We start from the raw sequence: 55917 nt of genomic DNA, 5'->3' as shown, positions 1-55917 counted from the left end.
GGAGCACCAGCCGGTAGCTCGCGCCGGTTTTGATGCTGGTTTCATAAGGCCGCATTAGCCTTCCCGCGCGGACATCCTCGGCCACCAGCGTTTCGTCGGCAATGGCGACGCCCAGCCCCTGAATGGCGGCGGTAATGGCAAGATCCATCGTGTCGAAGTGTTGATTTTTGTGCATGGCAAAGCCGGGACCTTCCTGCTTCGTCAGCCACAGCGACCAGTCTGTTTTATCCCTTGTCGGATGCAGGAACGTCAGCGATCCCAGCGCTGCACCCGCCCGCACCGGGCTTATCACCGGCGTGAGCGCCTCTTCGAACAGCAGATCGCCTGCGCTCATGTGCGTGCCGAACACGATGGCCGCGTCGTAAGATTCGGTTTTGAAATTGACGTTGTGATCGGTGGTGGTGGTCAGGGCAATCTGCAGATCCGGCTGCTCGCGCTCCACCTCCAGCAGGCGCGGCACCAGCCAGCGCATGGCGCAGGTAGGGGCCTTAAGCCTGATCGCGGTGTGCGGGCTTCGGGCCCGATCGGCCACGGTCAGCAGGTGTTCGAAAGCAGACTGCAGTTCCGGGAGCAGGGCGCTGCCCTGGGAAGAGAGGCGCAGGCCGCGCGCGTGGCGTTCAAACAGCGGAAAGCCAAACCACGCCTCAAGGGAGGCAATCTTACGGCTTACGGCCCCCTGCGTCAGGCAAAGCTCCGCGGCAGCATGGGTCAGATTGAGGTGACGCGCGGTGACTAAAAATGCGTCAATGGCATTGAGCGGGAGCGAACGGCGCGACATAAAAATACCTCAGCTATGCATTTTTCTCATGGCTATTATGACAACAATTCGATTGTCCCGACAGCAGAGATATTGTTTGAATAGTTATGCAATGTCCATGAGAAGGGAAAGAGGATGACTTTACAAACGCCCGTGCAGACTCGCTCCAAACTGCCCGATGTGGGTACCACCATTTTTACCGTTATCGGCCAGCTCTCGGCGCAGCATAACGCCATTAACCTTTCTCAGGGCGCACCGAATTTTTCCTGTGACCCGAAGCTGATTGCGGGCGTCACCCGCGCAATGGAGGAGGGGCATAACCAGTACGCGTCGATGACCGGTCTGCAGCCGCTCAAAGAGCGCATTGCCGATAAAATCGCCGCGCTCTACGGCACGCAGTATGACCCGGCCAGCGAGGTGCTGGTGACCGCCAGCGCCAGCGAAGGGCTCTATTCCGCCATCAGCGGGCTGGTGCATCCGGGAGATGAGGTGATCTACTTTGAGCCCTCCTTTGACAGCTACGCGCCCATTGTTCGCCTGCAGGGGGCAACGCCGGTTGCCATCAGGCTCACGGTGCCGGATTTTGCCGTCAACTGGGACGAGGTCCGCGCTGCCATCACCCCGCGCACGCGGATGATCATCATCAATACGCCGCACAACCCGAGCGGTCAGGTCTTCTCGGCCAATGATCTGCAGCAGCTGGCGGCGCTGACGCGCAACACGGACATCATTATTTTGTCTGACGAAGTGTATGAACATGTCGTTTTCGACGGTGAGCCGCACCACGGGATGGCCACGCACCCGCAGCTGGCGGAGCGCAGCGTGATTATTTCTTCTTTTGGAAAAACCTATCACGTCACCGGGTGGCGCGTGGGGTACTGTGTTGCTCCGGCGGTACTGATGGACGAGATTTGTAAAGTCCATCAATTTTTGATGTTTTCTGCCGATACGCCAATGCAGCACGCGTTTGCTGAACATATGGTCGACCCGCAAACCTGGCTGTCGCTGTCGGCGTTTTACCAGCGTAAGCGCGATCTGCTGCAGAGTCTGCTGGCCGATTCGCCGTTCACGCTGCTGCCCAGCGCCGGATCGTTCTTCATGCTGGCGGACTACAGCCAGTTCAGCGACGAGCGCGACAGCGAGCTGGTGAAGCGGCTCATCGTCGAGTACGGTGTTGCCACCATACCGCTGTCGGCGTTTTATGCGGACGGCACGGATAATAAATTGATTCGTCTCTCTTTTGCGAAAGACGAGTCGACGTTACGGGCAGGTGCCCAGGCCCTGTGTCGGGTTAAACCACGCTGAGATAAGCTCTGAGGAGTTGTTGATGAAATTACGCGCGCTAGTTGTCGGCATGGGATTGCTGTGTACCTTTTCCTCCTTCGCGGCGTCCGAGCTGCGTTACGGCCTGGAAGCGGAATATCCGCCGTTTGAGAGCCGCAATGCGGCGGGCGAAATGGAAGGGTTTGACGTGGAGCTGGGGAATGCCATCTGCAAAGCGGCTGCGCTGAAGTGCAGCTGGGTGGAAACCGCGTTTGACGCCTTGATTCCGGGGCTGGTGGCGAAGAAGTTTGACGCCATTAACTCGGCGATGAACATTACCGAGCAGCGCCGCAAGAGCATTGATTTTACCCAGCCGATCTACCGTATTCCGTCGCAGCTGGTCGGCAAGGCCGGTACGGCGGTTGAGGCCACGCCAGAAGGGCTGAAGGGCAAAACCATCGGCGTACTGCAGGGCTCAATTCAGGAAACCTACGCGAAAGAGCACTGGGAAAAGCAGGGTGTCACCGTGGTGTCTTATAAAGATCAGAATATGGCCTGGGGCGACCTGCTGAATGGCCGCATTGACGCCTCGCTGGTGATGTCCGCGGCCGGGCAGGCGGGTTTCCTCAGCAAGCCGCAGGGTAAAGGGTTTGGCTTCATCGGCAAGCCGGTGTCTGACGACACGATCCTCGGCAGCGGGATCGGCTTTGGGCTGCGCAAGGGTGACGAGGCCACCAAAAAGCAGCTTGATGCCGCGATTGATAAAGTACGTGCCGACGGCACGATCGCTAAACTCGCTGATAAGTACTTCCCGGGTATCGATGTCAGCGTAAAATAACCACCTCATTAGCCCCGGCGAACGATGTCGCGCCGGGGCATTTTTCTACACATATTCCAGGCTTTCTTTACACCACTTTCGGGCCGTTCTGGTCGACAGAAAATATTTCTCGGTTTGTTCATATAATCACCGGCCAACAATTGGATTCTTAACCATTTTTGTTTAGGCTGTGCGTTCTTTCTTGCCGTCATTTCGCCGAGCGCGGAACACATTCACACGACCATAAGGACGTTTTTCCAGGCATGAATCGCAGACGTTTTCTAAAAGGCTCGCTGGCAGTGGCAGCCCTGAGCGGCACCTCTGGCCTTGCTTCCCTGTTTTCCAACGCGGCATACGCTGCCGACTCTGACATTGCTGACGGCCAGAGCCGTCGTTTTGACTTCTCCGTACTGCAATCCATGGCGCATGATCTGGCGAAAACCCCGTGGGGTGGCGCGCCGCGTCCGCTGCCGGAGACGCTGGCGACCATGACGCCGCAGGCGTATAACGCCATCCGCTACGATGAGAAGCAGTCTCTGTGGAACAACATTGAAGGGCGTCAGCTGGACGTGCAGTTCTTCCATATGGGAATGGGGTTCCGCCGCCGCGTGCGGATGTTCTCGCTGGACCAGTCCACCTCAATGGCGCGCGAGATCCACTTCCGTCCTGAGCTGTTCAGCTACGGTGAAACGGGTGTGGATACCAAACAGCTGGAGGGGCAAAGCGATCTTGGCTTTGCGGGCTTCCGCGCCTTTAAGGCGCCGGAGCTGGCGCGTCGCGATATCGTCTCTTTCCTGGGTGCGAGCTATTTCCGCGCGGTGGATGACACCTACCAGTACGGCCTCTCCGCACGTGGTCTGGCAGTAGACACCTTTACCGACACGCCGGAAGAGTTCCCGGACTTTACCGCCTTCTGGTTTGAAACCGTCAAGCCTGGCGACACCACCTTTACCGTTTATACGCTGCTCGATAGCCCGAGCATTACCGGTGCCTACAAGTTCGTGATCCACTGCGAGAAGAGCCAGGTGATTATGGAGGTGGAAAACCATCTCTACGCGCGTAAGGACATCAAGCAGCTCGGCATCGCGCCGATGACCAGCATGTTCAGCTGCGGCAATAACGAACGCCGCATGTGCGATACCATTCACCCGCAAATTCATGACTCCGACCGCCTGGCGATGTGGCGTGGGAACGGAGAGTGGATCTGCCGTCCGCTGAACAATCCGCAGAAGCTGCAGTTCAACGCCTATATGGATAAAAACCCGAAAGGGTTCGGCCTGCTGCAGCTTGACCGCGATTTTTCGCACTATCAGGACGTGATGGGCTGGTATAACAAACGCCCGAGCCTGTGGGTTGAGCCGCGTAACGACTGGGGTAAAGGCGCGGTTGGCCTGATGGAGATCCCGACCACCGGTGAAACGCTGGATAACGTGGTCTGCTTCTGGCAGCCGGAAAAAGCGGTGAAGGCGGGCGACGAGCTGGACTTCAAATATCGTCTGTACTGGAGCGCCATGCCGCCGGTGCGTTCCCCGCTGGCCAACGTTTTCGCGACCCGTACCGGCATGGGCGGGTTCCCGGAAGGCTGGGCGCCGGGCGAAAATTACCCGAAAGTGTGGGCCCGTCGCTTCGCGATCGACTTCGTCGGCGGTGACCTGAAGGCCGCTGCGCCAAAAGGCATCGAGCCGGTGATTACGCTCTCCAGCGGTGAAGCGAAGCAGGTTGAGATCCTCTACGTTGAGCCGTTTGACGGCTATCGCATTCTGTTTGACTGGTACCCGACCTCGGATTCAACCGAGCCGGTAGATATGCGCCTGTTCCTGCGCTGCCAGGGCGACGCCATCAGCGAAACCTGGCTGTACCAGTATTTCCCACCGGCGCCGGATAAACGTCAGTATGTTGACGACCGGGTAATGCGTTAACGCTTGTGGGATTGTGCCGGGTGGCGGCTTCGCCTTACCCGGCCTACTCTGGACGCATTTGTAGGCCGGGTAAGCGTTAGCGCCACCCGGCAATAGAGAGGCACCATGTCTTCAGAAATTATCCCCGTTTCCCAGGATATCGAACTTCGCGCCGTCGAAGAGCGCTACACCGCCGAGCTGCACAATCTCGTCGTCAAAAACAGAACCTTTCTGCAAACCGCCTTTGACTGGGCGCAGCACGCGGGCAGCGAAGAGGATACCCGCCGCAACGTGCAGAGCAATCAGATGCTGCACCAGCGCGGCTACGCCAAAATGTTTTTGATCTTTAAGGATGATGCGCTGGCTGGCGTGCTGTCTTTCAACACGATTGAACCCACTAACAAGGCTGGCTATATCGGTTACTGGCTGGATGAAGACCACCAGGGGCAGGGCATTCTCTCCCGTTCGCTGCAGGCATTTATGCGCTACTATGCCGAACGCGGTGAGATCCGCCGCTTTGTGATTAAGTGTCGGGTGGCTAATCGGCACAGCAACAGCGTTGCCGTGCGCAATGGTTTCACCCTGGAAGGCTGCCTGCGGGAAGCGGAATACCTGAATGGCCGCTTTGAGGATGTAAACATCTACGGAAAAATTTATAGCCTATAACGCCCCCAGCAGCGGGGTGCGGGTGATGCGCTGGTCGCCGTTAACCACCTTTTCGCCGCGCAGGTGAATGCTCTCTCCGGCAAACGCTTCAATGACCGCATCGTCGGTGATTTCCACCCGATGCCCAATCAGCACATCGCCGCTGATCCGCGCCCGCCCCTGAATCACCACCTTATCATCCAGCATGATCGGCCCGCCGCGCAGCCACGCCTGGCCGCCAATCAGAACGTGGTGCTTGATGACGCAGTTTCCTTCCACCACGGCATTCTCCGCAATCTGAGAGCTGTAGCGCACCGTCGGAATAGCATCCTCGTCAAAGCCGGCAATCACGCGGGCGTTGCCATAGACTTTTGCGCAGTCGCACACCCAGACGTTATTCAGGTCGTTACCTTCGAGAATGGCCTTGTCGAAGACTTCGGCCCGGTGCTCGACAAAGGCAAAATTGACCATCGCCTCGCCGTAGATTTGCGCCTGGTGCACAACGCGCGATTGGCTCACCGTCGCCTTATCGTAGATTCGCAAGATCTGTTCATGGTCTGGCGTTAACCCTTTGGCGGCAATGACCACGCTGTGATGCAGCACGCGCGCCTCACCGTAAATATGGCACTCGCCCCGCACGCAGGATTGCTGAATGGTGACGTTGTCACTTATTCGCGCGCCGTGGCTGACCTCCGCCCCGTCCAGCCAGCAGCTGCCGCCGATACGGGCATCATGGCTGATGATGCAAGGTAGGGTAAGACGCGCGTTGCCGGACACCGTTGCACCGGCGAACACCACGCTGTTTTCGTCATAGATCCAACAATCACCGTCCTGCGAGAGAGCGTGCGCATCGTCTATCCAGCCGCCCCTGGTGCCGGCCTTCACGTCGTTAAAATCCACTGTCGCGATAATCTGTCGCAGCGCCGTTGAGTGTGCCGTCTCGCCGTTTTTCCACTGCCAGATGCGCGTCTCGTCGCTAAGGCGATATTTGTTCATCGTTATGTCTCTGAAAAGCGTCTTCACTAAACGTAGCAAATTTTTCGGTTTTCGAACGGTTGGCAACCCGACGGTAAACGCCTTAAAATGGCATTCAGGATGCACGTTAAACTTACGCAGGATCAGGAAAAAACGAATGACCGTCGATGAGAATTACTTCACAGAGAAATATGGTTTAACCCGAACCCATTCAGAGGTACTGTACAGCGCGGAGAGGGTGAAGCCCGGTAAAACGCTGGATCTGGGCTGCGGCAACGGCCGTAACAGCCTGTATCTGGCGGCTAACGGCTACGAGGTGACCGCGTGGGACAAGAACCCAATGAGCATCGACAATATCGAGCGCATCAGGGCGGAAGAAGGGATCGACAACCTCCAAACGGCGGTTAAAGATCTCAATAACCTGCGCTTTGACGGTGAATACGATTTTATTCTCTCCACCGTGGTGCTGATGTTCCTGGAGCCAGAAACTATCCCGGGCCTAATCGCCAACATGCAGCGCTGCACAAGGCCGGGCGGCTACAACCTGATTGTTGCCGCCATGGACACGGCGGATTACCCGTGTACCGTCGGCTTCCCGTTTGCGTTTAAAAGCGGTGAGCTGAGCAACTACTATGAAGGCTGGGCGTTGCTCAAATACAACGAAGACGTTGGCGAACTGCACCGCACGGATGAAAACGGTAACCGCATCAAGCTGCGCTTTGCCACGATGCTGGCACGTAAACCCGCTTAACGGGCGGCCAGCAGACAGATTTGCAGCGCAGTCTTGTAAGAAGCCTCAAATGACGACAGCGGCAGAAATTCAAACTTCGAGTGGAAGTTGTGCGCGCCGGTGAAAAAGTTCGGCGTGAGCAGCCCTTTAGCCGAAAGCGCCGCGCCGTCCGTGCCGCCGCGCATTGGCGTTGGCTTCGGCGTGATGCCGAGTGACTCCATCGCCTCGAACATCAGGTCGATAGCGCGCCGGTCTTCACCCACCGCATTGCTGATATTGCTGTAGGTATCTTCAATGCGATAGTCCACGCTGGCCGTCGGATGTTGGGCGGCAATCAGCGCGGCCACGTCGGCAATCTGCTGCTTGCGGGCGGCAAAGCCGTCCTTGTCAAAATCACGGATGTTCGCCTTAAGCACGGCCTCGTTCTGCCCGGCCTGAATGCCGTTAAACCAGATATAGCCTTCACGCCCCTCGGTGCACTCCGGCGTCTGCTGGCGGTCAAAATGGCTGATGAAGTCGGTTGCCATCAGCAGAGGGTTCACCAGCACGCCTTTGGCGGACATCGGGTGCGCCGTCACGCCGGTAAAGCGGATCTCCGCAGCGGCCGCATTAAAGTTCTCGTAGACAATTTCACCCAGCTCGCAGCAGTCGATGGTCCAGGCAAAGTCGACGTCGAAGCGCTTAAGATCCAGCGCCTTGGCGCCGTTCAGGCCGATCTCCTCGTCAGGCACAAACGCCACGACGATATCCCCGTGCCGATGCTCCGCCGTCAGGTTTTCCAGCACCGTCATGACCACCGTTACGGCGGATTTATTATCCGCGCCCAGAACGCTGGTTCCGTCGCTGAAAATAATCTCCTCATTCGGATAAGCCAGAATTTCAGGATGCTCTTTTACCCTCAGCCAGATGTCTTTCTCTTTATTCAGGCAGAGATCTTCACCGGTAAACGTTAATATTTGTGGATGAATATCCGGTGATAAACCCACGTCTACGGTATCAATATGGGTAATAAAGCCAATGCGCGGCGCGCCGGGCACGTTGCCTTTTTTTACCGCCGTTACCGTGGCGAATTCATCAATCACAATATCGTCTAAACCCAGCTGTGCCAGCTCCTGCGCCAGCTCGCGCGCCATGTCGTGCTGGCCCGGCGTTGAGGGCAGGGTGTTGACTTTGGGATCGCTCTGGCTGGTGATAGCGAGATAGCGGAAAAAACGGTGCGTTAATTGTCTGGAAAGCGGCGAGCCCATAGTGATTTGTTCCTTATTTATTTTTCGGGTGTTTGCCACATCACTTTAATGTTATTTATGAAACGGCAAAAGAATTAATTAGCCGTCGAATTAAAAAGACAGGAATAAATGATGAACAGCAGACTCACAACTTTCACACTGGCGCTCGCGGCACTGACGGTCAGCTCGGCTGTCGCCGCGAAAACGCTGGTGTATTGCTCCGAAGGATCGCCGGAAAACTTTAACCCTCAGCTATACACCTCGGGAACCAGCGTGGACGCCAGCGCCGTGCCGGTCTATAACCGGCTGGTTGATTTCAAACCCGGCACCACGGAGCTGGTGCCAAGCCTGGCAGAACGCTGGGAGGTGAGCGACGACGGCAAGGTGTATACCTTCCATTTGCGCAAAGGCGTTAAATTCCAGAGCAATAAGTCCTTCACGCCGACGCGCGACCTGAACGCCGACGACGTGATTTTCTCATTTATGCGTCAGAAAGATGCGAATCATCCCTACCATAACGTTTCAAACGGCAGCTACGCCAACTTCGAAAGCCTGGAGTTTGGCAGCCTGATAACCGCGATTGATAAAGTCGACGACCACACCGTGCGCTTCACCCTGGCGCACCCGGAAGCGCCGTTTGTTGCCGATTTGGCCTGGTATTTTGCTTCGATCCTTTCCGCGGAATACGCCGACGCGATGCTGAAAGCGGGCACGCCGGAGAAGGTGGATATGGAGCCCATCGGCACCGGGCCGTTCAGGCTGGCGCAGTATCAGAAGGATTCCCGGATCCTGTTCACGGCGTTTGCCGACTACTGGCAGGGGAAATCGAAGCTCGATCGGCTGGTGTTCAGCATCACGCCGGATGCCTCCGTGCGGTTTGCCAAACTTGAGAAGAACGAATGCCAGGTGATGCCGTTCCCGAACCCGGCGGACCTGCCGCGTATGAAGGCCAACAAGGACATCAACCTGATGAGCAAAGCCGGGTTGAATACCGGTTTTCTGGCGTTTAATACCCAAAAGCCGCCGCTGGATAACGTCAAGGTCCGCCAGGCGCTGGCGATGGCGATCAATAAACCGGCCATCATTGAGGCGGTATTCCACGGTACCGGCACCGTAGCGAAGAGTCTGCTGCCGCCGGGCGTCTGGAGCGCCGACAGCGCGCTTAAGGATGACGATTACGATCCCGAAAAGGCGAAGGCGCTGCTGAAAGAGGCCGGTTTTGCCGGCGGCGTGAGCATCGACCTGTGGGCGATGCCGGTGCAGCGTCCGTACAATCCGAATGCGAAACGCATGGCGGAGATGATCCAGGCCGACTGGGCGAAAGTCGGCGTACAGACCCACATCGTTACCTACGAATGGGGCGAATACCTGAAACGCGTGAAGGGGGGTGAGCATCAGGCCGCGCTGATGGGCTGGACCACCGCCACGGGCGATCCTGACAACTTCTTTGGCCCACTGTTTACCTGCACCTCGGCAAACGGCGGATCAAACTCGGCGAAGTGGTGTTATAAGCCTTTTGATCAAATCATTGCGCAAGCAAAATCCACCACCGATCGCGATAAACGCGTGGCGCTGTATAAAGAGGCTCAGCAGATGATGCACGATCAAATGCCAGCAGTAATGATTGCACATTCAACCATTTTCGAACCGGTGCGCAAGGAGGTAACGGGATATGAAATCGACCCGTTTGGTAAGCATCTTTTCTGGCAAGTGGATATAAATCAGTAGTTTTTCACTGCCCGGCACGCCGCCGGGCAGTCTTTTCGCAATTTGTGCTCCCCGCATCATTTTTTGTCACAACAGACCTACCCGTCTTTTGCTATAACTTCAAATGCATACTTGCAGATAACATGGAAAACTATCATGCGTACTCAAACTTTTTTTAAAGTTGCAGCGCTTTCTGGTCTATTGGCTTTGGCGGGCTGTTCTTCAAAAGTCGCCGCGCCAGAACAATACTCTGGCTTTTTAAAAGACTACTCCGGCCTGCAGCAGACGACGTCTGCGACGGGCAAAGCCACGCTGCGTTGGGTTGATCCTTCCTACAACGAAGCTAATTACGACAGCATTATCTGGACGCCGGTCACCTATTACCCAACGCCTAAGCCCTCCACGCAAATCGGGCAAAAAACGCTTGATGAGCTGCTCAACTACACCAATACCAAATTGAAAGCTGCTGCAGGTACGCGCAAGCCGATTGTGACCACGCCGGGTAAACATAGCCTGATTTTCCGCGGCGCGATTACCGGGGTGAGTTCGCAGAAAGAAGGGCTGCAGTTCTATGAAGTGGTGCCCGTTGCGCTGGTGGTTGCCGGTACGCAGATGGCAACCGGACACCGCACCATGGATACCCATCTTTTCTTTGAAGGCGAGCTGATCGATGCGGCCACCAACAAACCGGTCATGAAGGTGGTGCGTAAAGGTGAAGGTAAAGAGGTGAATAACGAAAATACGCCTGTGACCTTTGCGACGCTGAAGCAGGTTGTTGACGACATGGCGACGGATGCCACCATGTTTGATGTGAAAAAGACCGCAAAATAACTGAAAACGGCCTGCACAATGCAGGCCGTTTTGTTCACGCCGTTCGCAAGCGCCTGAACCAGGTTTCCGGTTTGGTAAACATCACCATATTCCCCCCCAGTATCAGCATCAGTCCCACAATGCCGTTGATATGCCAGACGTAGCCTTCATACACCGTGGAGATGGACAACGCCACCAGCGGGAAAAGCAGCGTGCTGTAGGCCGCTTTGCCCGGACCAATGCGGCCCACCAGGGTAAAGTACGCGCCAAAAGCAATCACCGAGCCAAACAGGGCCAGATAAACCAGAGCGCCGAGATAGCTCACCGTCCATTCCGGCACAAAGCTATCGCCTCTGAACAGCGCAATGCAGCCCATCACCAGCGTGCCGTAGAGCATCGCCCAGGCGTTGGTGGTCATGGTTTCCAGACCTCTGCGCTGATGGCGCATGCTGATCATATTGCCCAGCGAGAAGCCGTAGGTGCCAAGCGCGGAGAGGCCGATTCCAGTCAGGAGCGACGCGCTCCAGCCGCTGGCGAGCAGATCGTCCCAGAAGAGGGTGACGATCCCGACCAGGCCCAGCGCCGCCGCCGCCCAGAAACGCGCGGGCGGGCGCTGCCCGAAGAAAATAAAGCTGTTAATGGCGTTATAGAGCACCGCCATGGAGAAGATTACCGACTCCAGCCCGGTGTTGATGTGCGAGGCGGCGGTGTAAAAACACCAGAAGTTAAAGCAGAAAACGCAGCACCCCTGGAGCAGGCAATAAAGGTGATCCCGCAGTGCCAGCGTGCGCAGGCGGCGCAGGGCGATTAACACCACCATCATCGTGAGGCTGGCGACGGCGAAACGCCAGAAAATAGAGACGGGCGCGGCTACGGGACCCTGCTGCAGGAAAATCGCAATCCAGGTGGTTCCCCAGATGATCACCACCAGTCCGTATAATAATGCGTTCATATTTTTTCTCTTCTCAAACCACGGAAGCCCGCAGTATGGCGCTGAGAACCGCACCTGGCTTTCACCGGCTTGCGGGTGACTTGCAAAATCTTGCGCTTTTTTCTTCCACAGGGTCTGGCAACGCGAGACAACTCTTCTTAGACTGATGTTCCGAACCATCATGCGCTAACGGTTATGTCTCACGCTTACGATACCTTTGAAACGCTTTGCCAACAGAATGCGGTCCTGCGGGAGACCGTCTCGCTGAATTCGGGTATTCAGCTGGCAGCGTGGTACAACAAGCACGATACGATAACGGTAAAAAGTAATCACCATACCCTCAGCCTGTACGTGGCGGACGGCTACGAAAGCTATCAAAAAACGCCCGGCGGCTGGAAGAACGGCGGAGGACCGGACCGTTTCTGCCTGATGCCCAAGGAGAGCGAATCGACGTGGGATATCCGTGACGACCTGTCGTTTGTGCATCTCTACTGCACCGATGAACACCTGCGCGACGTGGGGGAAAAGATCTGGGACAAGCGGCCGCTTTCGCTGACGCTGGACGAGCGCATTTTTGGCAGCGATCCGAAGATCACCACGCTGTACCGCCAGTTTTTGCTCGGCTGCGACTGGCAGCAGCATGCCAACCAGCTTACGCTGAGCACCGCCTCCACGCTGCTCCTGACCCATCTGCTGCAAAACTACGCTAACGTGCAGTGGAAGCTGCCGGTCGTCACCGGTGGGTTATCGCCGTTCGTGCTGCGCAACGTGCTGGCCTTTATCGAAGAGAACCTGGGGCAGCCCCTGACGCTGGCCGAGCTGGCGGCGCAGGCTGCACTCAGCGAATACCATTTTGCCCGCATGTTCCGCCAGTCGACGGGGCTGGCACCGCATCAGTATGTGATGCAAAGGCGCATGGAAAAGGCGAAAGAGATGGTGCAGCATACCGCCACGCCGCTAACGGACATCGCTCTGGCCTGCGGGTTTAACTCCGCCAGCCACTTCAGTAACCGCTTTCGCAGCGCGACGGGCATGACGCCTTCGCAGCTACGCGCGGCGAGCGCGTGAAAAAAGGGCATAGCACACGCCGCCCAGCACCAGCCCCCAGAATGCCGAACCGATGCCCAGGATCGTGACGCCGCTTGCGGTCATCAGAAACGTGACGATGGCCGCGTCGCGCTCCGCTTCGTGGCTCAATGCCTGACAGAGACTCCCGCTGATGGTGCCCAGCAGGGCCAGACCGGCGAGCGTCTGGATCCAGCTGAGCGGTAGCGCGGCCATCAGCCCGGTAATGGAACCGCCGAACATTCCCGCCAGCAGATAAAACCCACCGGCCGCGATGGCCGCCAGCCAGCGTTTACCCGCATCCGGATGGGCATCCGGACTTTGACAAATGGCGGCCGTGATGGCCGCGATACAGATGGAAAAAACGCCAAAGGGAGAAAGCAGCAGCGCCAGCGCGCCGGTCACGATAATGAGCGGTGAGACCGCCAGCGGGTAGCCGGAGGCCTTCATCGTGGCGAACCCCGGTGCGTTTTGCGAAGCCATGGTGACCAGGAAGAAGGGCACGCCAATGCTCACCAGGGGGGTGAAAGTGAACGCGGGGGCAATAAACTCAGGCATGACCAGAGAGAGGGTAACTTTATCCGTGACAACATCACCGCTCGCCCAGGCCACAATACCCCCGACGAGCAGTGTGACCACGATGGCATAGCGCGGAGCGAGCGCCTTTGCTAAGAGCCACGCCGCTATCATGCTGCCGCACAGCAGAAAATGCCCCTCCAGATGCGCAAACGCGTGCAGGCCAAACTGCAGCAGCACGCCTGCCAGCATGGCGGCAGCGAGCGAATGGGGGATCAGCCTCATCAGACGGGCGAACAGTCCGGTGATGCCGCAAAGTAAAATGAGCGCGTTAGCAAAGATGAACACGCCGATCGTTTCTGCCAGCGTCACGCCGTGCAGGCTGGTGGCGAGCAGCGCCGCGCCGGGCGTCGACCAGGCGGTCAGGACCGGTGCTTTATACCACCAGGAAAGTGCCAGGGTGCTGACGCCCATGCCAATCCCCAGCGCGGTCATCCAGCCCGCAATCTGCTGCGCGCTGGCGCCTGCCGCGGCGGCGGCCTGCCAGATGATGGCGGCCGAACTGGCGTAACCGACCAGCACGGCGACAAATCCTGCCAGTACGGCCGGAACAAGGTGAGAGGAAGGGCGCATGAAAACTCCGCTGTGCGTTATAACGTCCGACATAAGGTAGCACTGTGCGCTATAGCGTACAAGTGGTATGCTGACCGCAACAGGAGGGAATATGGACATCACACAACATCTTGCAGTAACGCTGAAAACGCTGCGCCAGGCGCGCGGCTGGAGTTTGTCGAAGCTCGCGGACGAGACCGGCGTGTCGAAAGCCATGCTTGGGCAAATCGAGCGCAATGAGTCCAGCCCGACGGTGTCGACGCTGTGGAAAATCGCCACCGGGCTGAACGTGCCGTTTTCCGCGTTCATCACGCCGGAGGCTGACCGGCAGGCGGTGTTTGACCCGCAGCAGCAGGCGATGGTCGTCAAGCCGCTTTTTCCGTGGGACGAGACGCTGGGGTTTGATTATTTCTCCATTACCCTGGCACCCGGCGCGCTGAGCGAGTCCACGCCGCATGAGGCCGGCGTGATTGAACATGTGGTGGTGGTCAGCGGCGAGCTGGAGATGAAGCTCGAGGGCAAATGGCAGACGCTTTCTGCCGATTCGGGCATCCGGTTTGCCGGCGATAAACCGCACGCCTACCGCAACAGCGGCGACCGGACGGTGCATTTTCACTCCCTGATTCATTATCCCCGCTGACGCTACGCAAAACTGTTTCGCTGACGCAGACTTCTGACTACAATAGCCGCCATTTTGACCATAACGGATAACGACGAAGTATGCGCCTGCAATCCCATCATCTTGAACTTTTGAGCCCGGCCCGCGACGCCGCCATTGCCCGTGAAGCGATCCTTCACGGCGCTGACGCCGTCTACATCGGTGGCCCAGGCTTCGGTGCCCGCCATAACGCCAGCAACAGCCTGAGCGATATTGCTGAACTGGTGCCGTTTGCCCACCGTTTCGGGGCGAAGGTGTTCGTGACCCTGAACACCATTCTTCATGATGATGAGCTGGAGCCTGCGCAACGTCTGATCGCCGACCTCTACCAGTACGGCGTCGATGCCCTGATCGTTCAGGATATGGGCGTGCTGGAGCTGGATATTCCGCCGATTGAGCTGCATGCCAGTACCCAGTGTGATATACGCACGGTAGAGAAGGCGAAGTTTCTCTCCGACGTCGGGTTTTCGCAGATCGTTCTGGCGCGCGAGCTGAACCTGAATCAAATTCGTGATATTCACCAGGCCACGGACGCGACGATTGAGTTCTTCATCCACGGCGCGCTGTGCGTCGCCTATTCCGGCCAGTGCAACATTTCCCACGCGCAGACGGGCCGCAGCGCCAACCGCGGCGACTGTTCTCAGGCCTGCCGCCTGCCGTATACCCTGAAAGACGATCGGGGACGCGTCGTCGCGTTCGAAAAACACCTGCTCTCCATGAAGGATAACGATCAGACGGCCAACCTGGGCGCGCTGATCGACGCGGGCGTGCGGTCCTTCAAGATTGAAGGGCGCTACAAAGATATGAGCTACGTGAAGAACATCACCGCGCACTATCGTCAGATGCTGGACGCCATTATCGAAGACCGCGGCGACCTGGCGCGCGCGTCGGCCGGACGCACCGAGCATTTCTTTATTCCATCAACGGACAAAACGTTCCACCGCGGCAGCACGGACTATTTCGTGAATGCCCGTAAAGGGGACATCGGCGCGTTTGACTCACCGAAGTTTATCGGTTTACCGGTGGGCGAAGTGCTGAAGGTGGGGAAAGATCACCTGGACGTCGAGGTGACGGAACCGCTGGCGAACGGCGATGGCCTAAACGTAATGATTAAGCGTGAGGTTGTGGGCTTCCGTGCCAATACGGTCGAGAAAACCGGCGAGAACCGCTACCGCGTATGGCCGAATGAAATGCCGGCCGATCTCTACAAGGCGCGGCCAAACGCGGCGCTTAACCGTAACCTCGATCATAACTGGCAGCAGGCGCTGCTGAAAACCTCCAGCGAACGTCGTATCGCCGTGGATATAGCGCTGGGCGGCTGGGAAGAGCAGCTGATTCTGACCATGACCTGTGAAGACGGCATCAGCGTGACCCATACGCTTGAGGGCCACTTCGAGGTGGCAAACAATGCGGAAAAAGCGCTTAACAGCCTGAAAGATGGCGTGGCGAAGCTCGGCCAGACGATTTACTACGCGCGCGCTATCGACGTGAATCTGCCGGACGCGCTGTTCGTACCAAACAGCCTGCTTAACGCGTTCCGCCGTGAAACGGCAGAGATGCTGGATGCCGCGCGCCTGGCACAGTATCCGCGCGCTAGCCGTAAAGCGGAAGCCGTTCCTGCGCCCGTCTACCCGGAGACCCACTTATCCTTCCTGGCCAACGTCTACAACCATAAGGCGCGTGCGTTCTATCATCGCCACGGCGTGCAGCTGATTGACGCCGCCTATGAAGCGCATGAAGAGAAGGGCGACGTGCCGGTGATGATCACCAAGCACTGCCTCCGCTTTGCGTTTAACCTGTGTCCGAAGCAGGCGAAAGGGAACATTAAGAGCTGGAAGGCCACGCCTATGCAGCTGGTAAACGGCGACGAAGTGCTGACCCTTAAGTTCGACTGCCGTCCATGTGAAATGCATGTGATTGGCAAGATGAAAAACCACATCTTCAAAATGCCGCAGCCCGGCAGTATCGTGGCGTCCGTCAGTCCGGACGACCTGATGAAAACCCTGCCAAAACGCAAGGGCAGCTAATTACCGAACGTGCGTATCCGGTTTGCGCGATTTTTGCCACAGGTGATGTTCGCGCAAACCCTCCGCCGATTCCTCCGCCGCACTCCGCAACTCATCGCTGTCGGCTTCATGACGAAGCTGATGCCCCACATTCTTCACCCACAAATATTCATGTCCTTTGTGCCCGGCCATAAGCTGGCCAGACAACAACGCACAAACAAGCATGATAAGAGATAACCCTTTTTTAACCATGGTTTCACCGCAGAAAAACAGTCCAGGATTATCTTGTCGATTATTTCCTGGTGTTATTATTCGAAAATTAAAATTAGCGCAAAGAAAATGTCAAATAATGTGCGGTCGAATTAGCAGCTAGGATGTTTCCTAAAAAGCAAAGGCAACTTTGTAAACTCCCATTTCTGGTACATTATTAGTTGTTCGAATTAAGGAAAAATCTTATATAATAGTTGCCTTGGCTAAGGAACAGGTCACTCCAAAATGAAAAAAATAATTGCGTTTGCGCTTCTGGCGGTTGCTGTGGGCGCCGTCGCGGGGATTCGTTATGCAGGTAATGACGAACCAGAATATCTTCGGTCTGCAGAAGTTCGCGTAGGTTCTTATTTAACCAGCGACTATGGAAACGTTGCCTGCTCCAGCAAAAAAGTAAACGATCAGCGTTGGGAATTAGATTGCACGCATCGAGCAAGAGGAAAAACGTTCCAGTTCGCGGTGTATCCCTCTGAAAAAGCACCTTATGGTGTTGCACGCTCCTTTTATCTTGAAGCCATCAATGATGACGCAAAACAGAGCGCTGAACAGGGCCTTATGCGTTATTTGCAGATTAATACCCATACAGGCTAATAAGGTTGTTTAGCGTTCGTTAAGACAACCGATGGTAGTTTGTATGAGATCCGCAGCCCGGCCATGGAGTGTCGGGACGTAGAGACCAAAATACAAATCTATCCATGCAAGCATTTACCGCCTTTTGGGGCGGTTTTTTTTTGGACGGTTCACTGCGCGCTTAGCCCTGTGTGAAACCCTTAGCCTTTAGCGGGCGGTACCCGGACGCGAAAATTGCTTGCGGTACTGAGCCGGAGAAAGCGCAAACTGCTGGCGGAAATGATGACGCAAGGTCGACGCCTGGCCAAACCCGGTCTGTTCAGCGATGCTGTCGATGCTTAACCGGCTGCTTTCCAGATAATCTTTTGCTCTCAGCAGACGCTCATTGATTAACCAGCGTGCAGGCGTCGTTCCCGTTGCCGCCTCGAAGCGGCGAAGGAAGGTGCGCTGGCTCATTCCGACCCGGCGCGCCAGGGAGTCGACGCTATGCGCCTCGATAAGATGCGTGTGCAGAAAATCAAACAGCTGGCCCAGACGCTGGCTCTCCCGCAGCTGGGCCACCGGACGGCTTAGCTGCTGCGGCTGAGAGCCATCCCGGTGGGGCGGAATAACCAGCCGACGCGCCACGCTGTTGGCGGTTTCCATGCCATAATCCCGACGCACGACGTGCAGGCAGAGATCGATCCCCGCCGCGCTGCCCGCGGAGGTCAGAATATCCCCTTCGTCCTGGTACAGCACGTCCTCAACCACGTCGATGTCAGGATAGCGGGCCTTAAGCGCGTCGAGATAGCGCCAGTGCGTGGTGGCTTTACGTCCGTTCAGCAGTCCCGCAGCGGCCAGCACAAACACCCCCGAACAGATAGAGAGCAGCTGGCACCCGCGCGCGCTGGCCTGACGCAAGGCGTCGCAGAGCGCATCCGGAACAGGGGAGTCAAGCCCCCGCCAGCCGGGAACCACGATCAGATCGGCAGACTCAAGGAGCGTAATATCACCATCGGTAATGATGCGGATCCCGCCCGTCGCCCGAAGTTCACCGTCGTCCACGCTCGCCACCGCAAAACGATACCATGCGTCGCCCAGCTCGGGGCGCGGCAGGCCGAAGATCTCCACCGCCACGCCAAACTCAAAGGTACACAGACCGTCATACGCCAGCACGACCACCTGCGGGCGGGCAATGTGTCTTAAGTTTGTCATCTTTTTGCTGTTTTCTGGCATAGGCGAACGCATTCATGGGCTGAGTTTGTGGATAGAGTAGTGTTAACACAAACGCCTAAGATGAGGAAGAATCATGAGCTATGTTACTGAATTTCCGGCTGCCGAGCCGCAGGAAGCCGTTACCCATTTCCTGCGCCGCCTGAGCGTCGAGACCGACTGCGCTGATGTGCATCACGCCATGGTCAACCATGAGCAGGACTTCGTGCTGCTGCACGTCGTGGGAAGCCCGGAGCAGTTTGCCCGCCGTCACGTTCCCGGCGCATTGCACCTGCCGCGGAGCCAGATGACGGCGGAGCGCATGGCCCAATGGCCGGAAGGCACGCTGTTCGTCGTTTACTGCGCGGGGCCGCACTGCAACGGCGCGGACAGAGCCGCACTGAAGCTGGCGCGTCTCGGGCTGCCGGTCAAAATTATGCTGGGCGGCATTACCGGCTGGGAAGATGAAAAGTTCGCCTTTGCCGGCAGCGAAACCGCCGCTGCGCTGTGAACATGAATTTTTTTCAACACCCGTGAAATTTTCTCGTTTGCCGGAGGCGGTGAGGTATGACATTGTTTTTGGACATTTAGACATCCAGAAGTCTAAAACTTCAAATAATGAATTATCACTGCTGGCAATCATCGCCAGCAGACTGAGGAGATTTGCATGCAACGACACCACGCCCCGTACCGCGCCGATGTAGTCGGCAGTTTTTTACGCCCGGACGCCATCAAGCAGGCTCGCCTGAAGTTTGCCAGCGGTGAGATTGACGCCGGACAGCTTCGTGCGGTAGAGGATGAGGCCATTCGCCACGTCGTTGAGCAGCAGTGCGCGTGCGGCCTGCACGTGGTCACCGACGGGGAGTTTCGCCGGGCGTGGTGGCACTTCGACTTCTTCGATGGGCTGCAGGGCGTCGAGCGCTACGATTCACAGCAGGGTATCCAGTTCAACGGGGTGCAAACTAAGGCCCACGGCGTGCGCGTCACCGGCAAGCTGGGCTTTGGCGAGCATCCGATGCTCGACGATTTTCGCTATCTGAAAAGCATCAGCGGCACTGCGCAGCCGAAGATGACTATCCCCAGCCCGAGCGTGCTTCATTTCCGCGGCGGCCGTAAGGACATTGACGCGACGGTGTATCCGGACCTGAACGTCTATTTTGACGATCTGGCGACCACCTGGCGCGACGCCATTCGGGCCTTTTATGACGCGGGCTGCCGTTACCTGCAGCTGGACGACACCGTCTGGGCCTACCTGTGTTCGGACGATCAGCGCCGTCAAATCCGCGAGCGCGGGGATGATGCCGATGAGCTGGCGCGTATCTATGCCCGCGTTCTCAACAAGGCGCTGGAAGGCAAGCCGGAGGATCTGACCATCGGGCTACACGTCTGTCGCGGTAATTTCCGTTCCACCTGGATTTCCGAAGGCGGCTATGAGCCGGTGGCTGAAGTGCTGTTTGGGACGGTCAACGTTGACGCCTTCTTCCTGGAATATGATAACGACCGCAGCGGTGATTTCGCGCCGCTGCGCTTTGTCCGCCCGGGCAAGCAGCAGGTGGTGCTGGGCCTGATCACCACCAAAAACGGCGAGCTGGAGAATCCGGAAGGCGTGAAGGCCCGTCTGGAAGAGGCGGCGAAATACGTGGCGAAGGAGCAAATTTGCCTGAGCCCGCAGTGCGGCTTTGCCTCAACCGAAGAGGGTAACAGCCTGAGCGAAGCCCAGCAGTGGGATAAAGTCCGTCTGGTTACGCAGATCGCCAGCGAAGTCTGGTAAAACATCCCCGCAGCGCTGCATTATAAAAGTGCAGCGCTGTACCATTCTGAGTCGTTCTCTTTACATCCCGCATTCCACCGCCCGCTATAGCGCAATCTCCATTCTGGCACTCTTTTTGCTCCTGTTTCGCTGAGACTTTTTTTCCGCGTCCATGCCGTAACGGACGTTTTCGCACAGCGTTCTTTTTCAGGAGTGAAAATATGCAGCGTCGTACCTTATTAAAGGCCTTTGGGTTATCCGCATCCGTCGTGGCGATGGGCATCAGTTTTGGCGTGCAGGCGGCCGATACCATCAAAGTGGGGATCATGCATTCTCTGTCCGGCACCATGGCGATCTCCGAAACGCCGCTTAAGGACGTCGCGCTGATGACCATCGACGAGATCAACGCCAAAGGCGGCGTGCTGGGGAAAAAGCTGGAGCCGGTAGTGGTGGATCCCGCCTCAAACTGGCCGCTGTTCGCCGAGAAAGCGCGCCAGCTGTTAAGTCAGGATAAAGTGGCGGTGGTATTTGGCTGCTGGACGTCGGTGTCGCGCAAATCGGTTCTGCCGGTGTTCGAGGAGCTGAACGGTCTGCTGTTTTACCCGGTGCAGTATGAAGGTGAAGAGATGTCGCCAAACGTCTTCTATACCGGCGCGGCGCCGAACCAGCAGGCGATCCCGGCGGTGGAGTACCTGATGAGCGAAGATGGCGGTGCGGCGAAGCGCTTCTTCCTGCTGGGCACAGACTACGTCTACCCGCGCACTACCAACAAGATCCTGCGCGCCTTCCTGCACTCAAAAGGGGTGGAGGATAAGGATATCGAAGAGGTGTATACCCCGTTTGGCCAGAGCGACTACCAGACCATCGTCGCCAGCATTAAGAAATTCTCCGCGGGCGGCAAAACCGCCGTGGTGTCTACCATCAACGGCGATTCCAACGTGCCGTTCTACAAAGAGCTGGCTAACCAGGGGCTGAAGGCGACCGACGTGCCGGTAGTGGCGTTCTCCGTCGGCGAAGAAGAGCTGCGCGGGATCGACACCAAACCGCTGGTCGGCAACCTGGCGGCGTGGAACTACTTTGAATCTGTGGATAACCCCACCAACCAGGCCTTCGTGGCGGATTACAAAGCCTATGCGAAGGCGCACAAGCTGCCGAACGCCGACACCGTGGTGACCAATGACCCGATGGAGGCCACTTACGTGGGGATCCATATGTGGGCGCAGGCGGTGGAAAAAGCGGGCTCGACCGACGTGGATAAAGTGCGTGCCGCAATGGCCGGTCAGTCTTTTAAAGCACCTTCGGGCTTTACGCTCACCATGGATGCCACCAATCACCATCTGCACAAGCCGGTCATGATCGGCGAAATCGAAGGCAGCGGCCAGTTTAACGTGGTCTGGCAGACGGAGCAGCCGGTTCGCGCCCAGCCGTGGAGCCCGTTCATCGCCGGAAATGACAAAAAGCCCGACCAGCCGATAAAAACCGCCAGCAACTAAGCCATCACCAGGGAGAAACGTCATGAACGCCATGCGCATGTTCATCGCTCTTGTATGGCTTACCGGACTGCTGCCAGGGATGGCGCAGGCATCGGATGCCGATCGTTTTGTTGCCGCCAGCCGAAGCCAGCAGGCGGAGTTGCTGACGCAGTGGGCCGCCGCGCCGGATGCCGCGAGGCTGCCGCTGCTGCAGGCTCTACAAAAGGAAAACCTGTATACCGACAGCCAAAAGCACGCCTTCGCGCAGCGTAACGGTCAAATGGTCTCGCTCGGTGACGCGAAGGCTGTCGAAGCGCCAACTAAAGCCGTCCGCCTGACGAACCGGCTGCGGGTGCTGGCCGCGACGGCGATCGCCACGCATCAGCTGGTGAGTGACAGTGTCACAGAAAGGCGGACGGCTGCACGTCAGCTTCAGCGGGATGCCCAGCCCGGGATGCTCTCGTTTCTGGAAAAGCGGGTGAGCGATGAAACGGACGCGGTGGCACGTCAGGCTTTGCTGCTTGCGGTAGCTAATCTCCAGCTGGCAAGCCCGCAGGCGGAGGTGCGCCGCAAGGCCGTCGAATTATTAGGGCAATCCGACGATCCGGACACGGAGTCCAGGCTTAACCCGTTTACCCAGCCACAGACGGAGCCGGATGCCGGGGTTCGCGCCGCCGCGCAGGAGAGCCTGAGCCAGATCCAGCACCGACTGATGTGGGGCGATCTGCTGGGCCAGGCGTTTATGGGGCTGTCGCTCGGGTCGGTGCTGCTGCTGGCGGCGCTGGGGCTTGCCATCACCTACGGCCTGCTCGGCGTCATCAACATGGCGCACGGCGAGATGCTGATGCTGGGGGCGTACGCCACCTGGATGGTACAGCAGGCGATGGCCGGGCTGGCGCCCCAGTGGGTTGCGCTCTATCCCGTTGTCGCGCTGCCGGTGGCGTTCTGCCTGACGGCGGGCATTGGGATGGTGCTGGAGCGCACGGTGATTCGCCATTTGTACGGTCGTCCGCTGGAAACGCTGCTGGCGACGTGGGGGATCAGCCTCATGCTTATCCAGCTGGTGCGCATGACCTTTGGTGCCCAGAATCTTGAGGTCGCCAACCCGGCATGGCTTTCCGGCGGAGTGCAGGTTTTTGCCAACCTGACGCTGCCGTGGAACCGCATCGTGGTGCTGGGCTTCGTGCTGCTGGTGCTGTTCTTTACCTGGCTCATTCTGAATAAAACCCGTCTGGGGCTCAACGTGCGGGCGGTGACGCAAAACCGCGGCATGGCCGCCTGCTGCGGGGTACCGACGGGGCGAGTCGATATGCTGGCGTTCGGGCTTGGCTCGGGGATAGCCGGGTTAGGCGGCGTGGCGCTCTCGCAGCTCGGTAACGTCGGGCCGGAGCTGGGCCAGGGATACATCATCGACTCCTTCCTCGTGGTGGTGCTCGGCGGCGTAGGCCAGCTGGCAGGCAGCGTGGCGGCGGCCTTTGGTCTCGGCATTTTCAATAAAATTCTTGAGCCGCAGATGGGGGCGGTGCTGGGGAAGATCGTGATTCTGGTTGCGATCGCGCTGTTTATACAGAAACGCCCGCAGGGGTTGTTTGCGCTGAAAGGGAGGGTGATTGACTGATGAGCCAGCCGCTGACCTTAACGCTGGCGCGCAAAGCGCCGCGCGCGACGCAGCTTGCCGGCAGCCTGCTGGTGGTGTGTCTGCTGATATTGCCATTTTTCGCCCTGCTGCCTGCGACGCATCCGCTGGCGCTTTCGACCTGGATGCTGACGCTGGTGGGCAAGATCCTCTGCTATGCCATCGTTGCGGTGGCGCTGGATCTGGTGTGGGGCTATGCCGGAATGCTTTCCCTCGGGCACGGCATCTTCTTCGCCCTGGGCGGCTACGCGATGGGTATGTACCTGATGCGCCAGGCCTCGGGTGACGGTCTGCCCGCGTTTATGTCGTTTCTTTCCTGGAGCGAACTGCCGTGGTTCTGGTGGGGAACCCAGCATTTTGCCTGGGCGCTGGCGCTGATTGTGCTCGTGCCGGGGCTGCTGGCGCTGGTGTTCGGCTGGTTTGCCTTCCGCTCGAAGATCAAAGGGGTCTATTTTTCGATTATGACCCAGGCGCTGACCTACGCGGGGATGCTGCTGTTCTTTCGCAACGAAACCGGCTTTGGCGGCAATAACGGCTTTACCGGTTTTACTACGCTGCTCGGGTTTTCAGTGACGGAAACGACGACCCGTATCGCGCTGTTTCTGGCGACCGTGCTGCTGCTGATTCTGGCGCTGGCTACCGGATTTGCGCTGGCAAAGAGCAAGTTTGGCCGCATCCTGACCGCCGTTCGCGACGCGGAAAACCGCCTGACGTTTTGCGGCTACGATCCGCGCGGCTTCAAGCTGCTGGTGTGGACGCTCTCCGCCGTGCTGTGCGGCCTGGCAGGGGCGCTGTACGTCCCGCAGGTGGGCATCATCAACCCGGGTGAAATGTCGCCGACGAACTCGATAGAGGCCGCCATCTGGGTGGCGCTGGGCGGGCGCGGCACGCTGGTCGGGCCGGTGATTGGCGCTGCGCTGGTGAACGGGGCGAAGAGCTTTTTCACCGTCGCGATGCCGGAGTACTGGCAGCTGTTTCTGGGATTGATTTTTATCGCCGTCACGCTGTTTTTACCGCGCGGCGTCTACGGCCTGTTTCGAAAGGGAGAGAAATAATGCAGCCAGCCGAAGGGTTATTCACCCGCCAGCTGCCGGGCGACCGCTACCGTGACCAGACCGACCCGGTGCTTCAGCTTGAGTCCGTTAACGTCAGTTTTGATGGATTCCAGGCCCTGACCGATCTCTCGCTGAACATCGGCGTGGGGGAACTACGCTGCGTGATTGGCCCCAACGGCGCCGGTAAAACCACGCTGATGGACGTCATTACCGGCAAAACGCGGCCAAAGAGCGGGAGAGCGATTTACGATCAATCCATCGACCTGACCGCGCTGGAGCCTGCGGCCATTGCCCGCCAGGGGATCGGGCGCAAATTCCAGAAGCCCACGGTCTTTGAGGCGCTGACGGTGTGGGAAAATCTTGAGATTGCGATGAAAGCCGATAAGTCCGTCTGGGCGAGCCTGCGGGCCACGCTCAACGGTGCGCAGCGGGACCGAATTGACGAGATGCTGGTTTTGCTGCGGCTGACCGGCGAGCGCGACCGCCGCGCCGGGCTGCTGTCGCACGGGCAAAAACAGTTCCTGGAGATCGGCATGCTGCTGGTGCAGGACCCGCATCTGCTGCTGCTGGATGAACCGGCCGCCGGAATGACCGACGCGGAAACGGAATACACCGCCGAGCTATTCAAAACCCTGGCGGGCAAGCATTCCCTGATGGTGGTGGAGCACGATATGGGCTTTGTTGAAACCATTGCCGATCGCGTGACCGTGCTGCACCAGGGGCGCGTGCTGGCAGAAGGATCGCTTCGCGAAGTGCAGGCCAACGAGCAGGTGATTGAGGTCTATCTGGGGCGCTAAGGAGAGAGGATGTTACAGGTCAACGAACTGAATCAGTACTACGGCGGGAGCCATATCCTGCGCGGCGTGAGCTTTGAGGCCGTCACCGGCGAAGTCACCTGCCTGCTGGGACGCAACGGCGTCGGGAAAACCACGCTGCTGAAGTGTCTGATGGGGCTCATCCCGGCGAAAACCGGGGAGATTATCTGGCAGGGGAAGAAAATCACCCACAGTAAACCGCACCAGCGGGTGCAGTCTGGCGTGGCGTATGTTCCGCAGGGGCGCGAGATTTTCCCGCGCCTGACCGTGGAAGAGAACCTCCTGCTCGGGCTGTCGCGGTTTCCCGCCCGCGAGGCGAAGCGGGTACCGGATGAGATCTGGCAGCTTTTCCCGGTGCTTAAAGAGATGCAGCACCGCCGCGGGGGCGATCTCTCTGGCGGGCAACAGCAGCAGCTGGCGATTGGGCGCGCGCTGGCGAGCCGCCCGCAGCTGCTGATCCTCGATGAACCCACCGAAGGCATACAGCCGTCAGTGATTAAAGAGATCGGCCAGGTGATCCGCACCCTGGCAAACAGAGGTGACATGGCGATCCTGCTCGTCGAACAGTTTTACGACTTCGCCGCCGAGCTGGCCGACAGCTACCTTCTGATGTCGCGCGGCACCATCATCCAGCGCGGGCGGGGCGAAAACATGGAGCAGGAGGGCGTTCGCGGGCTAGTTGCGATCTGAAATGTTATAATATAACATTCTCATTCTTATCAAACGGAATGAGGGTGTTACTTTGGCTGCACATATTGGAAAATTTGCCATGACTCTGGGGGCGCTGCTGGTCAGCGGCCAGCTGTTTGCCCACTCGCACGGCCATCAGATGACCGAAACGGAACAGAAAGCGGCAAACGGCGTGTTTGAGGATAAAGACGTGAAGGACAGATCGCTGTCGGACTGGGACGGAACCTGGCAGTCTGTCTATCCTTTCCTGCTGGATGGTTCGCTGGATCCGGTCTTTAAGCGGAAGGCGCAGAAGGATAAAAGCAAAACCTTCGATGAGGTGAAAGCCTACTATCGTAAGGGATATGCAACGGACGTGGATGCCATCGGCATTGAAAATAACGTGATGGAATTCCATCAGGGTAAAGCGGTCAGCCGCTGTCATTATGACTACAGCGGCTACAAAATTCTAACCTACGCGTCAGGCAAGAAAGGCGTGCGGTATCTCTTTGAGTGCAAGGACGCAGACAGCAAGGCACCGAAATTTGTGCAGTTCAGCGACCACACCATCGGGCCGAAGGCCTCTTCGCACTTCCATATCTTCATGGGCAACACCTCTCACGAGGCGCTGCTGAAAGAGATGGATAACTGGCCGACCTACTACCCGAACGAGATGTATAAAGAGCAGGTGGTCGAGGAAATGCTGCACCACTGATGCTTGTGCTTTTGCCGGGTGGCGGCTGCGCCTTACCCGGCCTACGATTAGGCTTTTGTAGGGCGGGTCAGCGCAGCGCCACCCGACACGCTATCTTCACTTTTCACGCTCATCCCGCGCAAAATCATCAGCCAGGCCATAACGATGGCGACCATCATGATCGCAAACAGCGACCAGTGCGGCAGGTGGGTCAGGATAATACCGGTGATCATCGGGTTTGCCGCCGCGCCGAGCCAGCCCAGCGCCTGCGCGGAGAAATAGCTTGCCTTCATGCCCGGCGGGGCGATGTTGTCGATCAGCATGTATTCGCCCGGTGCATAGATAATCTCACCCAGCGTAAAGATGGCGGCGGCGATGCCCCAGTAAACCAGGTTTTCCCCGGAGAGCATAAAGCCGCCAAGCCCCAGGATAAAAAACAGGGTGGCGAGGGTCATCAGCGGGCGAATATTGCTGGCGGAGATCTTGCGCCCGAGCGCATATTGCAGCGTCACCACCACGGCGGCGTTGACGGGCAAGACTACGGCGACCACCTTTTCGGCGAAATCGCTGTCCGCATGAGCGGCCAGGACGTACTGCGAAATACAGCTCGCGAACGATCCGCCGACGTAGGAGGCCAGCAGGCCAGACAGCGTATACCAGAACAGCGCGCGGTCTTTCAGCAGGACCGACGGCTGCCAGGGCATCTTCTCCTCGGCGGTATCTAACGCCACGCTCTTCTGCACGAAGAAATGGATGAATCCCAGCGGAAGGGCGGCGCAGAAGGCCGCCAGCCAGAACGGCAGCTGCAGGCTGTACATTACCAGCAGGGTGCCAATTGGCGGGCCGATCGTCCAGCCAATGTTCAGAAAGCTGTAGTTCAGCGAGAAGACGCGCGCTTTCTGGCTTGCGGTGAGCACGTCGGAGAACCAGGCCTTCAGCACCGTCGAAAAGACGGAATAGGCGCAGTTGATCAGCGCAAAGAACAGCACCACCAGGGTGACGTTATCCACCAGCGGGATGGCGACGAATCCGGCGATAAACGCCACGATCGCAATCAGCATGTAGCGTTTTTTATCAAACTTATCGGCAAGAATGCCAAATCCCAGGCTGAACACCACGCCGATGGTCAGCGCAACCGTCAGGGCATAACCAATATTCTCCACGCTCATGCTGTAAACGCGCGTGAGATAAATGGTCATAAACGGCAGCGTTGCCCCACGACCAATGGTTAACAACAATGACGATGCCAGCAGCGCTGCGGTTGAGCGCCTGAGAGATGGTTTCATATTCCTGCCCGACAGTTGCTTATGCTTTTATTAGACGTGTGTTAACAGGATTACCATGACATAAGGGGCTTGTATAGCACCTGATTTATCCCTAAGTGCCTCAGCTGCCTGCCAGAATTAATGATCTTCTCGCCGCGCGCTTTTTTCTGTTACCTTGAAGTGTTAACAAGTTATTAATAATTCAGGGGCAGGGTATGACGCGTAAAGACGGGCTGCTGGCGTTGCTGGTGGTCGTAGTGTGGGGGCTCAATTTTGTGGTCATCAAGCTGGGGCTGCATAACATGCCGCCGCTGATGCTGGCCGGTTTGCGTTTTATGCTGGTGGCGTTCCCGGCCATCTTCTTTGTTGCCCGTCCGAAGATCCCCTTTAAGCTGCTGCTGGGCTACGGTTTGACCATCAGCTTCGGCCAGTTCGCGTTTCTCTTCTGCGCCATCAAGTTCGGTATGCCGGCTGGCCTGGCCTCGCTTGTCTTACAGGCACAGGCGTTCTTTACCATTATTCTCGGCGCGTTTGTGTTTGGCGAACGCCTGCAGGGCAAGCAGCTGGCGGGAATTACGCTGGCGGTGTTTGGCGTGCTGGTGCTCATTGAAGCCAGCCTGAACGGTCAGCACGTGGCGCTGCTCGGCTTTATGCTGACGCTGGCGGCGGGGCTGAGCTGGGCCTGCGGGAATATCTTTAACAAGCTGATTATGCAGCACGAGGCGCGGCCGCAGGTGATGTCCCTGGTGGTGTGGAGCGCGCTGATACCGGTTATCCCGTTTCTGCTGGCGTCATCTATTCTGGACGGTCCGGCCGTCATGCTTAACAGCCTGGTGGAGATCGACCTGACCACAATCCTTTCGCTGGTCTATCTGGCCTTTGTCGCTACCATCGTGGGCTACGGGATCTGGGGATCGCTCCTGGGGCGCTATGAAACCTGGCGCGTCGCGCCGTTGTCCCTGCTGGTGCCCGTGGTAGGGATGGCGAGTGCGGCTCTCTTACTGGATGAAACGCTCAGCGCGCTGCAGCTGTTTGGTGCCGCGCTGATCATGGCCGGGCTCTATATTAACGTCTTTGGCCTGCGCGTTCGGCGCGCGGCGCGGGTGTGATAAAGGCATAAAAAAAGCCCCGCGTCGGCGGGGCAAAAACGAATCAGAGGCCGTGCTGATTATAATAAGGCACGCCTAATTCGTCGGATTTGTCGCTACCAGCACCCATATGGTTGAAATCATAAGGCGACTGGCCATGTGCTGACGGCAAAATCATCGTATCAGGATTATTTTGCTGCGTTGCACGAGGGGTTTGCTCCGCGAAGGTCTGGCTGGAGAATAGCACCAGCAAGGCGAGGGCGGCGGAGGCGATAACTTTCATGATTTCCTCGGTTACGTCTGTGACAGGCGATAATTAACTACAGTGTTTTAACGGATACAGGTATCGGGATTCGCCCGGCACGCTGGTGATTCGGTACTTATGAGGCGGCACGTCAAAATAGTTCTTGAACGTACGCGTCAGGGTTTGCTGTGATTCAAATCCGTAGCGCTCCGCCAGATAAAGGATCGGCTCATTGCTTTCTTTCAGTTTCTGGGCAATTTCCGTCAGCTTGCGGCTGCGAATATATTGACCCAGTGAATGGCCGGTCTCTTTTTTGAACATCCGTTGCAGGTGCCATTTGGAGTAACCTGAACGCTCTGACACTTTTTCAAGGGAGAGCGGCGATTCCAGGTTATCCTCGATCCAGTCCAAAATGCTATGAATGGTGATAGCGTCAGTATTGCGTCTGGACATCGTCATACCTCTTTTTCTGTTTACGGCAGTATTTTCTTAAGCAGAAGCTCAAGGGTTGCCACCTCATCTGCCGTTAAGTTTTTTGTTAGTTCCTGATGCAGTGTTTGTCCTACTAATTGATGACATTGCTCGCACATGGCCGCGCCATCGCTGGTCAGCTTCACCAGTACGCCGCGTTTGTCATTCGGGTTAGGGCTTCGTTCAATCCATCCTTTACAGACGAGACGATCGAGCATGCGGGTTAACGCGCCCAGATCGACAGAGAGCACCTTTTTCAGCTCAACCGGCGTGATACACACTTCGCAGCGAATGGAGCACAGCACTTTGAACTGTGTTGCGGTGATATCCAGCGGTGACAGGTAGTCATTGAGCAGGCGATCTTTTTTCTGATTGACCATATGAATAAGACGACCCAGCGGAACAACGTCGTTAAAGATATCACTGGTGCTTTTCACAATGGTTGCCCTGGCAAGTAGTTAGTCACGGCAGATATTATTGCTCAGGCAAGTATAAGTCAACTGAATGAATAAGCCGATGCCACGAATTGCTAAAACGTTTCATGAACTTTTTTTGAATGCTTTAAAATCATATAGATAACCACCAGTTATCTTTTCCGAAGTAAAATAATCGTTACGTTGCGCGGATGGCCTAACGTCACACTTTCCCCCTATACTTGCGGGGTTGAATATGGATAAGGACGACGATGCACTATGTTGGATTTAATTAAAGCAGTGAGTCTCGGGCTGGTGGTCTTGCTGCCGTTAGCGAACCCGTTAACCACGGTGGCGCTTTTCCTTGGGCTGGCAGGGAATATGAACAGCGCCGAGCGCAATCATCAGTCGATGATGGCTTCCGTCTATGTGTTTGCCATCATGATGGTGGCCTACTATGCCGGACAGGTGGTGATGAACACCTTCGGGATCTCCATCCCGGGTCTGCGTATCGCCGGGGGGCTGATTGTCGCCTTTATCGGTTTCCGCATGCTGTTCCCGGCGCAAAAAGCGCATGAGTCGCCGGAGGCCAAAAGCAAATCCGAAGAGCTGGAAAGCGAACCGTCCGCCAATATTGCCTTTGTGCCGCTGGCCATGCCGAGCACGGCGGGACCGGGGACCATCGCGATGATCATCAGTTCCGCGTCGACGGTGCGCGATAGCTCAACCTTCCCGGACTGGGTGCTGACGATTGCGCCACCGCTGATTTTTGCGATTATCGGGATTATCGTCTGGGCATCGCTGCGCAGTTCCGGCGCCATCATGCGCTGGGTAGGCAAGGGCGGTATCGAGGCGATTTCCCGCCTGATGGGCTTCCTGCTGGTCTGTATGGGCGTGCAGTTTATTATTAACGGCGTGCTGGAGATTATTAAGACCTATCATTGAATTCATTGCCGGGTGGCGCTGCGCTTACCCGGCCTACGTTCGAGCCGTTTTAGGCCCGGTAAGGCGCAGCCGCCACCCGGCACAAATGCTCCTCACCCGTGCTGCCCCTGTTCCTCCAGCGCCACCGGCCATTTACGAAAGATAAGCACCGACCAGACCAGCGCCACCAGGGCCGGAATAGCCCCCAGATAGCCAATCGCCGACATCGAGACGTGCAGAATAACCTGATTTCCCACCAGCGCCCCTGCGCCAATGCCCAGATTGAAAATCCCCGAGAACAGCGACATGGCAACGTCCGTCGCGTCCGGCGCCAGCGCCAGCACCTTCACCTGCATGCCCAGACCAATAATCATGATCGCCACGCCCCAGAACAGGCTGAGGAACGCCAGATGGCTTTCGCTGCCTGCGGCAGGCATCAGCAACAGCAGGCAGGCCAGCAGCAGGCCGATGGCGCCGCTCACGAGCAAGGAGGCGTGCCGGTTGCCCAATTTACCGAACAGCACGCTGCCAATAATGCCCGCGCCGCCGAGGATCAACAGCAAGACGGTGGCAAAGTTGGCGCTAAAGCCCGCCACCACCTGCACAAACGGTTCAATGTAGCTGTAGGCCGTATAGTGGGCCGTTACCACGATCGCGGTAAGGAGATAGATACTCAGCAGCGCCGGGCGACGCATCAGCAGCGGCAGGCTTTTCAGCGAGCCGGAATGTTCGCTCGGCAGCGCGGGCAGGAGCTTGATCAGGCACACCAGGGTAGCGAGCGCGCCCATGCCGATCGCAAAGAAGGTGGTACGCCAGCCGAAGTATTGCCCCACGATGCGGCCAATCGGCAGGCCCAGCACCATCGCCAGCGCGGTACCGGTGGCAATCAGGCTCAGCGCCTGCGCGCGTTTACCCGCAGGGGCCAGGCGTATTGCCAGCGACGCGGTGATCGACCAGAACACCGCATGGGCAAAGGCAATGCCGATGCGGCTTATGACCAGCACCGTAAAATTCCACGCCATAAACGACAGAATGTGGCTGGCGATGAACAGGGCAAACAGGCCGATTAGCAGCTTACGCCGCTCCATCTGGCTGGTCAGCAGCATGAACGGTAAGGACATCAGCGCCACGACCCAGGCGTAGATGGTCAACATAATGCCCACCTGAGCCGTTTCCATCTGGAAACTTTCAGCTATGTCAGACAACAGCCCAACCGGAACAAATTCTGTGGTGTTAAAAATAAACGCGGCAATGGCCAGCGTGACCACGCGTAGCCACGCAACCCTGCGGGAAACTGTGTTCGTTGTCATAGGGATGTCGGAGATTCGTTGCTGAAAAGAAGAGGAGACGATCTTAAAACGTCAACCGGCGAAAACTCAATCATTATGTGATGCAGATCTCAATATTTACCTTATGAAAGCGGTAGCCGGGGACGCTGTTTTCATTGAATATAAAAGAACAACACAATAAAAACAGGCGGTAAGACAATGCAGGAGATTGATTTTTATCTGGTCGATGCGTTCAGCGATACCACGTTTGGCGGTAACCCGGCCGCCGTGTGCCCGCTGAAAGCCTGGTTACCCGATGAGACCTTGCTGAAGATGGCGCAGCAGCACAATCAGTCGGAAACGGCCTTTTTCGTCTGCAGCAAAGGGGGCATTGAGCTACGCTGGTTTACCACGCTTAGCGAAGTCAATCTCTGCGGTCACGCCACGCTGGCGGCGGCGCACGTTCTGTTTACCGAGCTGGATTACCCGGACGCGCGGATCCACTTTGATACCGCCTCTGGCCGCCTGACGGTAACCCGCGAAGGGGACTGGATGACGCTGGACTTCCCGACCTGCCCAACCCATGAAGAGACGCCCCCGCCGGAGATGCTCTCGGCGCTCGGTATCCGTCATTACGTTGAAGCCCGCAAAGGGCGCGCCTGGCTGATCGTGCTGGACAATCGCCAGCAGGTCGAAGCCCTCGCGCCAACCTTTTCGGCAATGACGCCGGGCGAGCATAAGGTGAGCGTGACGGCGCGGGGTGAGGGGGAATACGATTTTGTCAGCCGCTTTTTCTCCCCCGGCGTTTCCGTACCGGAAGATCCGGTCACCGGCTCCGCGCATACGATGCTGATCCCCTACTGGGGCGAAAAGTTGGGCAAAACGACGATGCTTGCCCGTCAGGTTTCCGCGCGCGGCGGGGATGTGCGCTGTGAACTGAAAGGCTCGCGCGTGCTGATGAGCGGACAGGCTTTACTTTATCTGAAAGGCACAGTTTTTCTGCGCTAATACCCATAACAAGAGAGGAAGAGACAATGCAGGAAATTGATTTTTATCTGGTGGATGCCTTCAGCGACAAAACCTTTGGCGGCAACGCCGCGGCGGTGTGTCCTCTGGAGGAGTGGCTTCCGGACGAGACGCTGCTCAAGATGGCGCAGCAGCATAACCAGTCCGAGACCGCCTTTTTCGTGCGCACCGACGGCGGGTTTGAGCTGCGCTGGTTTACCACGCGGGATGAAATTAACCTGTGTGGTCACGCTACGCTTGCCGCATCGCACGTTATTTTCGAATACCTTGACTATCCGCACACCGAAATCACCTTCACCACCCGCTTCGTGGGCGAGCTGACGGTTAAGCGCAGCGGCGACTGGCTGACGCTGAACTTCCCCGCGTGGTCAACGGAGGTTGTGGATAATCCCCCCGAGGTGCTGTTTAGCGCCCTGGGTATCACCGCGGCCAAAGAGGTGCGCGTCGGACGCGATTACATGGTGGTGCTGGAGAGCCAGCAGCAGGTGGAGGCGTTAACGCCGGATATTAGCGCCATGCTTCCGCTGGATAAAATGGTCTGCGTGACCGCGCCGGGAGAGAAATATGACTTCGTCAGCCGCTTCTTCTGCCCGGGCGAAGGGGTGCCGGAAGATCCGGTTACCGGATCCGCCCACAGCATGCTGATCCCTTACTGGAGCGAAAAGCTGGAAAAAACGTCACTCAGCGCCCGCCAGGTGTCCTACCGTGGCGGGGATCTGCGCTGCGAGCTGAAGGGCGACCGCGTGCTGATTGGCGGCCAGGCGACCCTGTACCTGAAGGGAAGCGTCTTTTTACGCTAGCCGTTCGTTTAGCAGCGCGATAAAGGCTTCCAGCTGGCGGGTCATCGCCCCGCGTCGCCACACCAGCCAGGTTGTAAGCCAGCGCCAGTTTTCTGCCAGCGGCCAGGCTTCAACCTGATGGTGTCCCGGCATACTCTCCAGCATCGAGCGCGGCATCAGCGCGATGCCCGCGCCCGCAATGACGCAGGCGAGCATGCCGTGATAGGACTCCATCTCATGAATGCGGCCGGGCGTGGCTCTGTCCGCATGAAACCAGCTTTCAAGGTGTCGGCGATACGAGCAGTTCGCGCGAAAGGCGTAAACATCGCTGCCGCTGACCTGTGCGGCGCGTGAGATTTCCGCCTGTCCGGCTGGCGTGACCAGCATCATCTCTTCTCTGTAGACCGGCATCCCCTCCAGCTCAGGGTGCGACAGCGGCCCGTCGACGAAGGCGGCGCTTAAGGTTCCCTCCAGTACGCCATCAATCATCGTCCCGGATGGCCCAGTAGAAAGGGCAAACTGGATGCGCGGATAGCGCTGGTTAAACTGCGCCAGCGTTTCGGGAATGCGTACGGCGGCGGTACTTTCCAGCGCGCCGAGGGCGAATAACCCCTGCGGCTCGTCACCCGCGACGACCATCCGCGCTTCATCCACCAGCGCCAGGATCTGCCTGCTGTAGCGCAGGAAGTTATGCCCGGCGGGCGATAAGCGCAAACGCTGGTTCTCACGGATAAACAGCTCCACGCCAAGATCGGCTTCCAGCTGGCGGATGCGGGTCGTCAGGTTTGAGGGGACGCGGTGCACCTTCTGCGCCGCCTGGGTGATGCTGCCCGTCAGCGCGACGGCGTTAAACATTTCAAGCTGGGTTAAGTCCATAGCATTCTCGTTTCGTGAATAAGGTGGTCAGTATTATTCATTTTTAAGAAATAGCAGAGTGGGCCACAATGAATCAACCCAAATGCGTGGAGAACATCATGAAATATTCATCTGCTACACATGCCCTCTCTGTTAACCCGGCTACGGGTGAAACGATCGCTGCGTATCCGTGGGCGACGCCGGAAGAGGTAGAGCGCGCGATTTCTCAGTCTGACTCAGGGTATCGCCAGTGGCGCCGCGAAAGCGTGTCCCACCGCGCGCAGAAGCTGCGCGATCTCGGCGCCGCGCTGCGAAACCGCGCGGAAGAGATGGCGCAGACGATCTCCCGTGAAATGGGAAAACCCATCCTGCAGGCGCGGGCCGAAGTGGCAAAATCCGCCGGTCTGTGCGACTGGTACGCCGAGAACGGCCCGGCGATGCTGCGTGCGGAGCCTACGCTGGTGGAAAACCAGAACGCGGTCATTGAATATCGTCCGCTGGGGCCGATCCTCGCGGTGATGCCGTGGAACTTCCCGCTCTGGCAGGTACTGCGCGGCGCGGTGCCGATCCTGCTGGCGGGTAACAGCTATCTGCTCAAACATGCGCCCAACGTGCTCGGCTCTGCTGAGCTTATCGGGCAGATCTTCGCGGATGCCGGCTTCCCGGAGGGCGTGTTCGGCTGGGTGAACGCCACCAATGATGGCGTCAGCCAGGCGATTAACGATCGTCGTATTGCGGCAGTGACCGTTACCGGCAGCGTCCGTGCCGGTGCGGCGATTGGCGCCCAGGCAGGGGCCGCGCTGAAAAAATGCGTTCTGGAGCTGGGCGGATCCGATCCGTTTATCGTGCTCAACGATGCCGACCTGGATCTTGCCGTGAAGGCCGCGGTGGCGGGTCGCTACCAGAATACCGGGCAGGTGTGCGCGGCGGCGAAACGTTTTATCGTCGAGGAGGGTATCGCCGGGACCTTTACCCAGCGCTTTGTCGAGGCGGTTGCTGCGCTGAAGCTGGGCGCTCCTGACCAGGAGGAAAACTACCTGGGGCCGATGGCGCGTTTTGACCTGCGCGATGAACTGCATCAGCAGGTGCAGGCCACCCTGGCGGAAGGGGCAACGCTGCTGCTGGGCGGAGAGAAAATCAGCGGCGACGGCAATTATTACGCGCCAACCGTGCTGGCCAACGTCACCCCGTCGATGACGGCGTTCCGCCAGGAGCTGTTTGGTCCGGTCGCGGCCATTACCGTCGCGAAAGACGCGGCGCACGCCCTGACGCTTGCCAACGACAGCGACTTTGGCCTCTCCGCCACCGTCTTTACCGCTGACGCTGCGCTTGCGGATACCTTCTCTCGCGAGCTGGAGTGCGGCGGGGTGTTTATCAATGGCTATAGCGCCAGCGATGCGCGCGTGGCCTTTGGGGGCGTGAAGAAAAGCGGCTTTGGCCGCGAGCTTTCCCACTTCGGCTTGCACGAGTTCTGCAACGCGCAGACGGTGTGGAAGGATCGCGTGTAATCCCGTCATGTCGGCCCTCATCGCGAGGGCCACTGTCATTAATCTGCAATGGTTCTGTCATTTTCATTTCGTAGACTCGCACGCGTCTAACGCATTGTTAATGAAGCTAATTATGAACCTAACGCAAATTTTTCGCCGTATTGCGCAGCGTCTTACCCCTCGTCACTTTGGCCTGTTGACGGGCATCTTTTGTATTATTGGCCTTTTCTCCGCGCTGCAGCTCTCCTCATCCTTCCTGCTTAACGCCTCTCTGAACGAAGCCCAGCGCAACGAGCAGCAGAACCTGCTGGCCTGGCAGCAGCAGAGCAAGCTCGATCTGGCCCGCGTCTCCCTGCTGGCGGCAAGCGATCTGCTTAACCGCTCTGGCGTCTGGTTTATGCAGGATAAAGAGACCGGATCCGACGGAAGCTGGCATAGTCTGATGGATGATGCGCAGAGGGCGCTGACGGTTTCACAGCAGGCGTGGAAGGCCTGGCTGGCGCTGAATCCGCCGAAAGACGACGCCCTGGTGAACAGCTATCAGCTTTTCTACGGCGCGATCGAAGAGCAGGCAGAAGGGCTTCTCAAAACCAACACGATTGACGCCTTTTTTGCCGTGCCGTCTCAGGCCTTTCAGTCCGATTTTAACGACAACTATGCGCGCTATCAGCGGGCAAGCGAGAAGCAGGCCATGCAGGGCCGTCAGAGCTTAATGGCGCAGCTCTCCGGCCTGCAAACCCTATTCCTGCTTGCGCCGGTGCTGCTCCTCGCCATCGCGGTTGCCGTCTGGTTCGGCATGTCCAGATGGGTGATTACGCCGCTGCGTCGCCTGATTGCGCATATTAACCGCCTGGCGGCAGGGGATCTCTCCGGCACGCCGCCGAACGTCATGCGCTTCAACCGGGAGATAGGGCAGCTTGGCGACAGTATTGCGACGATGCAGCACGGTCTCCAGCAGCTGGTAACGCAGGTCAGCCATGCCACTGCCACCATGGTGGAGAATATTGGATCCCTGGCGGAGGGTAACCAGAAGCTGTATCAGCAGTCGGCACGCCAGGCGAAAGAGCTGGAGGACGTGACGGCGCATATCGCGGCGCTGGAAAGCCATGTGGAAGGGAATACCGGCTATGCCAGGCTCGCCAGCTCGCGGGCCGATGAAGCACGACAGGCCGCGGTAGGCGGAGACCAGATGATGTCTACCGTTAACGCATCCATGCAGGCGATCGTCGACCGATCGTCCGAGATGCGCGGGATCGTGGCGCTGATCGACAGCGTGGCGTTTCAGACCAACATCCTGGCGCTGAATGCCGCCATCGAGGCTGCCCATGCCGGAAACCAGGGGCGCGGGTTTGCCGTCGTCGCCCGGGAAGTAGGGCTTTTGGCCAGAAAGAGCAGCCACTCAACGCAGACCATTCAGGAACTGATTAACCGCTCCCTGCAGGGCATTGAGGACGGCTCCCGCGCCGTTAACCGGATGGAAGAGAATCTGCAGCAGGTCACCGGTCTGGTGGGAAATTTAAGCAGTTTACTGAATGAGATCTCAACCGCCACGCTCAGTCAGGGGGACAGCATTCACCAGATGACGCGCCAGCTTCAGGCGCTGAATCAGGTTTCCCGTCAGACGGATCTGCTGGTCGCTGGCGCGTCGGACGCGTCCGAACGCCTGCAAAAGCAATCCGATCTTTTGTTGCAGGCCGTTTCGCGTTTTCGTCTTAGCGCCTGACGCAATACATTAGCCTCTGTTATACTCGCAGCCCGTTTTAGCCTGAGGGCAAGGAGCAAAGTGTGGCTGCGGTCATCCATAATGAAATGTTGGACGAGATTCTGGCGCAGGTTCGTCCGTTAATTGGAAAGGGGAAGGTTGCCGACTATATTCCGGCCCTTGCCTCGGTGAGCGGGAATAAGCTGGGAATTGCTATCTGTACCATCGACGGACAGCGGTTCCAGGCAGGCGACGCCACTGAACGTTTTTCCATTCAGTCCATTTCGAAAGTGCTGAGCCTGGTGGCGGCGATGCGCCAGTATGAAGAGGAAGAGATCTGGCAGCGCGTGGGTAAAGATCCGTCCGGCCAGCCTTTTAACTCGCTGCTTCAGCTCGAAATTGAACAGGGTAAACCGCGAAACCCCTTTATTAACGCCGGGGCGCTGGTGGTGTGCGATATGCTGCAAAGCCGCCTCAGCGCGCCGCGCCAGCGCATGCTTGAGATCGTTCGTCAGCTCTCGGGCGTGGACGATATAGCCTACGACCCGGTTGTTGCCCGCTCGGAGTTTGAACACTCCGCCCGTAACGCGGCCATCGCGTGGCTGATGAAGTCCTTCGGCAATTTCCATAACGACGTGGCGACGGTGCTGCAAAACTACTTCCACTACTGCGCGCTGAAAATGAGCTGCGTTGAGCTGGCCCAGACGTTCCTGTTCCTGGCACATCAGGGGCACGCGCCGCATCTCGATCAGGAGGTGGTTTCGCCGCTGCAGGCGCGCCAGGTTAACGCCCTGATGGCGACCAGCGGGATGTATCAAAACGCCGGCGAGTTTGCCTGGCGGGTTGGGCTTCCGGCTAAGTCCGGCGTTGGCGGCGGGGTGGTGGCGATCGTGCCGCATGAAATGGCGATAGCCGTCTGGAGCCCGGAGCTGGATGAAACGGGAAATTCACTTGCCGGCGTGGCGGTTCTGGAAAAACTGACCCAGCGTCTGGGACGTTCGGTATACTGATGTCCGAACTGGATCCTCTCTTTTCCCGCCTGGCGCGATCGACATTTCGCTCGCGCTTTCGCTTAGGCGAGAAGGAACGACAGTACTGCTGGGACAAAGGCCCCGACACCATTGACCAGCATGCCGCGGATTTTGTTGAAAAGCGGCTTGCGCCTGCGCACCCCGCAAACGACGGTAAGCAGACGCCGATGCGGGGACACCCGGTGTTTATCGCCCAGCATGCCACCGCCACCTGCTGTCGGGGCTGTCTGGCAAAATGGCACAACATTCCGCAGGGCGTCACGCTCACCGCGCAGCAACAGCAGTATATCGTCGGCGTCATCCACCACTGGCTAGTGCTGCAGATGAACGCCTAAATTTGACGAGTTATGCTTCCGTTGTATTTGTGTTATAGATGCATCCTAAGTGAGCCCCGATCATGCTGACGACCGCAATATTGCCATAAGCCATCATATGGAATGATATTTGATGCGATCTGCTCTTACCGCTTTCAGGCCGTTCCAGCCCGACACGCCGCTGCGTAATGCCGCGACGATCTTTATTCTCACCACCGTATTTTATTTTGTGGGCGCAGAATTACGTCTCGTGGAGGCATTGTCGCTGTTCTGGCCACTGAATGGCGTAATGGCAGGGATCTTTGCCCGCTATGTTTACCTGAATCGCCTGCATTACTACGCGGTATCCTACGTCGCCATGCTGCTGTACGACGCGGTGACGACGAGCTGGGGTATCGCCTCCGTGGTGATCAACCTGTCTAATATGGTCTTTATCGTCGTCGTGGCCGTACTGGTTCAGCGTGACAGGCGGCTGATGAAGAAAACCCCCGATCCGCTTAACGCATTACGCCTGTTTAACTACTGCCTGATTGCCGCGCTGCTGTGCGCCTTGCTCGGCGCGCTGGGCTCGGTCGGGATTGACAGTCATACCTTCTGGCCGCTGTTTGCCGACTGGTTTAGCGAACAGTTCTCAACCGGCGTGCTGGTAGTGCCCTGTATGCTCACGTTGCGTATGCCCGGGGACGCGCTCAGGTTACGTCTGGAGAGACTGCTGCCGGTGATTGCGCTGATCGTCTCGGTGGCCGCGTCGGTGGTAATCGGCGGCGCGGGCAGCCTCTGTTTTCCACTACCGGCGCTTATCTGGTGTGCGGTTCGCTACTCATTGCCCGCGACCTGTCTGCTGACGTTTATTACCGGCGCGACTGAAATCATTCTTGTTGCCAACGCGATTATTAATATTGCCGTGGCGACGCCGTTTACGACGCCAATGATGTTTTCAGTCCGGCTGGGCATTGCCACGATGGCGATCTGTCCGGTGATGGTCTCCGTCAGCATGGCCGCCATTAATTCTCTCATCCGCCAGGTTTCACTGAGGGCGGATTATGATTTTCTCACGCACGTCTATTCGCGTTCCGGGCTCTATGAGGCGTTAAAACAGGAAGAGACGTACCGACACTCCCGTTTTCTGACCGTCATGCTGCTGGATATTGATTACTTTAAAAGCATTAACGATAACTACGGCCACGAGTGCGGCGACCGCGTGCTGGCGTCGTTTGCCCGACAGGTTCAGGAGGTTGTTGGCGAAGACGGTATGGTCGCGCGGATGGGCGGAGAAGAGTTTGCGGTGGTGGTGAACTCTGGCGATGCGCAGCACGGTTACGAACTGGCTGAGCGTATCCGCGCGACCGTTGCCAGCCATCCCTTTACCTGGCGGCAGCAAACGCTCTCTCTGACGGTCAGTATTGGCCTCGGAAGTGGCAAGGCCGAGCCGTGGCAGTTGACCGAGATCTTTAACAAGCTCATGGCCGAGGCGGACGATCAGCTCTATCGTTCCAAAAAAGCCGGTCGAAATCGTACCAGCGCCCGGGTATCGGACGAGCCAATTGGCGCCCCCTCCGGGAGTGAAACTTCGCTGCGTTAAGTGTCATAAGGCATTGACGTGAATCGTAAGCGGCTTAACAGGATGTTCGGACACTGACAATGTCTCTGTTTAAGCTACGCTTTTAGTAAGGCTTTACGTCAGGAGACATTATGAAAGCACCTGCAACCCCTGAAAATGAAACAGAAAGACTTAACTCGTTGCGCGAATCAGGTCTGCTTGAGATCGACAGTTCCCCGGCGTTTGACCGCTTAACGCGCCTGGCAAAACGCTTCTTCAAGGTACCGCTGGCGATGGTCAATCTCATTGATGAGCATTCGCTCATCGTTAAGTCGGCTGATGGTCAGTCACCCGGTTCCGTTCCGCGTAATATCTCATTTTGTGGACATACGATCCTTACCGCATCGCCGCTGGTGGTAGGGGATATGCTTCAGGACGATCGTTTTGCGGATAACCCGCTGGTGGCCGGTGAGCCTCGGGTGCGTTTTTACGCGGGATTCCCGCTGCGCCTGCGCGACGGCGCAAGCGTAGGCTCGCTCTGCCTGATTGACTATGCGCCCAGGGAATTTTCCGCGGCGGATCTCGCCGTTCTGGGCGATCTGGGCGCGCTGGCTGAAGATGAGTTTGCCGCCATCAGCGCGGCGACGACGGATGAATTAACCGGCTTATTCAACCGCCGCGGCTTTAACCAACTCGTGCGGTTCACGCTTTCGGTTGCCCGACGCCGGGCTGAGCCGCTCACGCTCGGCTGGCTGGATTTGGATCGCTTTAAGGAGATCAACGATCGCTACGGGCATGAAGAGGGGGATAAGGCGCTGAAGGCCATGGCGCAGCTGATGCGCACCTCTTTCCGTGAAGCGGATCTGCTGGTGCGTTTTGGCGGGGATGAGTTCGCCGTCCTGTTTGCGGACACGGATGAGAAGGGTGCCTGGATTGCCATGCAGTATCTCGCCGAGCAGGTCGAAAACTATAATTCACGCAAGCTGCACCCCTGGTCGCTGTTGTTCTCGTGGGGATTAAGCGAGTTTGATCATAACGGCAACGACCTGCAGCAGTGGTTAAAAGACGCGGATGAAAAAATGTACGCCATGAAGCAGCAGCGCCACCGCGCCCGGTGACATAACGAAAGCCTATGTCCGATCCGCTTGCGTTAATAAGTTGTTAAATACAAAGTGAGTGTGTTCAACGTAAGGAAAAACAATGAATACCTCACTGCAAATCAAAACCCTCACCGGGGAAGCAATCCTCGCCCATCTTGATGCGCTGGCCGGGATCCTCGAAAACTGCGTAAACGGCGGCGCGTCCGTCAGCTTTATGCTCCCTTATACCCTGGAAAAGGCCCGCATTTTCTGGCGCGGCATCGCGGAAAGCGTAGCGCGAGGTGAACGCCTCGTGCTTGCCTGCGTTGATGCGCAGGATGGCGTCATCGGAACGGTGCAGCTCATTACGGACCAGCCGGAAAACCAGCCGCACAGAGCCGATGTGGCCAAGCTGCTGGTTCACGAGAACGCGCGCCGAAAAGGGGCCGCGATGGCACTTATGGAAGCGCTGGAAGCTGAGGCCAGGGCCAGAAATATTTCCGTTCTGGTGCTCGATACCGCCACCGGCAGCGGCGCCGAGACCTTCTACCAGCGTGCCGGCTGGCAAAAGGTGGGGGAGATCCCTCGCTATGCCCTGATGCCGGACGGTGTCATGACCGCCACGTCCGTGTTTTATAAGTTCTTATAATTATTTTGCACAACCGTGCGGCGGATTGATCGAAACAGGGTTTCTGGTCGTTAAGTTTTGATAAGTTATCGTACCAATCTTATCAGGCTGTATGACTAATCATAAAAGGAACCTCCTTGTGAACACGCTCAACCGTCATGATTTTCCCGGTGCTCAGTACCCCGAACGCATCATTCAGTTTGGTGAAGGCAATTTCCTGCGTGCCTTCATCGACTGGCAAATCGACCTGCTAAATGAACATACCGACCTGAACGCTGGCGTGGTTGTTGTCCGTCCGATTAAGAGCGACTTCCCGCCGTCGCTGAGTACGCAGGACGGGTTGTACACGACGATTATTCGTGGCCTGAACGAGCAGGGCGAGACGGTGAGTGACACCCGCCTTATTCGCTCCGTTAACCGGGAAATCAGCGTTTATGACGACTATGACGCATTTCTGGCGCTGGCCCACAATCCTGATATGCGCTTTGTTTTCTCCAACACCACCGAAGCGGGCATCAGCTATCACGCGGGTGACAGATTCGACGATGCGCCAGCGGTGAGCTACCCGGCGAAGCTGACGCGGCTGCTGTATGAGCGCTTTAGCTACTTCAACGGTGCGGCTGACAAAGGCTGGATCATCATTCCGTGCGAACTGATTGACTATAACGGTGACGCCCTGCGCGAGCTGGTCTTACGCTATGCGCAGGAGTGGGCGTTACCCGCCGCTTTTATCGAGTGGCTTAATCAGGCCAACACGTTCTGCTCAACCCTGGTTGACCGTATTGTGACCGGCTTCCCGCGCGACGAAGCGGCCGCGCTGGAGGCTGAGCTGGGTTATCGCGACGGGTTCCTGGACACGGCTGAACATTTCTATCTGTTCGTTATCCAGGGGCCAGCATCCCTTGCTCAGGAACTTCGTCTCGATCGGTATCCGTTAAACGTGCTGATTGTCGACGACATCAAGCCCTACAAAGCGCGCAAAGTCGCCATCCTGAACGGTGCGCACACCGCGCTGGTGCCGGTGGCTTTCCAGGCGGGTCTGGATACGGTGGGCGAGGCGATGAACGATGCGGAGATCTGCGCGTTTGTCGAAAAAGCGATTTATCAGGAAATCATTCCGGTGCTCGATCTGCCGCGCGACGAGCTGGAATCTTTTGCCCGTGCGGTAACAGGGCGTTTTCGTAATCCCTACATCCGTCACCAGCTGCTTTCTATTGCGCTCAACGGCATGACTAAATACCGTACCCGCATCCTGCCGCAGCTGCTGGCAGGGCAGAAGGCAAGCGGACAACTCCCTCCGCGTCTGACGTTTGCCTTAGCGGCGCTCATCGCGTTTTATCGCGCGGAGCGTAACGGGGAAAACTATCCGGTGCAGGATGATGCATTCTGGCTGGAACGTTATCAGCAGCTTTGGGCGCAGCACCGGGATCGGCAGTTAAGTACCCGTGACCTTGTGCAGGCTGTACTGAGCGTGAGCGAGCACTGGGAACAGGATCTGACGCAGGTCTCCGGTCTTGTCGATCAGGTCACGCTGGACCTCGATGCCATTCTGCTGAAGGGGATGCGCGCTGCGGTGAAACCGCTTTGCTAATGACGTCACCCGGCTTCGGCCGGGTTTAAACACCCTTCATTTTAGTTACAACATACTATTTGCTCTGTTTTTAATAACAAATGCAGCACCGTGCGGTCATTGCCTTACAGGTGAGAAAATTCAATGTTTCGTTAACATGCTTGCAACTGTGAGGGGGATCACGTTTAATAGCCGAGCGCTTTCCTTTCCTGAAACTCACTATGATTGTTCGTCCTAAACAGCACTGGCTCCAACTGATTTTTGTCTGGCACGGTTCGGTACTTCCTAAAATCTATACCCGACTGTTGCTCAACTTTCTGCTTTCTATCGCCGTAATCCTGATGCTGCCCTGGTATACCTCGCTGGGCATCAAATTTACCGTGGCGCCATTCAGCATTCTCGGCGTGGCGATCGCCATCTTTTTGGGTTTCAGGAACAACGCCTGCTATGCACGCTACGTTGAAGCTCGCCTGCTCTGGGGGCAGTTGATGATAGCGGCACGCTCGCTGTTTCGCGAGGTAAAAAATACCTTACCCGACGATAAGCATCTGGGCGAATTCGTCCGCCTGCAGATTGCTTTTGCCAACTGCCTGCGCATGACCCTGCGCCGGGAGCTGAACGCTGAGCAACTTTCTCGCTATCTTGCTGCGGATGATTTACGTAAAGTCATGGACGCTAACTCACCGGCGAACCGTATCTTGCTGATCATGGGGGAGTGGCTGGCCGTGCGGCGGCGTAATGGGCAGCTATCCGACATCCTGTTTCACAGCCTGAACAACCGTCTGAACGATATGTCGATCGTCCTTTCCGGATGCGAACGCATTGCGACAACGCCGGTGCCGTTTGCCTATACGCTGATTTTGCACCGCACGGTGTATCTGTTCTGCATCATGCTGCCGTTCGCGCTGGTTGTGGATCTGCACTACATGACGCCGTTTGTCTCCGCGTTAATCTCCTATACCTTTATCTCGCTGGACACGCTGGCGGAAGAGCTGGAGGACCCGTTTGGGACGGAGAATAACGATTTGCCGCTGGATGCCATCTGCAACATGATGGAACGCGATCTGCTGCAGATGAACGATGAAGAGAACATTCCGGAACGACTGATGCCGGATAAGCACTATCAGCTGACCTGACGGGCGTTCCACTCGTCGCGGGTGATCTCCCACAGTTCTGAATCCAGGATGCCGCTGACGTACGCTTTCTTCTCCGTCCTGATAAGCCGCATGCCGCTGCTGTCCGAAATACGACGCGAGCGGCCGTTTGCGGCAGCCTTCGGGGCACGTAATACGGGTTTGTTTAGCGTGTTGAACCAGTAATCCGTCGCGGCAATGCTGGCTTCACGCATATATCCTTTGCCCTGAAACTCAGGGGCCAGCCAGAAACCACGGTTGTTATCCTCGACGTCGTACAGGCAAATAATGCCCATCAGTTCATCCGGCACCTCGCGGCGGCGGATACTCCAGAACCAGGCAATCCCTTTTGCCATATCCGGCAGCGCCACGTTGTTGACATAGTTTTCCGCGCCGTTATCCGGGTAGGGCCAGGGCACGGAAGAGACCATATAACGCACAATCTCCCAGCGTGGATACAGCTTCTGTATCTGGATGGCATCTTCCGCAACCAGCGGTTTTAGCAGCAGGCGTTCTGTCGTCAACGTCGGAATTGTCATGCGCGAATCTCCATATTTAGGCGTTATGCTTTTATTTGCGTTCTGGTATTTTCATTTCTACCACATTCTATTTAGTTGCGTTGTAACGTATTTACTACCAAAATTTTGCTCTGCAGGGTACTCAATTGTCAGATTAGTTAGGTTAACTTACCCACCCACATAAGGAATAATGTATGGTTTTGCCTGGAATGAATCCTGAGACAAATCTACCCGGTTATGATTATGCGCGAATGACAGGTTTAGGGGCGGCAGATTTCGATTTCAAAGCACTGGGTTCCGCCATGGACTGTAATCGCGAATTTGCTCAGGCCGGTATCATTTATTCTGATGGTACTCAACGCTACCTGGTTCGCTCTGGGCAGCGTCATCCTAATGGTCAAAGTGGCATTGTAACCCACGTAATTGTAACGAAAGCGAACTCGCAGCCATCCACCTCCAGCGTAGGTAAATCATTGACTGACGCTGTGACATCGACATCCATGGGTACTGAGCTAGCGTCGACTGTACTATCCTGTGGGGCGATGATCATTACTGGAGGTGTAATGCTTGCAGGCACGGCTGCAACACCTCTTACCGCCGGAGGCAGTGGTGTTTTAGTGGCTATCGGCTACGCTGGTACTCTCGCTACCGGATTACAATGTGTTAACGGTCTTTATCGTATTTATGATCTGGTTGAAAACGGTGGAGGAAATGTTGCATGGCTCGATACGCAAGAATGGTACGTCGCCACCTCCACATCACTGGATGTAATTTCGTTAGCAAGTGCAGGAGGGGCATTAAAAGAAGCCGTTACCACCTGGCGTGCAATGAAATCCATATCTTCCTTGAAAGCTACAGAATGGTTAAAAAACTATCCTCGTCAGGATCGAGCTCGTTTGACCGAATTGATAATTCGCGCGCAAAACCCAGGTATAAGCAACAAAGAAATCAAGGCTCTTATCCGCGCGGGTCTTTATCCGAAACGCTTTCCAACCGGGCCGGTTCAGGTAGAACTCACTCGACAACTTGGGCAAGTGGTAACAAGTGCCGCAGCATTGGCAGGAAGTGCGGTGAGCGGCGTTATTGCAGCGCCCAGTAATTTACCACGGACCGGTAAATACATTATCGGTACCATTCAGTCACTGGCGGTATTCTGATGAAGTTTTTGAGTTTGTTAACCGGACGTGTTTTCCAGGATCTCCTGCATCATGGTAAAGATATAGAGGAGGCTATTGCTCGTCGTGATACTCGCCTTCTGGATAATTCCACTCCCGAGTTGGAACGGTATTTTTCGCGCCCCCTCAGTGAGCTTCCGCGTCAAAATCCTTACCCGGTAGCTATGCTGTTACCTCTGTTTTTAGTGGCGTTTGCGCTAAACCTTTTGCCTTTTCTCAGTACGTTGCAGGGTTTGTCACCTTTACATCATGCATTGAGCTTTTTCTTACCATCATTGACGATGACAGGTGCGCTCATTGTGACAAGCGTACTACTGGCTCGCGGGAAGACGTCGGGATTGTCGGGCTTTATGGCGTTGTTCATCATCCTGCTGATAACGACCCTCGTTCAGGTTCTACATATCCTGTTTTCTCATGATGGAAGCCTCTGGCCACTCGTCATTGCATCTTTCGCGCTGTTACTTTGTCGGGTGGTGATGAACAGCAGCGGCTTTGTGCTTTTTACGCTCTATTGTCGTACTCAGCGTCTTGCCAGATCGGCACGGGAAATGCGGCTAAAAAGCCGTTAAAGGGGGAGGTTATGACATTTGTGACGCTGCGCGAAAACTATCATCACTCGCGTATGGCCGGGGCTGATTTACGCTGTTTTGAAATGGCGATTACTCTGTAATGTGAGGAACACATGGCTGTTACGGTACGACCTCTATGCAAAGACGACTATTCCCAATGGCGACCGCTGTGGGACGGCTACACCCAATTTTATGACTGCTTTCTGGAGGAATCCGTCACCGCATCAACGTGGGAAAGGGCGCTCTCAGCGCAATCGTCGATGTTCTGCCGCGTGGTAGAGAAGGACGAAAAGGTCATCGGTTTCGCCATGTGCGTACTGCACGAAGGCACCTGGTCAACGGCGCCCATCTGCTACCTTGAAGATCTGTTTGTCGATGCCGACGAACGGGGAACGGGGGCCGGGAGGGCGCTCATCGATGCCCTGATAGAGGAAGGCAAGCGGGAAGGGTGGTCAAAACTGTACTGGGTCACCCGGGAGAACAACCCGGCACGCAAACTGTATGATAAATATTGTGAAGCCGACGATTACGTCCGCTATCGCCTCTCCCTTTGAGGCAAATCCGCCTGTGTTTGTATCACACTGTATCAGCGTTCCACATACATACACAGGCTTGCAATAAACCCGCTTTCGCACATATTCGCTATACACTGCAGTGTTGTTATATCCCCGTGAATTGTACTCAACCGGAGATACCAGCATGTTTAGCAAACTCGCTTACTCAACCCTCGCACTGACCGTTTCGCTTGGCACCGTGATGTCCTGTCAGGCCGAAGTCACCGGCACCCGCTTCGCCGCGGCCTTCGATCGTCCTCAGCAAATTAACGCTGGCGATCTGAATGTCGGTTATGTCGACATCGGCCCGAAAAATGGCCAGCCGGTTATTTTGCTGCACGGCTGGCCCTACGATATTCACAGCTATGCTGACGTCGCGCCCGCACTGGCGGCAAAAGGCTACCGGGTGATTGTGCCTTCTCTGCGCGGCTACGGCACCACGCGCTTCCTGTCAGCAAAAACGCCGCGCAACGGCCAGCCTTCCGCCATGGCAAAAGATGTGGTGAACCTGATGGATGCCCTCAATATCAGGCAGGCGGTATTTGCAGGATATGACTGGGGAGCCCGCACGGCGGATATCGTTGCGGCGCTATGGCCAGAGCGCGTGAAGTCGCTCGTCTCGGTCAGCGGCTACCTCATCAGCAGCCAGCAGATTGGCAAACAGCCGTTGCCGCCCAAAGCCGAGCAGCAGTGGTGGTATCAGTTCTACTTCGCCACCGAGCGCGGTGCGCAAGGCTATGCCCAAAACACGCATGACTTTGCGCGCTTAATCTGGTCGCAGGCCTCGCCTGACTGGAAATTCAGCGATGCGGTCTTTAACGCCAGCGCTAAATCCCTCGATAATCCGGATCACGTCGCGGTGACGCTCAGTAACTATCGCTGGCGCTTAGGGCTGGAGAAAGGCGAGCGCAAATACGACAGCTACGAGAAAAAGCTGGCCACCCTGCCGAACATCACCGTACCGACGATCACCATCGAAGGCGGAAACAACGGCGCGCCGCATCCGGCACCGCAGGCCTACGCGGGTAAATTTACCGGTAAGTATGAACACCGCACCTTTGGGGCGACCGTAGGACACAATCCGCCTCAGGAAGATCCGCAGGATTTCGTCAAGGCCGTCGTTGACGCTGACAAACTCTGAAATGTGCTATTTTCAATACGTTACCCTTCGGTCTGGAGATTTCGGTGGAACATATTGATCATATCCTTGTCGTCGATGACGACAGGGATATCCGTGAACTGATTGTCGATTATCTTGGCAAGTCTGGTTATCGCGCGACGGGGGCGGCCAACGGCAAAGAGATGCGCGTCGTGCTGGATAAACAGCATATCGACCTGGTGGTGCTGGACGTCATGATGCCCGGCGATGACGGCCTTACGCTATGCCGGCAGCTGCGCAGCGGCAAATATAAAGATCTGCCTGTTCTTATGCTCACCGCGCGCAATGAGGAGACGGACAGGATCCTGGGGCTTGAGATGGGGGCGGATGACTACGTGGTGAAGCCGTTTGTCGCCCGCGAGCTGCTGGCGCGCATCAAAGCGATTTTGAGACGTTTTCGCACGATGCCGCCCAATCTAAAGGTGACAGAAGCAGGGCGGCTGGTGTCGTTCGGTGAATGGCAACTTGATACCGTCGCCCGGCACTTAATCGATCCGGAAGGGATGATTGTCGCGCTCAGCGGGGCGGAATATCGCCTGCTGCGCGTTTTCCTCGATCATCCTCAGCGGGTGCTGACCCGCGATCAGCTGCTCAACCTGACGCAGGGACGGGACGCCGAGCTGTTTGAACGCTCTATCGACCTGCTGGTTAGCCGGGTTCGCCAGCGCCTGAATGAAGATGCCCGCACGCCCGCCTACATCAAAACCGTGCGCAGCGAAGGCTACGTGTTTACCATGCCGGTGATCGTCAAAGAGGCCAACGAATGACGTTCTGGCCGCGTTCTCTGCTGGCCCGTTTGCTGATTGTGGTGCTTTCCGGCCTGCTGCTGGCTAATGCCCTGAGCCTGACGCTGGTCATGATTGAACGCATGCACAGCGCCCGCACGGTGATGCTCGGTAATCTGGAAAACGACGTCGCAACCAGCGTCGCCATTTTAGACCGACTACCGGCCAGCGAACGCGCCGCCTGGCTGTCGCGGCTGGAACGGGGTAACTATCGCTATATTCTGGGTACGGGGGAGCCTGGCCCAGCGCCGACGGATACGCGTTCGCAGGATGCTATCCGAACCCTAAAAGCGACGCTTGCGGCAGAGTATCCGCTCAGCTTCACCGCCGTTCCCGGCGCCGTTTCCCACATCCAGGCGCACCTTACCCTACGCGATGGCTCGCCGCTGACCATTGACCTGATCCCGCGCATGCCGCCGGTCGCCAGCTGGCTGCCCGTGGTGCTCATCCTGCAGCTGCTGCTGCTCGCGGCCTGCGCCTGGTTTGCCGTGCGGCAGGTCGTGCGGCCGTTTTCGCAATTTACCCGCGCGGTAGACTCCCTCGACCCGGGGGCCAATACGCCAATGGCAGAGAAAGGGCCACTGGAGGTGAGGCGGGCAGCCCATGCGTTCAACGCCATGCAGGCACGCATTCAGTCTTACCTTAAGGAGCGGGCGCAGATCCTGGCCTCCATTTCGCACGACCTCCAGACGCCGATTACCCGCATGAGGCTGCGGGTCGAAATGGCCGATTGGCCTGAACTGCGCGACAAGCTCATGAATGACCTTGATAACATGTCGCGCCTGGTGCGGGAGGGTATTGCGTATGCCCGGTCATCAGAATCACTGGAAGAGACGACCCTGAAGCTGGAGCTGAACGCATGGGTCAACAGCATCGCCAGCGACTATCAGGACATCGGTAAAAACGTGCAGTTTCAGGCAGGCGACGTCCGCTTGCCGATCGTTACGCGCCCGCAGGCGCTTCGCCGGGTGATGACCAACCTGCTGGATAACGCCCTGAAGTTCGGTGAGTATGCCGTCATTACTCTTGATGCTTCATCTGCCGCACAGGTGATTATTCACATTACGGACGGCGGACCGGGGATCCCCGAGGCCGAGCTTGAGGCGGTATTGCAGCCGTTTTACCGGGTTGAAACATCGCGCAACCGCGATACCGGCGGCACCGGCCTCGGGCTGGCGATTGCCGCGCAGCTCACCGCGCAGCTGGACGGCAAGCTCAACCTGGTGAACCGGGCCGGAGGCGGGCTCGACGTCGCCATTACGCTGCCGCGCCGTTAGCGAATTGTACGGCTTTGTATCTTCCAGCCCGGATGATACAGAGCCAGACAAAATCCGCGCTTTTACACATATCCTGAACACATCCGCACGATGAAATAGCCTCACTGCAGCGTCGCAGGACTTCTGTCATGAGGTTTCTATGTTTCTGTTAATCGCTTTTCTGGGCGGGATGATAAGCCTGCTCAGTCCATGTACGCTCCCGGTTATCCCGCTTCTGTTCGCCGGTTTTCAGGGGCAAAAACGGCATATTCTGGCCCTGCTTGCGGGGATGATCGTGATGTTTACCCTGGTGGCGATGGTCGTCACCGTCGCCAGCGCATGGATCGCCGAGGCAACCCTCGTCGGCCGCTGGCTCGCCCTCATCATCCTCGCCGTGGCCGCGCTGGCCTTAATGTTTCCGTCATTCGCCCAGCGCATTGCAGGCCCGGCCGTCAGTGCGGGAAATGTCCTCAATACCCGAAGCGGCAAAACGCGCGGTATGGCATCGGCTTTTCTGGCCGGGCTTGCGGTCGGGCTGCTCTGGTCTCCCTGCGCCGGGCCCATTCTGGGGGCGATATTCAGCATCAATATTGCAGGGCATTCCGCCATTGCGACGGGCGCGCTGCTCGCCGCCTACGGCAGCGGATGCGCGCTGATGCTGGGCCTGCTCGTTTCAGGAGGCCGCAGGCTGATGGCGCCGTTAAGAGCTAAATCGGCGCTGATGGAAAAGCTGCGGCAGGGGGCAGGCGTGGTGATGCTGGCAGCTGTAGTGCTCAACGCCACAGGGATGACGTCGCTCCTCAGAGGGGCAAACGGCATCGCGGATCGTCTTGAGACCGGGCTTCTGACGCTGGTGAAACCGACGAACGCGCCGGTGAAGCTTCAGCCGGTCGTGGTGACAGAGCCCAGCAGCCAGTTGCCCTCATTGAGTGGAGGAACCGGGTGGATAAACGGTGACCCTGTCACGTCTGAATCCCTGCGAGGGAAGGTGGTGCTGATTGATTTCTGGACCTGGGACTGCATCAACTGCCAGCATACGCTCCCGCATGTGCGAGACTGGGCCACGAAGTACCAGCCGCAGGGGCTGGTCGTGATTGGCGTTCACACGCCGGAATATCCCTGGGAAAAACCGCTCGCCTCGGTGAAAAACGCGGTCAATAAATGGCAGCTGCCGTATCGGGTGGTGACGGATAATAACTACCAAATCTGGAATGCATTCGGCAACCAGTACTGGCCAGCGCATTACTATTTCGATGCCAAAGGCCAGCTGCGCTATACCGCTTTTGGCGAAGGTGATTATGAGCAGCAGGAAAAGGTTATCCAGCAGCTGCTCAAAGAGGCCCGTTCCTGACCCCGCTCAGGGCTGACGCTGAGCCACAATAAACAGCCGCGGGAAAGGTAGCAGTATCTGACCGTTTTCCTGGAGCGGATACTGCTCTTCCAGCAGTTCATGGTAGCGTTTCAGGAAACGTTTCTGCTCGCTCTCATTCAGTTCCTGAAGCCACGGGCGCAAGCCGGTGGCGCTGACCCAGTCAATAATGGCCTGGTGGGAGCGCATTTTATGGAAATACGTTGTCCGCCAGATATCCACCTCACAGCCGGCCTCCGACAAAATGTCGTAATAGGCGTGCACGCCCGGCAGAGGTTCCCGGCCGCGATCGGGGTAGTCTTGTTCCAGCGCCACTTCACGCATCGCTACGTGAGTCGGTTCTAGCCAGTTGTCAGGCATCTGGATCGCTAATACGCCATTCAGCGCCAGCAGAGAAACAAGGTGCGGCAGGAGATCGTAATGGTCTGGTATCCACTGTAGCGAGGCGTTGGCGTAAATCAGGCTCAGCGGCTTGCCAGGCTTGTACTGGCGGATATCGGCCTCAACAAAATGGCAGTCAGGTAACGCGGTGCGTGCTTCCTCGAGCATTGCAGGGGAGTTATCAACTCCGGTGATCTGTGCCGACGGCCAGCGGAGCTTCAACAACGCGGTGCTGTTTCCTGGCCCGCAGCCCAGATCGACGATGGTCGAGGCCTCATCCAGAGGAACTCTGGCGAGCAGCTCAGCGGCAGGACGCGTTCTTTCCGCGCCGTATTGCAGGTAAAGAGAAGGGTTCCAGTCGGCCATCATCGGTTCTCCGTGTTGCATGCTTCTGCAAGAATAGCACACGCAGACACCTGCACGATGGCAGATGTCCGGAGCGCGGCAGGCTAGAGAATGCCTTTCAGCGCAACATGATAAAGCAGCATGATGGTCTTCCCGTCGACAATCTTGCCCGTTTCAATACCGCGTAAGGCCTCATCAAGCGTCATCTCCAGCACGTCGATATCTTCTCCTTCCGCCTTGATCCCGCCACCTGCGCCGGTTTTGTCTTTCGGCTGGTACTCAGCAAGATAGAAATAGAGCTTTTCCGTAACGGAGCCCGGGCTCATATAGGCTTCAAAGATTTTCTGCACGCTTGAAACGTGGAATCCCGTCTCTTCTTCCGCTTCTGCTTTTATGCGGCTTTCGGGGTCCATGTTGTCCAGCAGCCCCGCAGCGGCTTCAATTAAATCGTCCTCATGCCCGTTGATAAAGACGGGGAAGCGGAACTGGCGAGTCAGGATCACCGTCTGTTTATCACGGTTGTAGAGCAGAATCGTCGCGCCGTTCCCACGATCGTAGACTTCCCGGTGCTGACGCTGCCATTCACCGTCACGTCGCTGCTGGTCGAAGGTGTATTTTTTTAGGACATACCAGTTATCTGAAAGGATTTCACTGTCAATGATGCGTACATCTGCACGTTTTGATTGCACGTTTGTTCCTCCTTACGTAGAGTGATTATCATAAACAGCATTATCGTGCACTTTCAAGATAAAACATGCAACATCAGGAATCATGATGCTTACCAGTCAGCGAAAACAATTGATCCTCGATAAGCTCAGCGCAGAAGGTCAGGTCCAGTCTAAAGCGCTCAGCATTCTCTTCGATGTCTCTGAAGACACCATTCGGCGTGACCTGCGCGAACTGGCTGCAGAAGGGCGTTTGCAGCGCGTTCACGGCGGGGCGCTGCCGTCGTCTTCCGCGATTGTGCCTTTTGCGGAACGTCAGTCCGTTAAAATGGATGCCAAAAAAAAGTTGGCGCAGAAGGGCGCGCAGCTGATCTCTTCGGGCCAGGTGGTGATTGTTGACGGAGGAACGACGACCTCGGAGCTGATTACCTTCTTGCCGCCCGATCTGCGTATCACCGTGGTGACGCACAGCCCGAGCATCGCCCTGGGTCTTGTTAATCATCCATCTATAGAGGTGATTCTGATCGGCGGTCGCTTGTACAAACACTCGATTGTCGCCGTCGGCGCGGCGGCCATCGAAGGCATCGAAAATATTCATGCAGACCTGTTCTTTATGGGCGTGACCGGGATCCATCCGGAAGCTGGACTGACGACCGGCGATTTCGAAGAGGCATGCATCAAACGTGCATTTTCCGGCAGAGCCGCCGAGACGGTAGTTCTGGCTTCGCCGGAAAAAATCAACACCGCGTCTTCGTTTGTGATTGGCGATGTGTCCCTGGCGAATACCATTGTTGTCGAAGACGATACCGATCGTAGCTGGCTGAATGCGCTATCGGAAAAAGGGGTATCGGTCGTGCTGGCTAACGCATGAGCCAGTCAGATCACTGACCGGGACGGGCTACATAACCGATCGCTTTCGTCCAACGAAGGTCCAGCGCAGGTAATCGTATAGCCAGTTGTACAGCATCGTGTATGGCAGGAAAAAGAACACAAGACCAATCTCAACAAAAAACGCTTCGGTGAGGGTTAAATCCAGCATAAACATAGCCACAGGGATTAAGGTGACGATAAGTCCTGTTTCAAAGCCAACCGCATGGATAGCTCGCACGAGAAATGTACGTTGAAAGCGGTGTTTTTTCTGCAGGGAGTCAAAGAGTTTGTTGAAGACAAAATTCCAGGCGGTGGCGGTAAGTGCAGATATCACAGATAACGAGCCAGACTGCAGTACCGAAACGTTCATCAACCATGCCAGTGACAATGCGATGATAACATTGGCCGTTACTTCAAAAATGACAGCATGGAAAATTCGCTCTCTAAAACTTTTATCTAATTCAATTTCCATAGGTTTACAGCGGGGGCGTGAAAAGGTTGAAGTATACCAGACGCCGTTAAACTCCGTTTAAACATGCAGCTCCTTGACCAGGGCAATCATAAACTGACAAGCACAGATTTCCTCTGGATTTACGCTTGTCAAAGCAAGTTTAAAATGTCACCTCTTTGTGCAAGATAGAAAGGGCACTTTCAGCCTATGTAATCATATTAATGTGACTGCTGCGTTATCCCACTCAACCAATTAATAAAGCAAAAGT

The 55917-nt window shown here is 57.0% G+C and carries 57 protein-coding genes (1 of these 57 only partly in view); 40 read left to right on the top strand and 17 right to left on the bottom strand.

The features are described from left to right. Nucleotides 1-778, bottom strand: partial view of a LysR family transcriptional regulator gene (locus ACMWKK_RS13550; RefSeq protein ID WP_045326156.1) — the 5' portion only. 65 nt of this gene lie to the left of the window's left edge; 778 of the gene's 843 nt are visible here — the first part of the coding sequence; its start codon is at nucleotides 776-778; its stop codon lies off the left edge, out of view. Nucleotides 779-892: 114 nt separating this feature from the next. On the opposite strand from ACMWKK_RS13550, the gene ACMWKK_RS13545 reads away from it, so the two are divergent. The 4 genes from ACMWKK_RS13545 (at nucleotide 893) to rimL (ending at nucleotide 5401) form a co-directional block, all read left to right on the top strand. After that, complete coding sequence (locus ACMWKK_RS13545) at nucleotides 893-2062, top strand: pyridoxal phosphate-dependent aminotransferase (protein WP_112780268.1); 1170 nt, start codon at nucleotides 893-895, stop codon at nucleotides 2060-2062. Nucleotides 2063-2084: 22 nt separating this feature from the next. Further along, the gene (locus ACMWKK_RS13540; protein WP_045326160.1) at nucleotides 2085-2858 is read left to right on the top strand and encodes a transporter substrate-binding domain-containing protein; all 774 of its coding nucleotides are present in this window, start codon (nucleotides 2085-2087) and stop codon (nucleotides 2856-2858) included. 242 nt (nucleotides 2859-3100) lie between these two features. Continuing rightward, the gene (locus tag ACMWKK_RS13535) at nucleotides 3101-4756 is read left to right on the top strand and encodes a glucan biosynthesis protein D (RefSeq protein WP_045326162.1); all 1656 of its coding nucleotides are present in this window, start codon (nucleotides 3101-3103) and stop codon (nucleotides 4754-4756) included. A gap of 105 nt (nucleotides 4757-4861) precedes the next feature. After that, nucleotides 4862-5401, top strand: coding sequence for a 50S ribosomal protein L7/L12-serine acetyltransferase (gene rimL / locus ACMWKK_RS13530; RefSeq protein WP_045326163.1), 540 nt, complete (start codon nucleotides 4862-4864; stop codon nucleotides 5399-5401). On the opposite strand, the gene ydcK is transcribed toward rimL, so the two are convergent. Continuing rightward, on the bottom strand, nucleotides 5396-6376 hold the full coding sequence (gene ydcK / locus ACMWKK_RS13525; protein WP_112780267.1) for a YdcK family protein: 981 nt from the start codon (nucleotides 6374-6376) through the stop codon (nucleotides 5396-5398). The genes rimL and ydcK overlap by 6 nt on opposite strands. Nucleotides 6377-6512: 136 nt before the next feature. Here ydcK and tehB point away from each other — a divergent pair, with 136 nt between their 5' ends. Further along, nucleotides 6513-7106, top strand: a complete 594-nt coding sequence (gene tehB / locus ACMWKK_RS13520; RefSeq protein WP_045326166.1) for a tellurite resistance methyltransferase TehB — start codon at nucleotides 6513-6515, stop codon at nucleotides 7104-7106. Here tehB and pepT read toward each other — a convergent pair. After that, on the bottom strand, nucleotides 7103-8332 hold the full coding sequence (gene pepT, locus ACMWKK_RS13515; protein WP_045326167.1) for a peptidase T: 1230 nt from the start codon (nucleotides 8330-8332) through the stop codon (nucleotides 7103-7105). The two genes, tehB and pepT, sit on opposite strands and share 4 nt — an antisense overlap. Before the next feature lie 111 nt (nucleotides 8333-8443). Here pepT and ACMWKK_RS13510 point away from each other — a divergent pair, with 111 nt between their 5' ends. Further along, on the top strand, nucleotides 8444-10039 hold the full coding sequence (locus ACMWKK_RS13510) for an ABC transporter substrate-binding protein (protein WP_047717714.1): 1596 nt from the start codon (nucleotides 8444-8446) through the stop codon (nucleotides 10037-10039). Between the two features lie 135 nt (nucleotides 10040-10174). Beyond that, nucleotides 10175-10849, top strand: coding sequence for a DUF3313 domain-containing protein (locus ACMWKK_RS13505; RefSeq protein ID WP_048994458.1), 675 nt, complete (start codon nucleotides 10175-10177; stop codon nucleotides 10847-10849). A gap of 34 nt (nucleotides 10850-10883) precedes the next feature. Here the strand turns inward: ACMWKK_RS13505 and ACMWKK_RS13500 are convergent, their stop codons facing one another. Further along, nucleotides 10884-11780, bottom strand: a complete 897-nt coding sequence (locus tag ACMWKK_RS13500; RefSeq protein WP_045326171.1) for a DMT family transporter — start codon at nucleotides 11778-11780, stop codon at nucleotides 10884-10886. Between the two features lie 174 nt (nucleotides 11781-11954). Here ACMWKK_RS13500 and ACMWKK_RS13495 point away from each other — a divergent pair, with 174 nt between their 5' ends. Next, nucleotides 11955-12827: a helix-turn-helix transcriptional regulator gene (locus ACMWKK_RS13495; protein ID WP_045326174.1), complete on the top strand. Its 873-nt coding sequence runs from the start codon at nucleotides 11955-11957 to the stop codon at nucleotides 12825-12827. On the opposite strand, the gene ACMWKK_RS13490 is transcribed toward ACMWKK_RS13495, so the two are convergent. Continuing rightward, nucleotides 12807-13973, bottom strand: a complete 1167-nt coding sequence (locus tag ACMWKK_RS13490; RefSeq protein WP_112780266.1) for a benzoate/H(+) symporter BenE family transporter — start codon at nucleotides 13971-13973, stop codon at nucleotides 12807-12809. The two genes, ACMWKK_RS13495 and ACMWKK_RS13490, sit on opposite strands and share 21 nt — an antisense overlap. Before the next feature lie 91 nt (nucleotides 13974-14064). Here ACMWKK_RS13490 and ACMWKK_RS13485 point away from each other — a divergent pair, with 91 nt between their 5' ends. Then, nucleotides 14065-14592 (top strand): helix-turn-helix domain-containing protein, encoded by a 528-nt coding sequence (locus tag ACMWKK_RS13485; protein ID WP_112780265.1) that lies wholly within the window; start codon nucleotides 14065-14067, stop codon nucleotides 14590-14592. A gap of 80 nt (nucleotides 14593-14672) precedes the next feature. Beyond that, on the top strand, nucleotides 14673-16637 hold the full coding sequence (locus tag ACMWKK_RS13480; RefSeq protein WP_406542813.1) for a U32 family peptidase: 1965 nt from the start codon (nucleotides 14673-14675) through the stop codon (nucleotides 16635-16637). Here the strand turns inward: ACMWKK_RS13480 and ACMWKK_RS13475 are convergent, their stop codons facing one another. Then, nucleotides 16638-16868, bottom strand: a complete 231-nt coding sequence (locus tag ACMWKK_RS13475; protein WP_112780263.1) for a DUF2554 family protein — start codon at nucleotides 16866-16868, stop codon at nucleotides 16638-16640. It lies immediately after the preceding gene. A gap of 243 nt (nucleotides 16869-17111) precedes the next feature. Here ACMWKK_RS13475 and ACMWKK_RS13470 point away from each other — a divergent pair, with 243 nt between their 5' ends. Beyond that, complete coding sequence (locus ACMWKK_RS13470; protein ID WP_045326185.1) at nucleotides 17112-17474, top strand: hypothetical protein; 363 nt, start codon at nucleotides 17112-17114, stop codon at nucleotides 17472-17474. A 186-nt stretch (nucleotides 17475-17660) separates the two neighbouring features. Here ACMWKK_RS13470 and ftrA read toward each other — a convergent pair whose 3' ends face one another. Next, a complete protein-coding gene (gene ftrA / locus ACMWKK_RS13465) occupies nucleotides 17661-18668 on the bottom strand; it encodes a transcriptional regulator FtrA (protein ID WP_045326187.1) in 1008 nt (335 codons plus the stop codon). Between the two features lie 73 nt (nucleotides 18669-18741). On the opposite strand from ftrA, the gene ACMWKK_RS13460 reads away from it, so the two are divergent. The 8 genes from ACMWKK_RS13460 to zinT all read left to right on the top strand — a co-directional run bounded on the left by ACMWKK_RS13460 (nucleotide 18742) and on the right by zinT (nucleotide 26756). After that, nucleotides 18742-19155 carry a rhodanese-like domain-containing protein gene (locus ACMWKK_RS13460; protein WP_045326190.1) on the top strand — a complete coding sequence of 138 codons (414 nt, stop codon included), beginning with the start codon at nucleotides 18742-18744 and terminating at the stop codon, nucleotides 19153-19155. 156 nt (nucleotides 19156-19311) lie between these two features. Continuing rightward, nucleotides 19312-20415 (top strand): cobalamin-independent methionine synthase II family protein, encoded by a 1104-nt coding sequence (locus tag ACMWKK_RS13455; protein ID WP_112780262.1) that lies wholly within the window; start codon nucleotides 19312-19314, stop codon nucleotides 20413-20415. A gap of 200 nt (nucleotides 20416-20615) precedes the next feature. Next, nucleotides 20616-21887: an urea ABC transporter substrate-binding protein gene (gene urtA / locus ACMWKK_RS13450; protein WP_112780261.1), complete on the top strand. Its 1272-nt coding sequence runs from the start codon at nucleotides 20616-20618 to the stop codon at nucleotides 21885-21887. 22 nt (nucleotides 21888-21909) lie between these two features. Further along, nucleotides 21910-23484, top strand: a complete 1575-nt coding sequence (gene urtB, locus ACMWKK_RS13445) for an urea ABC transporter permease subunit UrtB (protein ID WP_112780260.1) — start codon at nucleotides 21910-21912, stop codon at nucleotides 23482-23484. Beyond that, complete coding sequence (gene urtC / locus ACMWKK_RS13440; protein ID WP_112780259.1) at nucleotides 23484-24557, top strand: urea ABC transporter permease subunit UrtC; 1074 nt, start codon at nucleotides 23484-23486, stop codon at nucleotides 24555-24557. The genes urtB and urtC overlap by 1 nt, the downstream gene beginning before the upstream one ends. Next, on the top strand, nucleotides 24557-25354 hold the full coding sequence (gene urtD, locus ACMWKK_RS13435; RefSeq protein WP_112780258.1) for an urea ABC transporter ATP-binding protein UrtD: 798 nt from the start codon (nucleotides 24557-24559) through the stop codon (nucleotides 25352-25354). The genes urtC and urtD overlap by 1 nt, the downstream gene beginning before the upstream one ends. 9 nt (nucleotides 25355-25363) lie before the next feature. Continuing rightward, a complete protein-coding gene (gene urtE / locus ACMWKK_RS13430) occupies nucleotides 25364-26062 on the top strand; it encodes an urea ABC transporter ATP-binding subunit UrtE (protein ID WP_045326207.1) in 699 nt (232 codons plus the stop codon). Nucleotides 26063-26114: 52 nt separating this feature from the next. Then, complete coding sequence (zinT, locus tag ACMWKK_RS13425) at nucleotides 26115-26756, top strand: metal-binding protein ZinT (RefSeq protein ID WP_112780257.1); 642 nt, start codon at nucleotides 26115-26117, stop codon at nucleotides 26754-26756. Nucleotides 26757-26803: 47 nt separating this feature from the next. Here the strand turns inward: zinT and ydeE are convergent, their stop codons facing one another. Further along, nucleotides 26804-28021: an efflux MFS transporter YdeE gene (gene ydeE, locus ACMWKK_RS13420; RefSeq protein WP_406542812.1), complete on the bottom strand. Its 1218-nt coding sequence runs from the start codon at nucleotides 28019-28021 to the stop codon at nucleotides 26804-26806. Nucleotides 28022-28215: 194 nt separating this feature from the next. Between ydeE and eamA the strand changes: the two genes are divergently transcribed. Beyond that, nucleotides 28216-29109, top strand: a complete 894-nt coding sequence (eamA, locus tag ACMWKK_RS13415) for an O-acetylserine/cysteine exporter (RefSeq protein ID WP_045326214.1) — start codon at nucleotides 28216-28218, stop codon at nucleotides 29107-29109. Nucleotides 29110-29152: 43 nt separating this feature from the next. Here eamA and marB read toward each other — a convergent pair whose 3' ends face one another. The 3 genes from marB to marR are packed head-to-tail and all read right to left on the bottom strand — an operon-like array spanning nucleotide 29153 to nucleotide 30240. After that, on the bottom strand, nucleotides 29153-29371 hold the full coding sequence (marB, locus tag ACMWKK_RS13410; RefSeq protein WP_045326217.1) for a multiple antibiotic resistance protein MarB: 219 nt from the start codon (nucleotides 29369-29371) through the stop codon (nucleotides 29153-29155). Between the two features lie 33 nt (nucleotides 29372-29404). Next, the gene (marA, locus tag ACMWKK_RS13405; RefSeq protein ID WP_008502237.1) at nucleotides 29405-29785 is read right to left on the bottom strand and encodes an MDR efflux pump AcrAB transcriptional activator MarA; all 381 of its coding nucleotides are present in this window, start codon (nucleotides 29783-29785) and stop codon (nucleotides 29405-29407) included. Nucleotides 29786-29805: 20 nt separating this feature from the next. Beyond that, on the bottom strand, nucleotides 29806-30240 hold the full coding sequence (gene marR / locus ACMWKK_RS13400) for a multiple antibiotic resistance transcriptional regulator MarR (RefSeq protein WP_008502236.1): 435 nt from the start codon (nucleotides 30238-30240) through the stop codon (nucleotides 29806-29808). Nucleotides 30241-30495: 255 nt separating this feature from the next. Here marR and ACMWKK_RS13395 point away from each other — a divergent pair, with 255 nt between their 5' ends. Further along, nucleotides 30496-31161, top strand: coding sequence for a MarC family NAAT transporter (locus tag ACMWKK_RS13395; RefSeq protein ID WP_045326219.1), 666 nt, complete (start codon nucleotides 30496-30498; stop codon nucleotides 31159-31161). 92 nt (nucleotides 31162-31253) lie between these two features. On the opposite strand, the gene ACMWKK_RS13390 is transcribed toward ACMWKK_RS13395, so the two are convergent. Next, on the bottom strand, nucleotides 31254-32450 hold the full coding sequence (locus ACMWKK_RS13390; RefSeq protein ID WP_112780255.1) for a sugar transporter: 1197 nt from the start codon (nucleotides 32448-32450) through the stop codon (nucleotides 31254-31256). Nucleotides 32451-32627: 177 nt separating this feature from the next. On the opposite strand from ACMWKK_RS13390, the gene ACMWKK_RS13385 reads away from it, so the two are divergent. Both ACMWKK_RS13385 and ACMWKK_RS13380 read left to right on the top strand, forming a co-directional pair. Beyond that, nucleotides 32628-33416: a PhzF family phenazine biosynthesis protein gene (locus ACMWKK_RS13385; RefSeq protein ID WP_112780254.1), complete on the top strand. Its 789-nt coding sequence runs from the start codon at nucleotides 32628-32630 to the stop codon at nucleotides 33414-33416. A gap of 26 nt (nucleotides 33417-33442) precedes the next feature. Continuing rightward, nucleotides 33443-34234 carry a PhzF family phenazine biosynthesis protein gene (locus tag ACMWKK_RS13380; RefSeq protein ID WP_048994452.1) on the top strand — a complete coding sequence of 264 codons (792 nt, stop codon included), beginning with the start codon at nucleotides 33443-33445 and terminating at the stop codon, nucleotides 34232-34234. On the opposite strand, the gene ptrR is transcribed toward ACMWKK_RS13380, so the two are convergent. Beyond that, nucleotides 34226-35089 carry a putrescine utilization regulator PtrR gene (gene ptrR / locus ACMWKK_RS13375; protein ID WP_045326227.1) on the bottom strand — a complete coding sequence of 288 codons (864 nt, stop codon included), beginning with the start codon at nucleotides 35087-35089 and terminating at the stop codon, nucleotides 34226-34228. The genes ACMWKK_RS13380 and ptrR overlap by 9 nt on opposite strands. Before the next feature lie 98 nt (nucleotides 35090-35187). Between ptrR and sad the strand changes: the two genes are divergently transcribed. The 9 genes from sad (at nucleotide 35188) to ACMWKK_RS13330 (ending at nucleotide 45555) form a co-directional block, all read left to right on the top strand. Beyond that, a complete protein-coding gene (gene sad / locus ACMWKK_RS13370; protein WP_112780253.1) occupies nucleotides 35188-36576 on the top strand; it encodes a succinate-semialdehyde dehydrogenase in 1389 nt (462 codons plus the stop codon). Nucleotides 36577-36688: 112 nt separating this feature from the next. Then, entirely contained in the window at nucleotides 36689-38278 is a 1590-nt protein-coding gene (locus ACMWKK_RS13365; protein ID WP_112780252.1) for a methyl-accepting chemotaxis protein, read from the top strand. Nucleotides 38279-38340: 62 nt separating this feature from the next. After that, entirely contained in the window at nucleotides 38341-39267 is a 927-nt protein-coding gene (gene glsB, locus ACMWKK_RS13360; RefSeq protein ID WP_032640159.1) for a glutaminase B, read from the top strand. Next, a complete protein-coding gene (locus ACMWKK_RS13355) occupies nucleotides 39267-39623 on the top strand; it encodes a DUF4186 domain-containing protein (protein WP_112780251.1) in 357 nt (118 codons plus the stop codon). The genes glsB and ACMWKK_RS13355 overlap by 1 nt, the downstream gene beginning before the upstream one ends. A 112-nt stretch (nucleotides 39624-39735) precedes the next feature. Then, on the top strand, nucleotides 39736-41184 hold the full coding sequence (locus ACMWKK_RS13350) for a GGDEF domain-containing protein (protein ID WP_112780250.1): 1449 nt from the start codon (nucleotides 39736-39738) through the stop codon (nucleotides 41182-41184). Between the two features lie 110 nt (nucleotides 41185-41294). Continuing rightward, nucleotides 41295-42260, top strand: a complete 966-nt coding sequence (locus ACMWKK_RS13345; RefSeq protein ID WP_112780249.1) for a sensor domain-containing diguanylate cyclase — start codon at nucleotides 41295-41297, stop codon at nucleotides 42258-42260. A gap of 82 nt (nucleotides 42261-42342) precedes the next feature. After that, nucleotides 42343-42870, top strand: coding sequence for a GNAT family N-acetyltransferase (locus tag ACMWKK_RS13340; RefSeq protein ID WP_112780248.1), 528 nt, complete (start codon nucleotides 42343-42345; stop codon nucleotides 42868-42870). A gap of 118 nt (nucleotides 42871-42988) precedes the next feature. Then, the gene (locus ACMWKK_RS13335; protein ID WP_112780247.1) at nucleotides 42989-44440 is read left to right on the top strand and encodes a tagaturonate reductase; all 1452 of its coding nucleotides are present in this window, start codon (nucleotides 42989-42991) and stop codon (nucleotides 44438-44440) included. 200 nt (nucleotides 44441-44640) lie between these two features. Next, nucleotides 44641-45555, top strand: coding sequence for a bestrophin family protein (locus ACMWKK_RS13330; protein ID WP_045326244.1), 915 nt, complete (start codon nucleotides 44641-44643; stop codon nucleotides 45553-45555). Here the strand turns inward: ACMWKK_RS13330 and ACMWKK_RS13325 are convergent. Further along, nucleotides 45543-46091 (bottom strand): GNAT family N-acetyltransferase, encoded by a 549-nt coding sequence (locus tag ACMWKK_RS13325; protein ID WP_047717709.1) that lies wholly within the window; start codon nucleotides 46089-46091, stop codon nucleotides 45543-45545. The genes ACMWKK_RS13330 and ACMWKK_RS13325 overlap by 13 nt on opposite strands. Nucleotides 46092-46264: 173 nt before the next feature. On the opposite strand from ACMWKK_RS13325, the gene ACMWKK_RS13320 reads away from it, so the two are divergent. The 7 genes from ACMWKK_RS13320 (at nucleotide 46265) to ACMWKK_RS13290 (ending at nucleotide 52919) form a co-directional block, all read left to right on the top strand. Beyond that, entirely contained in the window at nucleotides 46265-47227 is a 963-nt protein-coding gene (locus ACMWKK_RS13320) for a hypothetical protein (RefSeq protein WP_045326249.1), read from the top strand. After that, nucleotides 47227-47814 carry a hypothetical protein gene (locus ACMWKK_RS13315; protein ID WP_112780245.1) on the top strand — a complete coding sequence of 196 codons (588 nt, stop codon included), beginning with the start codon at nucleotides 47227-47229 and terminating at the stop codon, nucleotides 47812-47814. The genes ACMWKK_RS13320 and ACMWKK_RS13315 overlap by 1 nt, the downstream gene beginning before the upstream one ends. A gap of 113 nt (nucleotides 47815-47927) precedes the next feature. Then, the gene (locus ACMWKK_RS13310; protein WP_112780244.1) at nucleotides 47928-48368 is read left to right on the top strand and encodes a GNAT family N-acetyltransferase; all 441 of its coding nucleotides are present in this window, start codon (nucleotides 47928-47930) and stop codon (nucleotides 48366-48368) included. 145 nt (nucleotides 48369-48513) lie between these two features. Continuing rightward, a complete protein-coding gene (locus tag ACMWKK_RS13305; RefSeq protein ID WP_112780243.1) occupies nucleotides 48514-49509 on the top strand; it encodes an alpha/beta fold hydrolase in 996 nt (331 codons plus the stop codon). Nucleotides 49510-49553: 44 nt separating this feature from the next. Beyond that, nucleotides 49554-50294 (top strand): response regulator, encoded by a 741-nt coding sequence (locus ACMWKK_RS13300; protein WP_112780242.1) that lies wholly within the window; start codon nucleotides 49554-49556, stop codon nucleotides 50292-50294. Beyond that, nucleotides 50291-51589, top strand: coding sequence for an ATP-binding protein (locus ACMWKK_RS13295; RefSeq protein ID WP_112780241.1), 1299 nt, complete (start codon nucleotides 50291-50293; stop codon nucleotides 51587-51589). Before ACMWKK_RS13300 ends, ACMWKK_RS13295 begins: the two co-directional genes overlap by 4 nt. Nucleotides 51590-51728: 139 nt before the next feature. Next, nucleotides 51729-52919 (top strand): cytochrome c biogenesis protein/redoxin, encoded by a 1191-nt coding sequence (locus tag ACMWKK_RS13290; RefSeq protein WP_045326264.1) that lies wholly within the window; start codon nucleotides 51729-51731, stop codon nucleotides 52917-52919. Nucleotides 52920-52925: 6 nt separating this feature from the next. Here ACMWKK_RS13290 and tam read toward each other — a convergent pair whose 3' ends face one another. Both tam and ACMWKK_RS13280 read right to left on the bottom strand, forming a co-directional pair. Then, a complete protein-coding gene (gene tam / locus ACMWKK_RS13285; protein WP_112780308.1) occupies nucleotides 52926-53684 on the bottom strand; it encodes a trans-aconitate 2-methyltransferase in 759 nt (252 codons plus the stop codon). Nucleotides 53685-53767: 83 nt separating this feature from the next. Beyond that, the gene (locus ACMWKK_RS13280) at nucleotides 53768-54352 is read right to left on the bottom strand and encodes an NUDIX domain-containing protein (RefSeq protein WP_045326266.1); all 585 of its coding nucleotides are present in this window, start codon (nucleotides 54350-54352) and stop codon (nucleotides 53768-53770) included. A gap of 85 nt (nucleotides 54353-54437) precedes the next feature. Between ACMWKK_RS13280 and ACMWKK_RS13275 the strand changes: the two genes are divergently transcribed. Next, a complete protein-coding gene (locus ACMWKK_RS13275; RefSeq protein ID WP_112780240.1) occupies nucleotides 54438-55199 on the top strand; it encodes a DeoR/GlpR family DNA-binding transcription regulator in 762 nt (253 codons plus the stop codon). A gap of 27 nt (nucleotides 55200-55226) precedes the next feature. Here the strand turns inward: ACMWKK_RS13275 and ACMWKK_RS13270 are convergent, their stop codons facing one another. Continuing rightward, the gene (locus tag ACMWKK_RS13270; RefSeq protein WP_045326268.1) at nucleotides 55227-55670 is read right to left on the bottom strand and encodes a PACE efflux transporter; all 444 of its coding nucleotides are present in this window, start codon (nucleotides 55668-55670) and stop codon (nucleotides 55227-55229) included. Nucleotides 55671-55917: the final 247 nt, after the last annotated feature.

Origin of the sequence: Enterobacter sp. 01-M-03-SI-ECC, assembly GCF_047530215.1 — a bacterium.
GTDB classification, from domain to species: Bacteria; Pseudomonadota; Gammaproteobacteria; order Enterobacterales; family Enterobacteriaceae; genus Enterobacter; species Enterobacter chengduensis.
This window is presented reverse-complemented; position numbering and strand designations above follow the sequence as displayed.

Bases quoted from the DNA above. Each gene is read 5' to 3' on its own strand.
- ACMWKK_RS13315 (WP_112780245.1), top strand. From the start codon at position 47,227: ATGAAGTTTTTGAGTTTGTTAACCGGACGTGTTTTCCAGGATCTCCTG.
- ACMWKK_RS13340 (WP_112780248.1), top strand. From the start codon at position 42,343: ATGAATACCTCACTGCAAATCAAAACCCTCACCGGGGAAGCAATCCTC.
- ftrA (WP_045326187.1), bottom strand. From the start codon at position 18,668: ATGCCAGAAAACAGCAAAAAGATGACAAACTTAAGACACATTGCCCGC.
- tam (WP_112780308.1), bottom strand. From the start codon at position 53,684: ATGGCCGACTGGAACCCTTCTCTTTACCTGCAATACGGCGCGGAAAGA.
- ACMWKK_RS13485 (WP_112780265.1), top strand. From the start codon at position 14,065: ATGGACATCACACAACATCTTGCAGTAACGCTGAAAACGCTGCGCCAG.
- marA (WP_008502237.1), bottom strand. From the start codon at position 29,785: ATGTCCAGACGCAATACTGACGCTATCACCATTCATAGCATTTTGGAC.
- ACMWKK_RS13295 (WP_112780241.1), top strand. From the start codon at position 50,291: ATGACGTTCTGGCCGCGTTCTCTGCTGGCCCGTTTGCTGATTGTGGTG.
- ACMWKK_RS13480 (WP_406542813.1), top strand. From the start codon at position 14,673: ATGCGCCTGCAATCCCATCATCTTGAACTTTTGAGCCCGGCCCGCGAC.
- ACMWKK_RS13310 (WP_112780244.1), top strand. From the start codon at position 47,928: ATGGCTGTTACGGTACGACCTCTATGCAAAGACGACTATTCCCAATGG.
- sad (WP_112780253.1), top strand. From the start codon at position 35,188: ATGAAATATTCATCTGCTACACATGCCCTCTCTGTTAACCCGGCTACG.
- ACMWKK_RS13380 (WP_048994452.1), top strand. From the start codon at position 33,443: ATGCAGGAAATTGATTTTTATCTGGTGGATGCCTTCAGCGACAAAACC.
- ydeE (WP_406542812.1), bottom strand. From the start codon at position 28,021: ATGAAACCATCTCTCAGGCGCTCAACCGCAGCGCTGCTGGCATCGTCA.
- ACMWKK_RS13365 (WP_112780252.1), top strand. From the start codon at position 36,689: ATGAACCTAACGCAAATTTTTCGCCGTATTGCGCAGCGTCTTACCCCT.
- urtA (WP_112780261.1), top strand. From the start codon at position 20,616: ATGCAGCGTCGTACCTTATTAAAGGCCTTTGGGTTATCCGCATCCGTC.
- ACMWKK_RS13305 (WP_112780243.1), top strand. From the start codon at position 48,514: ATGTTTAGCAAACTCGCTTACTCAACCCTCGCACTGACCGTTTCGCTT.
- ACMWKK_RS13270 (WP_045326268.1), bottom strand. From the start codon at position 55,670: ATGGAAATTGAATTAGATAAAAGTTTTAGAGAGCGAATTTTCCATGCT.
- urtB (WP_112780260.1), top strand. From the start codon at position 21,910: ATGAACGCCATGCGCATGTTCATCGCTCTTGTATGGCTTACCGGACTG.
- ACMWKK_RS13500 (WP_045326171.1), bottom strand. From the start codon at position 11,780: ATGAACGCATTATTATACGGACTGGTGGTGATCATCTGGGGAACCACC.
- ACMWKK_RS13395 (WP_045326219.1), top strand. From the start codon at position 30,496: ATGTTGGATTTAATTAAAGCAGTGAGTCTCGGGCTGGTGGTCTTGCTG.
- ACMWKK_RS13345 (WP_112780249.1), top strand. From the start codon at position 41,295: ATGAAAGCACCTGCAACCCCTGAAAATGAAACAGAAAGACTTAACTCG.
- ACMWKK_RS13470 (WP_045326185.1), top strand. From the start codon at position 17,112: ATGAAAAAAATAATTGCGTTTGCGCTTCTGGCGGTTGCTGTGGGCGCC.
- ACMWKK_RS13350 (WP_112780250.1), top strand. From the start codon at position 39,736: ATGCGATCTGCTCTTACCGCTTTCAGGCCGTTCCAGCCCGACACGCCG.
- ACMWKK_RS13535 (WP_045326162.1), top strand. From the start codon at position 3,101: ATGAATCGCAGACGTTTTCTAAAAGGCTCGCTGGCAGTGGCAGCCCTG.
- ACMWKK_RS13495 (WP_045326174.1), top strand. From the start codon at position 11,955: ATGTCTCACGCTTACGATACCTTTGAAACGCTTTGCCAACAGAATGCG.
- rimL (WP_045326163.1), top strand. From the start codon at position 4,862: ATGTCTTCAGAAATTATCCCCGTTTCCCAGGATATCGAACTTCGCGCC.
- urtD (WP_112780258.1), top strand. From the start codon at position 24,557: ATGCAGCCAGCCGAAGGGTTATTCACCCGCCAGCTGCCGGGCGACCGC.
- ACMWKK_RS13545 (WP_112780268.1), top strand. From the start codon at position 893: ATGACTTTACAAACGCCCGTGCAGACTCGCTCCAAACTGCCCGATGTG.
- tehB (WP_045326166.1), top strand. From the start codon at position 6,513: ATGACCGTCGATGAGAATTACTTCACAGAGAAATATGGTTTAACCCGA.
- ACMWKK_RS13290 (WP_045326264.1), top strand. From the start codon at position 51,729: ATGTTTCTGTTAATCGCTTTTCTGGGCGGGATGATAAGCCTGCTCAGT.
- eamA (WP_045326214.1), top strand. From the start codon at position 28,216: ATGACGCGTAAAGACGGGCTGCTGGCGTTGCTGGTGGTCGTAGTGTGG.
- ACMWKK_RS13330 (WP_045326244.1), top strand. From the start codon at position 44,641: ATGATTGTTCGTCCTAAACAGCACTGGCTCCAACTGATTTTTGTCTGG.
- ACMWKK_RS13320 (WP_045326249.1), top strand. From the start codon at position 46,265: ATGGTTTTGCCTGGAATGAATCCTGAGACAAATCTACCCGGTTATGAT.
- pepT (WP_045326167.1), bottom strand. From the start codon at position 8,332: ATGGGCTCGCCGCTTTCCAGACAATTAACGCACCGTTTTTTCCGCTAT.
- ptrR (WP_045326227.1), bottom strand. From the start codon at position 35,089: ATGGACTTAACCCAGCTTGAAATGTTTAACGCCGTCGCGCTGACGGGC.
- ACMWKK_RS13490 (WP_112780266.1), bottom strand. From the start codon at position 13,973: ATGCGCCCTTCCTCTCACCTTGTTCCGGCCGTACTGGCAGGATTTGTC.
- urtC (WP_112780259.1), top strand. From the start codon at position 23,484: ATGAGCCAGCCGCTGACCTTAACGCTGGCGCGCAAAGCGCCGCGCGCG.
- ACMWKK_RS13385 (WP_112780254.1), top strand. From the start codon at position 32,628: ATGCAGGAGATTGATTTTTATCTGGTCGATGCGTTCAGCGATACCACG.
- ydcK (WP_112780267.1), bottom strand. From the start codon at position 6,376: ATGAACAAATATCGCCTTAGCGACGAGACGCGCATCTGGCAGTGGAAA.
- ACMWKK_RS13505 (WP_048994458.1), top strand. From the start codon at position 10,175: ATGCGTACTCAAACTTTTTTTAAAGTTGCAGCGCTTTCTGGTCTATTG.
- ACMWKK_RS13455 (WP_112780262.1), top strand. From the start codon at position 19,312: ATGCAACGACACCACGCCCCGTACCGCGCCGATGTAGTCGGCAGTTTT.
- ACMWKK_RS13510 (WP_047717714.1), top strand. From the start codon at position 8,444: ATGAACAGCAGACTCACAACTTTCACACTGGCGCTCGCGGCACTGACG.
- ACMWKK_RS13460 (WP_045326190.1), top strand. From the start codon at position 18,742: ATGAGCTATGTTACTGAATTTCCGGCTGCCGAGCCGCAGGAAGCCGTT.
- ACMWKK_RS13390 (WP_112780255.1), bottom strand. From the start codon at position 32,450: ATGACAACGAACACAGTTTCCCGCAGGGTTGCGTGGCTACGCGTGGTC.
- ACMWKK_RS13355 (WP_112780251.1), top strand. From the start codon at position 39,267: ATGTCCGAACTGGATCCTCTCTTTTCCCGCCTGGCGCGATCGACATTT.
- marB (WP_045326217.1), bottom strand. From the start codon at position 29,371: ATGAAAGTTATCGCCTCCGCCGCCCTCGCCTTGCTGGTGCTATTCTCC.
- ACMWKK_RS13325 (WP_047717709.1), bottom strand. From the start codon at position 46,091: ATGACAATTCCGACGTTGACGACAGAACGCCTGCTGCTAAAACCGCTG.
- urtE (WP_045326207.1), top strand. From the start codon at position 25,364: ATGTTACAGGTCAACGAACTGAATCAGTACTACGGCGGGAGCCATATC.
- ACMWKK_RS13540 (WP_045326160.1), top strand. From the start codon at position 2,085: ATGAAATTACGCGCGCTAGTTGTCGGCATGGGATTGCTGTGTACCTTT.
- ACMWKK_RS13275 (WP_112780240.1), top strand. From the start codon at position 54,438: ATGCTTACCAGTCAGCGAAAACAATTGATCCTCGATAAGCTCAGCGCA.
- ACMWKK_RS13475 (WP_112780263.1), bottom strand. From the start codon at position 16,868: ATGGTTAAAAAAGGGTTATCTCTTATCATGCTTGTTTGTGCGTTGTTG.